Origin of the sequence: Sphaerochaeta sp. UBA5849 (assembly GCA_002432715.1) — a bacterium.
Classification (GTDB): Bacteria; Spirochaetota; Spirochaetia; order Sphaerochaetales; family Sphaerochaetaceae; genus Sphaerochaeta.
On record DJGJ01000036.1, the window covers coordinates 1 to 47,961 of the forward strand.

Annotated in this window: 47 protein-coding genes; 26 read left to right on the top strand and 21 right to left on the bottom strand. The window is 47.9% G+C overall.

Going from position 1 to position 47,961, the window contains the following annotated elements; all coding sequences use genetic code 11:
* A partial coding sequence (locus B3K89_RS06005) for a P27 family phage terminase small subunit (RefSeq protein WP_345907180.1) occupies positions 1 to 464 on the bottom strand: 464 nt, incomplete at its 3' end.
* A 136-nt stretch (positions 465 to 600) separates the two neighbouring features.
* Entirely contained in the window at positions 601 to 765 is a 165-nt protein-coding gene (locus tag B3K89_RS06010; protein ID WP_245535503.1) for an HNH endonuclease signature motif containing protein, read from the bottom strand.
* Between the two features lie 120 nt (positions 766 to 885).
* Between B3K89_RS06010 and B3K89_RS06015 the strand changes: the two genes are divergently transcribed.
* A complete protein-coding gene (locus tag B3K89_RS06015) occupies positions 886 to 1,032 on the top strand; it encodes a hypothetical protein (RefSeq protein WP_345907193.1) in 147 nt (48 codons plus the stop codon).
* A gap of 220 nt (positions 1,033 to 1,252) precedes the next feature.
* Positions 1,253 to 1,846, top strand: coding sequence for a hypothetical protein (locus B3K89_RS06020; protein ID WP_345907181.1), 594 nt, complete (start codon positions 1,253 to 1,255; stop codon positions 1,844 to 1,846).
* Positions 1,847 to 1,923: 77 nt separating this feature from the next.
* Here the strand turns inward: B3K89_RS06020 and B3K89_RS06025 are convergent, their stop codons facing one another.
* The 14 genes from B3K89_RS06025 to B3K89_RS06090 all read right to left on the bottom strand — a co-directional run bounded on the left by B3K89_RS06025 (position 1,924) and on the right by B3K89_RS06090 (position 13,665).
* Entirely contained in the window at positions 1,924 to 2,334 is a 411-nt protein-coding gene (locus tag B3K89_RS06025) for a DUF1492 domain-containing protein (RefSeq protein WP_345907182.1), read from the bottom strand.
* Positions 2,331 to 2,552, bottom strand: coding sequence for a hypothetical protein (locus B3K89_RS06030; protein WP_345907183.1), 222 nt, complete (start codon positions 2,550 to 2,552; stop codon positions 2,331 to 2,333). Before B3K89_RS06030 ends, B3K89_RS06025 begins: the two co-directional genes overlap by 4 nt.
* Positions 2,549 to 3,922: a DEAD/DEAH box helicase gene (locus B3K89_RS06035; RefSeq protein ID WP_345907184.1), complete on the bottom strand. Its 1,374-nt coding sequence runs from the start codon at positions 3,920 to 3,922 to the stop codon at positions 2,549 to 2,551. The genes B3K89_RS06030 and B3K89_RS06035 overlap by 4 nt, the downstream gene beginning before the upstream one ends.
* A complete protein-coding gene (locus B3K89_RS06040) occupies positions 3,903 to 4,184 on the bottom strand; it encodes a VRR-NUC domain-containing protein (protein ID WP_345907185.1) in 282 nt (93 codons plus the stop codon). Before B3K89_RS06040 ends, B3K89_RS06035 begins: the two co-directional genes overlap by 20 nt.
* Positions 4,177 to 4,758 (bottom strand): hypothetical protein, encoded by a 582-nt coding sequence (locus B3K89_RS06045; protein ID WP_345907186.1) that lies wholly within the window; start codon positions 4,756 to 4,758, stop codon positions 4,177 to 4,179. The genes B3K89_RS06040 and B3K89_RS06045 overlap by 8 nt, the downstream gene beginning before the upstream one ends.
* Before the next feature lie 257 nt (positions 4,759 to 5,015).
* Positions 5,016 to 7,400 (bottom strand): virulence-associated E family protein, encoded by a 2,385-nt coding sequence (locus B3K89_RS06050; protein ID WP_345907187.1) that lies wholly within the window; start codon positions 7,398 to 7,400, stop codon positions 5,016 to 5,018.
* Positions 7,397 to 8,110: an antA/AntB antirepressor family protein gene (locus tag B3K89_RS06055; protein ID WP_345907188.1), complete on the bottom strand. Its 714-nt coding sequence runs from the start codon at positions 8,108 to 8,110 to the stop codon at positions 7,397 to 7,399. The genes B3K89_RS06050 and B3K89_RS06055 overlap by 4 nt, the downstream gene beginning before the upstream one ends.
* A gap of 82 nt (positions 8,111 to 8,192) precedes the next feature.
* A complete protein-coding gene (locus B3K89_RS06060) occupies positions 8,193 to 8,594 on the bottom strand; it encodes a DUF4406 domain-containing protein (protein ID WP_345907189.1) in 402 nt (133 codons plus the stop codon).
* Between the two features lie 29 nt (positions 8,595 to 8,623).
* Complete coding sequence (locus B3K89_RS06065) at positions 8,624 to 10,564, bottom strand: DNA polymerase (RefSeq protein ID WP_345907190.1); 1,941 nt, start codon at positions 10,562 to 10,564, stop codon at positions 8,624 to 8,626.
* Positions 10,565 to 10,651: 87 nt separating this feature from the next.
* Entirely contained in the window at positions 10,652 to 11,215 is a 564-nt protein-coding gene (locus tag B3K89_RS06070) for a DUF2815 family protein (protein ID WP_321308157.1), read from the bottom strand.
* A complete protein-coding gene (locus B3K89_RS06075; protein WP_321308155.1) occupies positions 11,215 to 12,339 on the bottom strand; it encodes a DUF2800 domain-containing protein in 1,125 nt (374 codons plus the stop codon). The genes B3K89_RS06070 and B3K89_RS06075 overlap by 1 nt, the downstream gene beginning before the upstream one ends.
* Complete coding sequence (locus B3K89_RS06080) at positions 12,332 to 12,853, bottom strand: hypothetical protein (protein ID WP_321308153.1); 522 nt, start codon at positions 12,851 to 12,853, stop codon at positions 12,332 to 12,334. The genes B3K89_RS06075 and B3K89_RS06080 overlap by 8 nt, the downstream gene beginning before the upstream one ends.
* On the bottom strand, positions 12,843 to 13,055 hold the full coding sequence (locus B3K89_RS06085) for a hypothetical protein (RefSeq protein WP_244771471.1): 213 nt from the start codon (positions 13,053 to 13,055) through the stop codon (positions 12,843 to 12,845). The genes B3K89_RS06080 and B3K89_RS06085 overlap by 11 nt, the downstream gene beginning before the upstream one ends.
* A gap of 118 nt (positions 13,056 to 13,173) precedes the next feature.
* Positions 13,174 to 13,665, bottom strand: coding sequence for a hypothetical protein (locus B3K89_RS06090; protein WP_321308148.1), 492 nt, complete (start codon positions 13,663 to 13,665; stop codon positions 13,174 to 13,176).
* Between the two features lie 511 nt (positions 13,666 to 14,176).
* Between B3K89_RS06090 and B3K89_RS06095 the strand changes: the two genes are divergently transcribed.
* The 11 genes from B3K89_RS06095 (at position 14,177) to B3K89_RS06140 (ending at position 28,249) form a co-directional block, all read left to right on the top strand.
* A complete protein-coding gene (locus tag B3K89_RS06095; protein WP_321308145.1) occupies positions 14,177 to 15,301 on the top strand; it encodes an ABC-three component system protein in 1,125 nt (374 codons plus the stop codon).
* Positions 15,285 to 15,512: an ABC-three component system middle component 7 gene (locus B3K89_RS13775; RefSeq protein WP_414712340.1), complete on the top strand. Its 228-nt coding sequence runs from the start codon at positions 15,285 to 15,287 to the stop codon at positions 15,510 to 15,512. The genes B3K89_RS06095 and B3K89_RS13775 overlap by 17 nt, the downstream gene beginning before the upstream one ends.
* Entirely contained in the window at positions 15,502 to 17,136 is a 1,635-nt protein-coding gene (locus B3K89_RS06100; protein ID WP_321308143.1) for a DUF2326 domain-containing protein, read from the top strand. The genes B3K89_RS13775 and B3K89_RS06100 overlap by 11 nt, the downstream gene beginning before the upstream one ends.
* Positions 17,137 to 17,147: 11 nt before the next feature.
* Positions 17,148 to 17,369 (top strand): helix-turn-helix domain-containing protein, encoded by a 222-nt coding sequence (locus B3K89_RS06105; RefSeq protein ID WP_321308141.1) that lies wholly within the window; start codon positions 17,148 to 17,150, stop codon positions 17,367 to 17,369.
* Positions 17,370 to 18,878, top strand: coding sequence for a class I SAM-dependent DNA methyltransferase (locus tag B3K89_RS06110; RefSeq protein ID WP_321308139.1), 1,509 nt, complete (start codon positions 17,370 to 17,372; stop codon positions 18,876 to 18,878).
* Positions 18,868 to 19,998: a restriction endonuclease subunit S gene (locus B3K89_RS06115; RefSeq protein ID WP_321308137.1), complete on the top strand. Its 1,131-nt coding sequence runs from the start codon at positions 18,868 to 18,870 to the stop codon at positions 19,996 to 19,998. Before B3K89_RS06110 ends, B3K89_RS06115 begins: the two co-directional genes overlap by 11 nt.
* A 33-nt stretch (positions 19,999 to 20,031) precedes the next feature.
* Positions 20,032 to 21,231: an FRG domain-containing protein gene (locus B3K89_RS06120; RefSeq protein ID WP_321308135.1), complete on the top strand. Its 1,200-nt coding sequence runs from the start codon at positions 20,032 to 20,034 to the stop codon at positions 21,229 to 21,231.
* Between the two features lie 13 nt (positions 21,232 to 21,244).
* Positions 21,245 to 24,343 carry a type I restriction endonuclease subunit R gene (locus B3K89_RS06125; protein ID WP_321308134.1) on the top strand — a complete coding sequence of 1,033 codons (3,099 nt, stop codon included), beginning with the start codon at positions 21,245 to 21,247 and terminating at the stop codon, positions 24,341 to 24,343.
* A 14-nt stretch (positions 24,344 to 24,357) separates the two neighbouring features.
* A complete protein-coding gene (locus tag B3K89_RS06130; protein WP_321308132.1) occupies positions 24,358 to 26,421 on the top strand; it encodes a DUF262 and DUF1524 domain-containing protein in 2,064 nt (687 codons plus the stop codon).
* A gap of 31 nt (positions 26,422 to 26,452) precedes the next feature.
* Positions 26,453 to 27,025: a hypothetical protein gene (locus B3K89_RS06135; protein ID WP_321308130.1), complete on the top strand. Its 573-nt coding sequence runs from the start codon at positions 26,453 to 26,455 to the stop codon at positions 27,023 to 27,025.
* 120 nt (positions 27,026 to 27,145) lie between these two features.
* On the top strand, positions 27,146 to 28,249 hold the full coding sequence (locus tag B3K89_RS06140; RefSeq protein ID WP_321308128.1) for a hypothetical protein: 1,104 nt from the start codon (positions 27,146 to 27,148) through the stop codon (positions 28,247 to 28,249).
* Positions 28,250 to 28,664: 415 nt separating this feature from the next.
* On the opposite strand, the gene B3K89_RS06145 is transcribed toward B3K89_RS06140, so the two are convergent.
* The gene (locus tag B3K89_RS06145; protein ID WP_321308121.1) at positions 28,665 to 29,546 is read right to left on the bottom strand and encodes a hypothetical protein; all 882 of its coding nucleotides are present in this window, start codon (positions 29,544 to 29,546) and stop codon (positions 28,665 to 28,667) included.
* Positions 29,546 to 30,571 (bottom strand): hypothetical protein, encoded by a 1,026-nt coding sequence (locus B3K89_RS06150; protein WP_321308119.1) that lies wholly within the window; start codon positions 30,569 to 30,571, stop codon positions 29,546 to 29,548. The genes B3K89_RS06145 and B3K89_RS06150 overlap by 1 nt, the downstream gene beginning before the upstream one ends.
* 188 nt (positions 30,572 to 30,759) lie before the next feature.
* Between B3K89_RS06150 and B3K89_RS06155 the strand changes: the two genes are divergently transcribed.
* The 6 genes from B3K89_RS06155 to trxA all read left to right on the top strand — a co-directional run bounded on the left by B3K89_RS06155 (position 30,760) and on the right by trxA (position 35,534).
* Positions 30,760 to 31,770 (top strand): recombinase family protein, encoded by a 1,011-nt coding sequence (locus B3K89_RS06155; protein WP_321308117.1) that lies wholly within the window; start codon positions 30,760 to 30,762, stop codon positions 31,768 to 31,770.
* Between the two features lie 159 nt (positions 31,771 to 31,929).
* Positions 31,930 to 32,325 carry a single-stranded DNA-binding protein gene (locus tag B3K89_RS06160; protein ID WP_345907192.1) on the top strand — a complete coding sequence of 132 codons (396 nt, stop codon included), beginning with the start codon at positions 31,930 to 31,932 and terminating at the stop codon, positions 32,323 to 32,325.
* A 580-nt stretch (positions 32,326 to 32,905) separates the two neighbouring features.
* Positions 32,906 to 33,151 carry a helix-turn-helix domain-containing protein gene (locus B3K89_RS06165; protein ID WP_293893922.1) on the top strand — a complete coding sequence of 82 codons (246 nt, stop codon included), beginning with the start codon at positions 32,906 to 32,908 and terminating at the stop codon, positions 33,149 to 33,151.
* Positions 33,152 to 33,157: 6 nt separating this feature from the next.
* On the top strand, positions 33,158 to 34,468 hold the full coding sequence (locus B3K89_RS06170) for a type II toxin-antitoxin system HipA family toxin (RefSeq protein WP_320351115.1): 1,311 nt from the start codon (positions 33,158 to 33,160) through the stop codon (positions 34,466 to 34,468).
* 413 nt (positions 34,469 to 34,881) lie between these two features.
* Positions 34,882 to 35,151, top strand: coding sequence for a single-stranded DNA-binding protein (locus tag B3K89_RS06175; RefSeq protein ID WP_414712341.1), 270 nt, complete (start codon positions 34,882 to 34,884; stop codon positions 35,149 to 35,151).
* 62 nt (positions 35,152 to 35,213) lie between these two features.
* Positions 35,214 to 35,534 carry a thioredoxin gene (gene trxA, locus B3K89_RS06180; protein ID WP_293893927.1) on the top strand — a complete coding sequence of 107 codons (321 nt, stop codon included), beginning with the start codon at positions 35,214 to 35,216 and terminating at the stop codon, positions 35,532 to 35,534.
* Here trxA and B3K89_RS06185 read toward each other — a convergent pair.
* Positions 35,531 to 36,484 carry a hypothetical protein gene (locus tag B3K89_RS06185; RefSeq protein ID WP_293893929.1) on the bottom strand — a complete coding sequence of 318 codons (954 nt, stop codon included), beginning with the start codon at positions 36,482 to 36,484 and terminating at the stop codon, positions 35,531 to 35,533. The two genes, trxA and B3K89_RS06185, sit on opposite strands and share 4 nt — an antisense overlap.
* Positions 36,485 to 36,576: 92 nt before the next feature.
* Here B3K89_RS06185 and argH point away from each other — a divergent pair, with 92 nt between their 5' ends.
* Positions 36,577 to 37,950, top strand: a complete 1,374-nt coding sequence (gene argH, locus B3K89_RS06190) for an argininosuccinate lyase (RefSeq protein ID WP_293893932.1) — start codon at positions 36,577 to 36,579, stop codon at positions 37,948 to 37,950.
* Positions 37,951 to 38,009: 59 nt separating this feature from the next.
* Here the strand turns inward: argH and B3K89_RS06195 are convergent, their stop codons facing one another.
* Positions 38,010 to 39,749: a Na/Pi cotransporter family protein gene (locus B3K89_RS06195; RefSeq protein ID WP_293893934.1), complete on the bottom strand. Its 1,740-nt coding sequence runs from the start codon at positions 39,747 to 39,749 to the stop codon at positions 38,010 to 38,012.
* Positions 39,750 to 39,889: 140 nt separating this feature from the next.
* Here B3K89_RS06195 and prs point away from each other — a divergent pair, with 140 nt between their 5' ends.
* Together prs and B3K89_RS06205 are read left to right on the top strand one after the other, a co-directional pair.
* Positions 39,890 to 41,182: a ribose-phosphate diphosphokinase gene (prs, locus tag B3K89_RS06200; RefSeq protein ID WP_293893937.1), complete on the top strand. Its 1,293-nt coding sequence runs from the start codon at positions 39,890 to 39,892 to the stop codon at positions 41,180 to 41,182.
* Positions 41,183 to 41,282: 100 nt separating this feature from the next.
* Positions 41,283 to 42,491 carry a pyridoxal phosphate-dependent aminotransferase gene (locus tag B3K89_RS06205; protein ID WP_293893940.1) on the top strand — a complete coding sequence of 403 codons (1,209 nt, stop codon included), beginning with the start codon at positions 41,283 to 41,285 and terminating at the stop codon, positions 42,489 to 42,491.
* Here B3K89_RS06205 and B3K89_RS06210 read toward each other — a convergent pair whose 3' ends face one another.
* Complete coding sequence (locus B3K89_RS06210) at positions 42,492 to 42,911, bottom strand: secondary thiamine-phosphate synthase enzyme YjbQ (RefSeq protein ID WP_293893943.1); 420 nt, start codon at positions 42,909 to 42,911, stop codon at positions 42,492 to 42,494. It abuts the gene before it with no gap.
* A 98-nt stretch (positions 42,912 to 43,009) separates the two neighbouring features.
* On the opposite strand from B3K89_RS06210, the gene B3K89_RS06215 reads away from it, so the two are divergent.
* The 4 genes from B3K89_RS06215 to B3K89_RS06230 form a co-directional block, all read left to right on the top strand.
* Positions 43,010 to 43,897 (top strand): DMT family transporter, encoded by an 888-nt coding sequence (locus B3K89_RS06215; RefSeq protein ID WP_293893946.1) that lies wholly within the window; start codon positions 43,010 to 43,012, stop codon positions 43,895 to 43,897.
* 52 nt (positions 43,898 to 43,949) lie between these two features.
* Entirely contained in the window at positions 43,950 to 45,116 is a 1,167-nt protein-coding gene (locus B3K89_RS06220) for a radical SAM protein (protein WP_293893948.1), read from the top strand.
* A gap of 46 nt (positions 45,117 to 45,162) precedes the next feature.
* Positions 45,163 to 46,323 carry an MFS transporter gene (locus B3K89_RS06225; protein ID WP_293893950.1) on the top strand — a complete coding sequence of 387 codons (1,161 nt, stop codon included), beginning with the start codon at positions 45,163 to 45,165 and terminating at the stop codon, positions 46,321 to 46,323.
* A gap of 71 nt (positions 46,324 to 46,394) precedes the next feature.
* On the top strand, positions 46,395 to 47,961 hold a 1,567-nt coding region (locus B3K89_RS06230; RefSeq protein WP_345907191.1), incomplete at its 3' end, for a hypothetical protein.

The following is a 47,961-nucleotide window of genomic DNA, read 5'->3' on the forward strand; positions in this document are numbered from 1 at the left end:
TTGTTCTCCTTCACGATCTGGAAGATCTGGTACCATATCTGGTTCACCTGTTTCATGTATTCACGGCTCATCGCCACGTACGGAGAAGCGATCGCAGCACCGGTGGTCGGGTGCTTAGCGAGGAAGCCGTACTCGCTGACTGCCATCTCGCACTGGATCCATCGCGCTACAGCCATCGCGTACTGGTGTATGATCTGGCTGCTGACTAAATTCTCACAGCGTCTGGTCTTGAGCCAATCCCATGTCTCCTGGAAGACCTCTGCAGCATCGAGCTCGATGCCACTCTTCTGGGTGACCGTCATGTAATATTTGACCTCAGGCATGTCCGCGCCCTCGAGCTCGGGAGCCTCGGGCAACTGCACCACACGGGCAGCTTTGCCTTCGTGGATCTTCTCTGAGAGAGCCTTGGGTTTCCTCCCTGCACCGACGCGGGCACCGCCACGGTTGGTACCGTCTTTTGCCATGTCGCACCGCCTTCGTATGATGAGGGGGGTCAATCCCCCGTTTGAATTCCAATTTTTCCGCGTGATTGCCCCTGCCCGTTGTACACCACATATGGTGTAGAGATTCAGATACCCCTAGGGTTGGCGCTACTAATAGTTACCTTTTAACGTTCCATCGGTCTCTCTGGCGCCCGTGGAGGGCTGAGTGGCACCTGTTGCATAGTGCCATGAGGTTCTCCTCGTCATCCGTACCACCATATCTAGTGGCAGTGATATGATGGGCAACCGTCGCTCGTGTAAGGCGTCCCTCTCTCCTGCACAGCTCGCAGAAGGGATGCCCTTCAAGGAATGTTTTCCGGGCCTTCCTCCAAGAGGATCCGTAGCGCTTGTGGGTGCCGGGATCACGTTGGTTGCGTTCGTAGGTGCTCGCAGCCTCTTTCGCATGCTCCGCGCAGTACCGACCGTCGGTGAGATGTGGACAGCCTGGGTGGCTGCACGGTCGCTTGGGCTTGTAGGGCATGAGGGGTACTCCTTGGGGCAAAAAGAAAGCCCGGGAGGAATTCCCGAGCTCTCGATTGGACTTGTCTGAGTGTACAGTAGCGTGGAACGCGAACTGAGCACAACTGTTATTTTCTGATAATTTAACGATTGGATACAAGTGTTCCTGGAGTGATTACGGTTCATATTGTGAATTTTAGGAAACGATAATCTGTGCTATCCTAAGTAATAGAATTTTCTATGGTTATTACTGAGAAAGAAATGGCAGTCGGGTTGATTTTGTTGAAAAGCCTACAAAAGGATTGAGATCCATGAATATTAAAGAATTTGAGAAAGTCTATTGGGGATATTATCTACATCTAGAAAACCGATTTCTGATCACGGGAGATTATGTTTCTTTCGATGAAACGAATTATGGAACGTTCTCGAATGAGTATGTTGCACTTTTACAGACGGTTTGTTCAGAGATCGACGTAATACTCAAGGATATGTGTGGGTATCCAAGAGCCAATAATAAAACAATGAAAGATTATGCAGTTGATATAAAAAGCCGATTTCCCTCTGTTGAATCAGAAAGGATTCTAATAAACTACTTCAACTGTGAGATCAAGCCATTTGAAAACCTTTCTGGAACAATGGTTTGGTGGAAAAATTACAATGCTGTTAAACACGATCGTATTAATAACTTTGATGCTGCTAACCTGCAATCAGTTGTTGGTTCTCTTGCTGCGCTTTTTCTACTGAATAGACTCTATTTGAAATCAATAGATACAAACGCATACCATTTCATTATTCAGTCAAGATTATTCAAGAATCCTGATTGGGATGATAAGGGACTTCAAATGGGATTCAAAGTAAAGGATGGGCATTTAGTTTCGATCTTTCCTGATGATGATAATAATTAGACTATCATTTTGATAAAATTAAGACCATATTCTGTAGCTTATGAATATTCCACCCAGGAATAGGGTGGAACAAAATATCATATAGAAGGAACCCTCACCAGCGCCAGCGCCTTCCTATGCAGGTGGTAGATGTAGTCCTGGCTGTAATTCAGTTGGGCTGCGATCTGGTCCCAACCTAGGAAGGTGATGTAACGCATCTCCAGCAGCGTCTCGCACTCCATGCTGTTCACACTCCGGATCGCTTCAGCGATCTCTGTCTTGAGACGCATCAACTGTGCGATGCTGGTGTTGATTTCATTTTCCAGTTCGGTGATCCGTACCACCGCCTCCTCCACGGGAGATCGACGGATCGACGGAGCCTTGGGGACCTCTGTGAGTTTGGGGGAGACGTAGACGGCATGGCTTCTGAGCCAATCGAGCTGGCGTTCCTTGGTCTTGATGCGCTTGTCCAGATACCATGCCTGTGACAGATATTCCTTTGTTTTCATGCTCTTGCCTCCTGTAGGTGAATCTTGGTGAAGTCGGGGTTGATGTCACACAGGAAACCAAACCACTCGCTCTCAAAAAACCGCTCGATCTCATCCTTCGTCGCCCATGCATATAGGTAATCGGGGTTGTCCTCCAGCTGGGACATCGCCTTGTGCCAGTCCATCACAGCTCGATCTATGATTGCTGCAGCCAGCTGTCTCATGCTTGACTCTGTCATCGAGTGCCCCCTGTAAGTTCGGCCTTCACCGCCTCGATCAGAGCATCCTGGGTTAGTGCCTTACCTGAAAGAACCTTTATGATGCGCTCATCGATGGTATTCTCGGTGATGAGATGTTGGACCACCACGGTCTCGGACTGTTGCCCCTGACGCCAGAGGCGCGCTACCGTCTGCTGATACAGTTCTAAGCTCCAGGTCAGTCCGAACCAGATCAGGCAATTGCCACCGCTTTGGAGGTTCAGCCCGTGTCCTGCCGATGCGGGGTGGATCAACCCGACCGGGAGTTTTCCCTCATTCCACTTTTTGAGGCTTTCGCTCGTATCCAGAGTTGAAAACGACACGCCAAGCTTCTCCAGCCTCCCCGCAATCCGCTGAAGGTCGTGCTTGAACCAATAGGCCACCAGTACGCTTTGTCCGTTTGCTGCTTCGATGAGGTCCTCCAATAGATCAAGCTTTCGGTCATGGATGCCGATCGTCGCCCCGTCGTCGGTGTACACAGCCCCATTTGCCAGCTGCAGCAGTTTGCCGGACAGGCTGGCGGCATTGGCCGCTGTCACCTGTCCCCCTGAGGAATCCAGGACCAGATCCTTCCTTAGTTTCTCATAGACCATCCGCTCCTCATCTCTGAGGGTGACGCGGTACTCATTGGTGATCAGCTCAGGCATCCTGATATGGTCCTGGGCCTTCATGGAGATGGTAATGTCCTCGATCGCTTGGTAGATCCTTTCCTCGGCACCGGGGGCGGGCTTGTAGCTGAACACCACCTGGCCGCTGCGCTTGTCTGGGGAGAAGTACGCATCACGGTAAGCTCCGATGAACCTTCCCAACCTCACGCCCTTGTCCAACAGCTTGAACTGGGCCCAGAGGTCGATCAGGCCGTTGCTTGCCGGGGTACCGGTCAGGCCAACGATGCGCTTTACCACGGGACGGCGCTTCATCAGAGCCCTGAAGCGCTTGGAGCGGTGGTTCTTGAACGACGAGAGCTCGTCGACGACGACCATGTCGAAGTCGAAGGGCAGGGTGCTCTCTTCGATCAGCCACTGCACGTTCTCTCGGTTGATAATGTACAGGTCAGCCTTGCGCCCTAAGGCAGTAAGGCGCTCGGCGGTACTTCCCACGGCCACTGACGGAATCAAATCCCCAAGGTGATCCCACTTGCCGATTTCCGTAGGCCAGGTATCCCGTGCAACTCGAAGGGGTGCGATGATCAGGACCTTGTGTACCAGGAAAGAATCGAACAGGAGGTTGGAAAGGGCCGTCAGGGTGATGACCGTTTTGCCAAGTCCCATCTGCAGCAATACCGCCGCCACGGGGTGCTGTTCTATGAAGTCGCTCGCATACTGTTGGTAGTCATGCGGTGTATATGTCATTGATGATCTCCTCTATCTGCTCTCTGGAATCCAGCACGTATGCCTTGAACCCCAGACCCTTCAGCATTTCATGCCTTACCCGTTGGAGTGCCCTCATCTTTTTGCCTGCGGCCTTCACTTCCACAAAGCCGCACCGCCCGCCGGGCAGCAGCACCAATCGGTCAGGCATCCCATCGAAGCCCGGGCTTATGAATTTCACAGCCCGACCTCCCTTCTTTTTCACAGTCTTCACCAACTGCAGTTCGATCTCTTTCTCAAGCATATTCCCCGTCCATGATGTCAAACGCGAAGTGCTGGGCTACTAGGAAGGACGTCATGCGCGCATTGTCCTTCCAGTGGTATCCCTCGCCGTCGATCTCAAGACGGTAGTACTCACGTCCGCGAAAACTGTCGGTGTCGATCACGAATTTGCGGTGCTTATAGCGCAACACCCATCGTTTCTCAGATGCTTCAACCCACTCCTTCTTCAGGAAGTTTGACTTGCGTTGGCTCCTTCTTCGAACCTCGCGTTCACGTTCTTTAGCACCAAGGATGTCCTCCTCCATGATGCCCGCGCAGATGCATCCCGTGCTCAACATCTGGGAGAACTCTGGGTGCTCCATCACATGGACATACCGCACTCTCGTACACCCACAGAGTTCGCAGGTGAAGTCATCCGACTCGTGATCGCTGACCCGGACGCAACGCCACCCGGTCAACGGTGCCCCGAGTTCCCACAGCGTCCTGCGACATTTTGCTATGTAGGGTGAGTTCTCCAAAGCTGCCATGCTCTCATCGAGCGTGGCACATCCATACCTCAGTATTGTGGTGAAGATGTGCGGGAACGGTTTCGGCAAGAAGTAATTGGGTGGTCCTGTTTTCGAACTCCCCTCAGCTGATCTTGGTCCCCGCATTCCATTCTCTTGCTCAAGCATTGCTCCTCCAATGCGGGACAGGTGGACAGCCGGGACAGTGTGTCCTATATATGTATACGCGTGTGTATGGGTGCCCATGTTGCATTCCCCCCTCTCCTAGCAGCTGCATACTCTTATTGAGTTGTTGCTGTCCATCTGTCCCGAATCCCCTGTTATTCGTTTTCTGTGAATGAATTGCATCACTGGACAGTGTGGGGACAGCCTTCATCATAAGCTGTCCCGGAGTTGCAGCTGTCCCGTGTGTAGCCTCTCTGACGCCCGTAGATGGGGAAGTGGGCTCGGGGGGCCCTGTCCCAACCCTCGATGTGTTGCATGATGGCGGTAAGCAGGTATGATTCGTTTTTGGACAGGAGTGCTGGATCCTTGTTCAGGCATTCGCACCAGATCTCCATGTTGCAAACCGTACTTCTTCTGACAGTGCCCTTCGCCGTCATGCCAGTGTTCCTTTCGGAGAGGAACGCGCGTCGTTCATACATATCCATCGCATCCCAGTTCTCGGGAAGCAGGGTATCAAGGAATATCCTGACAAGACCCTCACGGTCATCGTTTTCCATAGCTCCTATCTGCACGGCCTCGGCCTCATCAAGGAAGTCTCCCTCGAGATACAGCTTTTCCCCGCTCTCCCAGATGGCCTTTGCCTCCGCCCAGAACTGGGTTCGGTATGCTTCAGTGGGTTGCCACACCATCCGGTGACGTTCCAGGTGCGACTTGATGACCCAATACCGCCGGTTACCGGTGATATCGCGCAGGTACCCGTGTTCGCCGTTGACCGTCGCGATGATCACGCTCTGGCGCGGGTGGCTTTCGACCGTCTTGCCGTAACTGGGGCGGTATTGGTCGTCGGAGGTGGAGAAGAACGCCTTCACGCGTTCGATGTCGGCTTTCTTCATGCCGGCCAGCTCCCCGATCTCCGCGATCCAAACTCCCTGCAGCTTCTCAGCCCCTGCCTTTGACTCCATGTCAGCCAACGAGAGGGTTTCCGAGTAGTAGTCACTTCCCACTAAGTCCTTGACGATCGTGCTCTTGCCGATACCTTGCTCGCCGTCGAGCACCAGGACATTGTCGAACTTTGTTCCCGGGTGGTATATGCGAGCCACTGCTGCAGCAAAGGTCTTTCGGGTCACTGCCCTGACATAGGGAGTATCGTCGGTTTTTAGGTAATGGATGAACAGTTCCTCGACCCTCTTGACGCCATCCCATGGTGGAAGGCCGTTGAGATAATCGCGGATAGGGTGGAAATGGCGATCGTCTGCGATCTTCGTGAACGCCACATCGTGATTGCGGCTTGAGAATGCGAGATAGCGGGAGTCGATGAGAGACTTCAATTGAGCCGTATCTGCATCACGCCAGAAGCTGTTTCCCACCGGCCTGTCCCAAGGCAGCTTAGATGTGACTTGGATGCGCCCCGCCAGGTCGTTGAATGCGAACCCTGCGAAATCTGGATCGTTGCTGAGGATCAAGTTCAAATTCCATACACTGTTCTCCAACAGACTGCTTCGCGGCATGTAGCGCAGTTGTTTCTCCCAGTCGCCATCGGATGAGAAATCGACATTCGCCTCAGCACGTCGTTCATGGGTGATCAACGTCTTCACACGCTCATCCTTACTTACCAGGTCTGCCATCTCCTTGAAGGACTTCTTCGCATCGTCATCGCCAAAATGGTGGATCCTCACGAGGTCGAAGGCGTTGAGCCTCCGTCCACAAGCGGGATCGCTGGCATGGAAGGATTGAGCGAACTTGCCTTCATAGATCGCCAGCCCCGAGGTGCTGTCGGCGGGGATGTAACTGTATCTTTCCTCTCTGGTCGTAGGTTCGTAGATGTGTGCAAGAAACGTTTCGATGGCATCCTGGATAGGGAAGTAGGCACGGCAGAATGCTCCCACGAGCCCTTCCTTCACAAGTGGATCCTCCTGCATCTTGTCCGATGGCGGACGCACGGTGCTTTCGCGGGAAGAGGTGGGCAGGAGCGAGCAGTCTTTCCAATCTGGATAGGATGATAGGAACACATCGGGATCAAGCCATGGACCGTCGATGCGATCGAATATGTACTCTCCGTTGGAGGGAGTGGTCGGCCAATACATCAGCTGATGGGGGCGATAGGAGCATTCATCGAATTGGTCGATGTCCCACCCGGCAGCCAGGTGCCTGGCGATTGCCACGTATTCATCGGAACTTACGTCCCGGCTTAGCGGGACGAGAATGCGTACTCGTGGATTCTCCGGGGTATGTCCGTGGGTGGTATAAAGGCAGGCGGCGTAGGGGCACTGTGTCTTGAACGCTGACACGAAATCCATGCGCGCACGGTCCGCATCGAAGGCCAGCATCGATCGGCTTACGACGTTCTCCCGCCGCCGCCGGTTATCCTTCAGCTGTCCGGCGACGAAGCCACCCTTGTCCTTCACCTGATCGCGTTGTGTCTTGGGGAGTTTGGGATACTCCTGGACGGACTCGGTCGTGCGGATGGTGGTTGACAGACGATCGCATAGGGCGTCGAACGTGGTAGTTTTGTTGCTCCATGTCTTCGCATGACAGCTGTTGCCATAGGCGATATTCAGATCTCTCATAGGTCCTCCTTCAGGAAGTCAGTCCAAGCGGTGAGCGGATAACTGTTTACAGTTCCGAAGCGTTCATCGTTCGTTTCGCATGCACGTATCTCGATCGCTCGTGATCGGCAGAAAGCCGACAGCTGTTTGCCGATGGCCTGGGATTGTGCAAGATTCCAGTGTTTTCCGAAAACCTTGTTGTACTTTGCCACAGTGTAGAACTGCAGTGAGGCATTCAAGGCGATCTCGAGGGTTTCATTTTCCTCCGTGAGGTCCATGATCCGTCGCTGCGCCTCGAGTGCTTTTTGGTGTGCGATCTGCAGTGCTCGTTCCATGATGTGTTCGGGAGAGTTCCATGCTTCCTCTACGGCAATGAAGTACCTTCGGAATTTTCGGCCCATCTCAGAGCGCTGAAGCATACACAGTTCCTTTGCCATGGCGACGGTGATCTCATGATCGATGCCCGGACGGCCTCCGGTACTTTCGCGCAAATTTGTGCGAAAGTCCTTTTCCTCTTCAAATCCGTACCGGCACATGCGTGGAAACCAGTCCCTGTAAGGTGTCACTACATTTAATGCTGCATGCAGGTCCCTTGCACTGACCGTAGGAACCGGGGTTTCATAGTTGATGGGAATCAGCGTATCTGATGAAGGGGATGCTCTTTCACTGGAATGGCACACATCGTTGTTGCACCGGTCTTGACTATAACAGGGTAAGGTTTTTCGACTCATAATTATTCCTCCTTCTTATTGCCGAAAAACCGTACCCTTTGAAGTTGGGGAAAGGGAAACCACAGAGGAGGAATTGAAATGATCAAATGTTCCTGGGATCGGTCTCAAGGCAGTCGCTGCCGAAAAATCTCACCTTGTATCCCTTGCAGCGAGCCCTATCAATCTCAATTTGCATTCCTGTACTGATTCGTTCTCCAAATACCCATACCTCCGAGCATTTGCTCATGAGCACAATGCCGAAAAACATACCCAGGTCGCGTTCGCTCTGAAGCGCGTCATTAAGAAACTGGGGATAGAGCAGGTGAGGGGTTATCGGAAGATAACCTTTCTCGACAGCAAAGCGGCTGTAACGTCGGGCATGGAACACATTCTCTTCGATATTTCCAGCATATGGAGAGCAGATATATACCATGGGATGATAATCAAAATGTGGTCTGGCTTGTTTTTCAATAGCCTTCATAGCCTCATATGGAGTCCTATCCATATATCCTTCCTTGTTGCGTATATTCATATTCAGTCCTTCTTGTAAAATTTGGTCTCAAAGCCATCTGCATTGAGTAGCAATCCCTCTGCCCATGATGGTGATGCCGCCATGGAAGCCTCGATGTCTTTCAGTTCCACTTCATCAGGTGCCTCGATGACGATCTCGTCATGGATGTGCATGCAGATCCGATGATCCTTGAGTTGCTGCATCGAGTAGCAGAGAATGTCACGGCTGATTGCCTGTACGATGTTCTCCACCACCTTGGGCCCATATGTTTCGATGCGTTCCCATTTCTTTGTGGCTCCCACACCCTCATAGGTTACGCAATCGCTGCCAAAATCATTGGTACCCATACGGGGCTTCACGTAGGCAAGCCGTCTGCCTGATGGCAAGGTGATGAACAGGAAGCCACTCTCATATGAGAACCTGATGCCATGTGTGTTGGTCGACATCCTTTCCTTGACCGCTTCCTTAACCACCTTGTCCACATCCCACCAAAGCTGGACGATGTTCGGATTGGATTGACGCCACACATCCACCAATGGCTTGAGCTCATTCTCTTCAAGGCCCATATCCAGAGCGCCCATCGCCTTCAGAGCTCCCACCGACCCGCCGTAACCGAGTGCCAATTCGGCAATTTTCCCTTTCTGCCTCAGATGGGCATTCTGGCCATGTTTCTCTACAGGGACCTTGAACATTTGTGAAGCCGATGCACAGTAGATGTCGCCATTGCCCGCAAAGACCTCCATGCGCCAGGTTTCCCCTGCAAGCCAGGAGAGCACTCTTGCTTCGATGGCTGAGAAGTCCGAAACAATGAATCGATATCCGTTTCTGGGGATGAATGCGGTACGGACCAATTGGGACAATGTGTTGGGAACATCGGAATACAACATCTGCACCGCTTCATACCCACCGCTATTCACCAAGGTTCTTGCAGTCTCCAGATCCACCAGATGGTTCTGGGGTAGATTTTGCATTTGCACGAGTCTTCCGGCCCACCGCCCGGTACGGTTTGCCCCGTAGAACTGGAACATGCCCCTAGTCCTGCCATCGCTGCAAACTGCGTTTTCCATCGCCTGGTACTTCTTCACCGACGACTTGGCAAGCTGAAGCCTGAGCTCGAGCACTTCCTGTATCTGGCGCGGGGCATCCTGCAAAGCTGCCTTCACATCCTTCTTGCCAAGAGAATCGACTTCAAGACCGTTCTCTGACAGCCAGGTTTTTACCTGGGATACCGAGTTGGGATTCTCCAAATCAGTGAGCTCCTTCATCCTCGCAATCAACTCTTCTCGGGCACGTTTGTCCATCTTGATTGCATTACCCACGAGATTCTTGTCGACCAACACACCCCGGTCGTTGATGCCTTGATCAAGGCGGTACTCATCCCAGATGGCATCGGGAACCGGAAATCGGCAGAGGCGCTGATGGATGGCAATCTCAACCTCGACATCGCGCTTGTTGTACTCGATGAACAGTCTCCATTTGTCAGGTGCATCATCAGCCTCATTCCTGGTACGCCCGCCGTTGGTGATAGTAGGATTGCATGGTGTGCAGAAGTATCTGATCAGATCCTTGCCCTCGGAGAGCTTCTGTCTCTGAAGACCGAGCACTGCACCGACGCCCATTAGCGATAGGGGTAGTCCCAGATACGCCGACCAGATCATCGTGCAACGCCAGGAGGACGGATCGAGATAAGTACCTGTCGGCAACCCCAAATGGCGGGAAAGACAAATGCGTTCGAAGGTTGCATTGAATGCCCATTTGATGATGCCATCGTCTGAGATTGCCCTGATTATATTTTTGGGGATTTTTGCTCCCCGGGCGAAATCGACGACCTTCACCTCCCCGCCGTCCACGCTATAACCGAACAGGAGGATCTCGAAGTCCTCTGCCTCGCAGTAACGGTAAACTCCGCTTTTGGCTAGATTGATCGAAGAATATGTCTCGATATCGATGCTAAGGTAGTTCATCCTGATCTCCTGGTAACAAAGTTGGGTTTCAAGTAAGCACGTACGAAAAGGACGGTAGCATATTGCCACCGTCCTCTTGTGAAGAGATCAGGCAAGGAAATCATCCTCGTCGTCGGTGGCGAAGTCGCTCTCGGCACTCGCCTTACCGCCCAGAGGCTCTCCCTCTTTAATCAGCTGCAGGTTCTGAAGCCCGCACGCAATACCGCGGTTGCCGTTGGAGTTGAACGCATAGAAGGTGATCGAGGCCCGTCCGTAGACACCCGAATACACATCGCTGCGGTTCAGCACGGGATTGCAATCCGCATCAACGATACCGGGTGCGGTGGCACTGTTGGCATTGATGAAGAACGCATTCTCGTAAGCTGGGTCATCCGGGCGGTCGATATCCCCATCGCGCAAGGGAGTCTTCAGCGATGCAAGGGACGGGGCTGTTCTTCCGTTGCCTTTGAGCTTTGCCTCGCCTTCCTTGTACGCAGCCTCGATGGCAGCCTTGATTTTCTGCACAGTTGCCTTGTCACTTTTGGGGATGATCAGGGAGACCGAATACTTCGGAGACCCTCCATTGATGGACTTGGGCTCCCACACATTTGCATAGGACCATCTGGTGTTCTTTCCGGTGATTACCTTCATTGGATTTGCGATTGTTGACATTACTTTTCCTCCATGTCGTCAAAGTCGTTGATTGTGATAGCCGGTCTTTTATCGCTTTCCGGTACGAGCGTCGGTTTGCCTTTGGGCTTGTAGATGAATGGGCCCAAGATCTCTTTGAATCGTGTTCTTCCCAGCAATTCGGTCATCGCTGTGATTCCCAGTACCTTGTGTTCGTAGGGATCGAATCCAGAAGAGCTGACTGCCTCAGCGACGGCCTGCTCATCGGTGTACTTGCGTATCGATCTACCTTCGACCAGTTTGAAACCTTCCAGTTTTCCTCCTCTACCCAATACCGAAAGAGCGTACCCCTTGATATCGCTTACCCAAGAAGCCAACTCGTCAGCTTGCCTCAGGACCTCTGCAATCTCGTCATCTCCCAGGAGTACAGGCTCTGCGAACTCGTAGCGAGCGAGATCCAGGTTTGCCTCGGCACGCTTGCGGCAGGTGGCTTTTACCTTGCAGAAGCGGCAATGTGAACCTGAGCAGAATTCACCTTTTCCCCGGAATGCCAATTCAGCCCTTGGTTTGAGATAGGATTCAGCCCAGTTGGTTAGATCATCGGCAGTCATGGTGATCGTGCTCACGTTTGCAAGGCGGGGTTGGAATACGGTCATCGATACCTCTTCCACCTCATACAGTGAACCGAACATATCAAGAGCTCCGAGGGAGTAGAGCATCATCTGGGTATTGTGGTCTGCAGAGACTTCGACTCCCTGTCCATACTTGAAGTCGATGATGTGGAGGTTCCTGTCGGCGATGATGATGCAGTCTCCGGTCCCAGAACATTCAGGTACATACGTGCTGATATCCAGGCGTTGTTCAAGGAGTATCAACGGATCTTTTCGGGCATCCTTCTCATGCTGCAATGCCTCGAGGACGAATATGGCATATTCATCGGTACAGCTTTCCATTTCCTCATTGTGGTAATGCAGGGTGGGTCTCGGGTCCTCCATGTTGATTCCCAGGGCAAGCTTGACCTTGTACTCGCATAGGGTATGGGCTTCTGTTCCTTCCTCGGCGAACACACTTGATTTCTCCTCGATGTGTTCGCATAGGCGTGCCGATGGAGGGCACATCGTCCATCGCGAGGCCGATGAGGGGGAGAGAAGGGAATGCCTACTCATCGGCAAGCCTCCTGATATCCCTTAGGAAACCCGGGTAATATTCCGGTTTCAGATCCTCAAGGCTGGTTGCGTAGTGGTGTTCGAAGATGGCTGGCAGCTGATCGGCCTCGTCCTTCGAGGTGATTGCGTCGACGGCAGCCTTCAAATCTTCCAATGTCGCTCCCAGACAAAAAGCCTCATCGGCAAGATTTCTGTAATGGGAGGGATCGATTGCGGAGAGCTTGTCAGCTCCATACTTTTGCAGGAGCAGCCGCACTTGGTCCGTGTGACCATCACGTGACTTCTCTGCGAGTATCTTGCGCACATCGATCAACGACAAAGGATTTTCATCCTTTGAGGGCTCTTGAATCGTTGGTGAGTCCTGTGCTTCAAAAAGGTCTGGTTGGATATTCTTTTGTCCAAGCAGGTTCTTCAGGTCTTGTGTGCGAAGCACTTCGGCGGCTAACTCGAGCGCCTCCGCAAGGGATCTGAATCCCTTGGCTCCATCAAGCAACAACTGGGCTTTATCTTCCATTTTCATTCACTCCTTCTTGCATCTCATGTATCTCGACGCTCCTGACCGTTTTGCCCGGTGTAAGTACAAGCACTTCGCTGTACTGGCCGAACAGGAATCGCAGCAACCTTGCGGGTAGCTTTCGTCCACGGCTACCCAGTACCCCCTGGGTTCCTTCCCCGCCTTGGGCCACATTGATTTGGACCCTGTGTTGAAGTTTCATTGTGTTTCTCCATCGCTGTACGGGGTGTTTCCCCGGAGGCTGTTTCGGTGTGGCATCACCCCGTGTGTACATCCTCTGCCTAATACCTGAAATCCGTACCCCGAGGAGAATTCGGGGACTATGCATCCCCGAACTCCTCGGCATAGAGAGCCCTGATGCGATCGAACATCTTCCTGCGGCGGCTACGGATCGCATTGTCCGTGGTCCCTTCCTCCTGGGCGATATCGACGAGTTGTCGGCCTTCGCAAAGCTTCCAGAAAAGCTCCTGTTGGGCAGGGATCAATTGGGGAATGATCGCGTGTACCTGATCCCTGATCGAGAGAGATAGCTCCTCCTGGAAGAGAACCTCTTCTGGGGCTTGGGAAATATCCACAAGATGCTCGATAGGGTCGGTAGGATGAGCTACCGGATTGGTATCGTGAAGAGTCTTTGAGAATTTGAACTTTGCATCTTGCAGTTCATCCTCATACCGATCGTTCAGTTTCTCGGCATGGTATGAGTCACGGAGAACGGTGATGATCTCCTCTGTGATTCCGTCCTTACCTGGAGTAAGTCGGTACGGTTTTCCGTCGATGCAATAGAAGAATTCAAGATTGTCTTTCCTTGTCATTTTTTGTCCTTGATGGCTTGCGCCAAGCCGAGGACAATGAATCGGTGGGAAGACAGACCTTTCGCGTTTATAGAAAAACGCACCTATGCTCAAAGGACTGTCGAGTCTTGCTCTTCTTTGCGAGAGAGCACTCCATCGATCATGTCCTCGGCTACAGGTGCGCTGCCTGTTTTCGAGTTTTAATAAGCCGCTATGCGGCGTCCAGTCCAGAGAACATCTGCTTCTCTGAATGCTTCAAGTTCATTTCAACGTTTTTGATCGGACTTAGGGATTTTCTTTCAGTTGTTAACCTCCATTATTTTACTATTGTAAAGTTTTGCTCGAGGTTTGCGAAAATCTATGATAGGATACTGATATGCTCCCTCTCCTCTTGCAGTGGTCATTTAAAAACCTTTAAATCACACTTACTATTTAACCAAAGGGGCATCCATAACGACGGTCTACTACGGTCTTGAACGGTCTACATCGGACTGGCTGTTGAAACCCATTGCTTTAAGGAGGGATTGGAGTTTTGAAGTTTTATGAATTTGCAAAAATGCTTTATCCCATATGCGGAGCCGGCGAGACTCGCTATAATTTCGTTATAAGATTGATTGAGAGTATCATTGAAGATGATGCTGAAGATGACTGTGCGGTATTGAGTTATTCTCGTGATTATGCTGGACGAGTGTATAACGGCAGCAAACAAATCAAACCAGCGGATGTCTCTTATATAAACGGGCACATAGATAAGCAAAAATTCGAGGACTATATATGTGGCTTTAGTGAAAGCGCCGCTGAAAGTATTGTGACAACTTTAGCAATGAAGGGAATTGTAGCAAATAAGTTCAACTTTCACGAAGTATGTACTGAAACCTTTGTACAGGTACTTCTTGATGCTGTGAAAGGTGATGAAACTGCAGAGACTTATATTGCCCCTACTAAAGTAAATACAGATCTATACGATAAGTACGGTTTTCAACTTTTAATCGAAGCTAGTTTCTATTGTCCAAACGACGGGTGTGCCGAGCCACTGTACTTCAAGAAAGACGGTAAGGCAGAACTAAGATATGTTCCGACTGTAGTTGACCCTGAAGGCTCGCCTGTGAATCCAAACAATCTGATTGCCCTATGTCCAAAGTGTAGTGATTTTTATTGCCAATCCCCAGGACTTAATGAAATACAAAGGATGAAGGCGATTAAGAAGGAAATCGCAAGAGAATCGTCTTCTCGCGAGGTGGCAGCAGATGTCAAGATCGAATCTGGAATTCGACTCGTGCTAGAACGGATTGCTGACGCAAGTGACGATGCACTTAAGGAGCTCACATATACTCCGCAAATGGTGATCAATAAAATCATAGAAGGCAATAAAGCACTTCGTCGGAAGGTTCTTAGGAACGTCTCCATGTATTTTGAGTTTACTCGTGGTGTGTTTCAAGAGTTGAGTATTGAAGGTAAGCTAAGGTTTGATAAGGTAGCTGTTCAAATCAGAAATTGTTATATCGGTGAAAACGATAATGGACGTTCCCAGCCGGAGATCTTTGACGCTTTGGTAAGATGGCTGAAGGATTTGACTCACGAGGATCAAGCAAGTTGTGAGGCCGTCATATCATATTTTGTACAGAGTTGTGAGGTTTTTGATGCGATTGCCAAGTAAGATTTTCTCATATGACGAGAGTATAATCGCCCAGTTTCCCGTGCTACTGCAAATGCTGTCTGACTCACCCATGCCCGTACGACAGCTATATGAGTTGACACGGGGTTATTGGGAGAGCATCGGAGCTTATATCGAGGCGCTTGATTGTCTTTATGCCCTTGGTAGAATCCGGTTTGATGATAATAAGGAGAATCTGCTTTATGTTGGTTGAAATTTGGTGTGACAAATTCATGGATAATGGAAAGATACGTCCGAAAGTGAAGTTTCGTTCAGGTCTAAACACTATCCTCGGAGATATTAATGCAAGCAACTCTATCGGGAAGACTACATTCTTGCTAATAGTAGATTTTGCATTCGGTGGTGATGACTATATCAAATCAGATGCCACTCGCCATATACTTGATCACACAATTTGTTTTGGGTTTGAGTTTGAGAGCGAGAGGTTTTATTTCTCACGCACCACAAAGACTCCTGGAGAGGTCAATTGCTGTGATGAAAATTACACAATTCAAAACGTTCTTGCTTTAGATAAATACAATCAATTTCTATTTGAGAAATATCAGATTGCACGCAATGGTATTACTTTCAGGAATATTATCGGCCGCTATCTTAGAATTTATGGGCGAGACAATTTAAATGAAACGAAACCGCTTAATAGCGTTGCGGCTGAGAGTGGTGCCAATGCAATAACTGCGCTACTCAAACTTTTCGGTCGGTATGATAAATTCGACGAACTGCTTTCGCGCAGGAAAAGGACTGAAGACGATCGAAAAGCGTTGGCCGGAGCAATTGAATTTGAATACATTCCAGCTGCAAAGAATAAAACTCAATATAAAAATACGCAGAAGCAGATTGAAATCCTTGAGTCTGAACTTAGCGAATTGCTCGAGAAGCAAGATGAGTTATTGTCCAAAGCAGATATGGAGCAGGCAGACACGGCGTCAGCGATTAAGGCTCAGCTTGCTTCTGCCAGAAGACAGCGTAGTCGTCTTTTATCACAGCTCCGTATAGTAGAATCAAACCTTCAAAAACAATCAGGACTCAATGAGGATGATATCGATTCGCTGAAAGTTTTTTTCCCCAATGCAAATATTGAGCATATCAATAAAATTGAGAGTTTTCATCACCAGCTACAGGATATCCTTATCAGTGAATTTGAAGAAGAGAGAGCAAATTTGCAGACGCTCATCGAAGGAGCTACACAGGAAATCGAATCGATGGAGAAACGGCAACGAGCTTTGGGCCTCCCGATTAAGCTGTCCAAAGCGTTTTTGGATAAATACTCCTCACTCAATATTCATATTGCATTTTTAAAAAAACAAAATGATTCATATGAAAAACTTAATGAAATTAGAGAAATGAAGAGAGATATAGTTAAGGAACTTGAGGTTGTGGAGGAACAGGAGCTTAGAGAATTGCAAAACGATATCAATATTCAGATGGCTCATCTTAACGACTTCATCTATGATGGGACGCGTAAACCGCCAATCCTAAATTTGCAGAGCACTAGTCAGTACAGCTTCGAAACGCCGGATGACACCGGGACTGGGACGTCGTGTAAAAGCATGATAGTTTTTGACCTTAGCGTTCTTTATATGACGCCACTTCCAGCAATTGCCCATGACTCTGTAATACTTAAAAATATCGGTGATGCTCCAATTGAAAAAATCATGGAATTGTACTTAAAAAGCCACAAGCAGATTTTTATCGCATTGGATAAAGATGACTCATATTCTAAACGAACAAGTGCCATTCTCAACCAGACAGCTGTCCTTAGGCTGTCTGACTCTGGGAGTCAATTATTTGGCCGAGCATGGAACATGCTCGATGCTTAAGGAGGTTTTTTATGGTCATCAGCTATAACAGACTATGGAAATTGCTTATTGATAAAAAAATGAACCGACGAGATCTCAAGAGTGCGACTGGTATCAGTACTGCAACCATCGCAAAACTAGGAAAGGGAGAAAATATCACAACCGAAATCCTTGTGAAGATTTGCGAAGCCCTTGAATGTAATCTGAACGATATCATGGAACTATCCAATGAAGATAGGAAGGAATTAAAATAGATGGCTATTAACAATGGGAGCAATACAGCTGAAATTGGTTTTGAGCAACAGATCTGGGCAGCCGCCGATATTTTACGCGGAAATATGGACGCAGCTGAATATAAACACGTCGTATTGGGACTCATCTTTTTGAAGTATATTTCAGATAAGTTTGAAGCTCGCTATCATGAACTGCTCACGGATGACGATGATGTGGAAGATAAAGACGCTTATACCGAAGTGAACGTATTTTTTGTGCCACCTACAGCACGATGGAGCGTCATTTCCGAAGCCGCTCACAAAGAAGAAATCGGTACGGTCATAGACAATGCCATGCGTGCCATCGAAAAAGAGAACAAGAGGTTGAAGGACATCTTGCCGAAAAACTTTGCCCGTGATGAACTGGACAAACGTCGCCTGGGGAACGTGGTTGATCTTTTTTCCAACATCCAAATGATAGAACATGGTGATAGTAAAGACATCCTTGGCCGTGCGTATGAATACTGCCTCGCCAAGTTTGCTGATCAGGAAGGTAAACGAGCTGGTGAATTCTATACCCCCTCTTGCGTGGTTAAAACACTTGTTGGGGTACTTCAACCTTATAAAGGCCGTGTATACGACCCGTGTTGCGGTTCTGGTGGGATGTTCGTACAATCTGCGGATTTCGTGGAGCACCACGCTGGCAACATTAATAACCTATCCGTCTTCGGCCAGGATGCAAACCCGACCACCCGCAAGATGGCTTTGATGAACCTCGCCATTCGGGGAATTGAAGCCGACCTCGGTGCTTACAACGCAGATACGTTCTACAACGACTTGCACAAGACGTTGAAAGCTGACTTCATCCTCGCCAATCCACCATTCAACCTTTCGGATTGGAACGACGGCAGCCTAAATGACGACCCACGCTGGAAGTACGGCTTGCCACCGTCCGGAAACGCCAACTTTGCGTGGCTTCAGCATATGATTTCGCACCTCTCACCGAGCGGAAAAATCGGCATGGTGCTTGCCAACGGCTCACTGTCCTCCCAGAGCGGCGGCGAGGGCGAGATTCGCAAGAAAATTGTGGAGGACGACCTTGTGGAGGGCATCATCGCCATGCCTACGCAGTTGTTCTATACCACGCAGATTCCCGTGTCGCTGTGGTTCATTAACCGTAATAAAACGCAGAAGGGTAAGACCCTCTTCATCGACGCTCGCAAGATGGGGACGATGGTTAACCGCCGCCTGCGCGAGATGACCACCGAGGACATCGCCAAGATTGCCGCCACCTTCCGCGGCTTCGATGCTGGAACGCATGAGGACGTGAAGGGCTACTGTGCCGCCGTCACCACCGCCGAAATAGCCAATCAAGATTACATCCTCACTCCCGGACGCTACGTCGGTATCGAAGAGCAGGAGGACGATGGCGAGCCGTTCGAGGAGAAAATGGCTCGGCTGACGGGCGAACTCTCCAAAATGTTCAAACGTTCCCACGAGTTGGAGGACGAAATCAGAATAAGATTGGGAGCGATTGGGTATGACATCTAAACTTTCCGACCTTTGTGCTTTAGCCGACGGACGAGTCGCCGTTGCCGAATTGGATATGGATACCTACATTTCCACGGAGAATATGCTTCCAAACAAGGAGGGTATTACCCGCTCGGCTGGGTTGCCAACTGCTAATCAGACACAGGCCTACCAAGTGGATGACGTGTTGGTTTCCAACATTCGCCCATACTTCAAGAAAATTTGGTACGCCGACCGTTACGGAGGCTGTTCTAACGACGTGCTGGTGCTGAGAGCGAAGGATGTTTGCATTCCGAGGTTTCTCTACTACCTGCTCTCGGACGACAACTACTTTGACTACGCCACGGCGACGGCAAAGGGAACGAAGATGCCACGCGGGGACAAAGGCGCAATTATGCGGTATGAAGTCCCCGACTTGCCGATAGGTGTTCAAATTGGAATCGCCGATACGCTGTCTGCTCTGGATGCTCGGATAGCCATAAACCGTGCGATAAACAATCATTTAGAGCAACTGGCACATACCATTTTCAAATCGTCTTTCGTGGACTACGAGCCAACAAAACCGTTCACAGAAGTGGTACAAGTCTTGGGCGGTGGTACTCCAAAGACAACAAAGACTGAATACTGGGACGGTTCGATCCCGTTCTTTACGCCTAAGGACACTCAAAGTCTTTATATTTTGACTACTGAAAAAACATTGACTGAAGAGGGCCTTAGTAAATGTAATAGTCGGCTTTATCCAGTTAATACAGTCTTTGTTACAGCTCGGGGCACTGTTGGCAAACTCGCTATTGCAGGTGTCCCTATGGCAATGAACCAGTCTTGCTATGCACTTGTAGGCAATAACGGTTATGGTCAGCATTTTGTATACCACCTAGCTTTAGAAACGGTTGAACATCTGAAGCACAAAGCAAGTGGGGCGGTATTCGATGCAATAGTCACAAGAGACTTTGAAAGCGAAATGGTCGCTGTTCCACCCATTGATGCTGTGAATGAGTTTGAGAAAAATGTTAAGCCCATTTATGAAGCCCTCCTCAATAACGCTAAAGAGTCTTTTCGTCTATCGTCTTTGCGCAATAGTCTACTTCCAAAACTGATGTCAGGCGAGCTAACCATTGCCGACTCCGGCGACACTAAATGATTGTTTATCCACGTGAGAAGGAGGATTTTTTAAATGGCGAACAGAAGCCAAGAAAAAGAAATAGTATCAGTAAAAATGTTTGTAGATGAAATAACTTCTCTCCGCCGAAACAGAATCGCAGCAAATGCTGAGGAATGGTTCTTTCGTGGGCAGAAAAATTCTGCTTGGGAAGTTCGTCCTTACATATTCCGTGACGATGACTTGGCTTCAGAACATATCTTAATTGAGCGTGCACAAAGACAGAACCCTGTCGAATTTCGCAACTGCGTTAACAATTTTGAGATTCTAACAAAGTTGCAACATTACGGCTTAGGAACACGATTGTTAGATGTTACCCTTAACCCTCTTGTTGCGTTGTTTTTTGCCACTGAACCGTCAGACGAATATATTGAGAACAAAAATGGGCAATACAGTCGTCGTGAACATGATGGTATAGTTTATTTTCGGTTTGTAAATGGGTGCGCCTTGCAAGATTTGCAGATAAGAGTCGCTCTGTCGATTCCTTTTGTTGAGTTCGGAAAAAGTATGTCATTAGAGGTGTTCTGCTTACACCTATTAGAACAAGGTACTATCTCACAGTCGGAATATGAACGACTAATCACTGATGATTATTCGGAGATAATCCGAATCATCCAGACAAATAGTTATATAATATCAACGAATAGCAATGTCCGCTTGATTCAACAACGAGGTGCCTTTTTACTAGCCCCTACCATTAACATAAAAACAAACATTGAAGTGAAAACATCTATTCTTTCAAAGGCCAAAACAAATCTTGCAATAGAGTTTGAGGGATACTATACCATTCCTGCAAAAGCCAAAAATGATATCCGAGCCGAGCTGGATTTCTTTAATGTCAACGAAGCAACGCTGTTTCCAGAACTGGAGCATCAAATGAATTATATTCAGAGACAAGCTCAACAGGAAGTGGGTACAGTTGAAGAATATATGCAATATGCGTACCGAACATATTCGCAAACACCTGTTGAGTTTGACAGATTAACACCAGATGTTGATAGCATACTTAAAAAAGTGTTACCAACAATTAAAGCAGAGCATATTGAAGTGTTGAGGTCAGAGATTAATGCCGCTATCGCTACTATTGACTGGCAGCTTAAGGATAGTGTCATTAGTGGTTTACGCCGTTCAATAACCAATGTGTTAGCAGAAATGTTTTCTGCAGTTGAAGCAAAAAGCAAGGCCAAGGAAGTGGTTAAAGAATTGCTAAATTAGAGGAGGTATTCCAATGCCATATACCGAGGCAAACTACGAAAACGCGGTGATAGAGGTGTTTCGCGATACATTGGGCTACGGTTACGCCTACGGACCCGATATTATGCGGGACTACGCCGACCCGCTATATTTGGATGAGCTTCGACCCGCCCTGCAGCGTGTCAACACGAAACTACCTGAAGGTGCCTTGACCGAGGCGGTCTATAAACTGCGCAACTTCGAAGGCGGCACAATCTTGCAGAGGAACGCTCAGTTCATGGACTATCTCCAAAACGGTGTGAACGTTAACTTCTTCGAAAAAGGTGAACAGCGATCGGCTTTGGTTCGGCTCGTGGACTATGAGAACATAGACCGCAACACCTTCACCACTGCCAACCAATGGACGATTACCGAGAATAGTGAGAAGCGACCCGATGTTATCGTGTTTTTGAATGGTCTGCCAGTGGTCTTGTTTGAGCTTAAGTCACCCAGCCGCGAGGAAACGGACGCTTCCGAGGCGTTCCGTCAGCTTCGCAATTACATGATTGAGATTCCGTCCCTGTTCATCTACAACGCCTTCTGTGTGATGAGCGACCTCGCCACATCAAAGGCTGGGACAATTACTGCCGACGAAGACCGTTTCATGGAGTGGAAAACAAAGGACGGTAGCTACGAAAATACGCAGTATGCCCAGTTCGATACCTTCATTGAGGGCATGTTCGACAAAGCACGGCTGCTGGACATCATCAAGAACTTCCTCTGCTTCTCGGCGAACTCGAAAATCCTTGGTGCCTACCACCAGTATTTCGCGGTCAAAAAAGCCATTGCTTCCACGGCTAAGGCGACCGAAACGGACGGTCGCGGTGGCGTGTTCTGGCACACCCAAGGCAGTGGCAAGTCCTTGTCGATGGTGTTCTACGCCCATCTGCTGCAGGAGGCTTTAAACTCACCTACCATCGTGGTACTGACTGACCGCAACGATCTGGACGACCAGCTTTTCGGGCAATTTGTCAAGTGTGCCAACTTCCTGCGTCAGACCCCGGAACAGGCAAAGAGCCGCGAGCATTTGAAGAAACTGATCGGAGGGCGGGCGGCTAACGGCATCATATTTTCGACTATTCAGAAGTTCGAGGAGTCCTCCGAACCTCTCTCCGATCGCCGCAACGTTATCGTAATGGCAGATGAAGCCCATCGCGGACAGTACGGCTTAGAGGAAAAGGTGGACCCTAAGACGGGACGCGTGAATCTCGGCACTGCGAGGATTATCCGCGACAGCCTGCCGAATGCGACCTACATCGGCTTCACAGGAACGCCAGTCTCGTCCAAAGACCGCTCCACCATCGAGGTGTTCGGCAATTACATTGACATCTACGACATGACCCAAGCCGTGGAGGATGGCGCGACTCGCCCCATCTACTATGAAAGCCGCGTCATCCACCTCAAACTGGACGAGGATGTCCTGCGCCTAATCGACGCTGAATACGATATCATGGCTGCTAACGCCGATCCATACGCCATCGAGAAGAGTAAGAAGGAACTCGGTCAAATGGACAGCGTCCTTGGTGCAGAACAGACCGTCACCGCCCTGTGCGAGGACATTGTAAAGCACTACGAGGAGAACCGTCAGAACGAACTCACGGGCAAGGCGATGATAGTCGCCTATTCCCGCCCGATTGCCATGCGTATTTACCACAAACTGCTTGAAATGCGCCCTGAATGGACAGAAAAACTCGGTGTGGTGATGACTTCGGATAATAACGACCCCGAAGACTGGCGCAAGATAATTGGCAACAAACGCCACAAAGACGGGATGGCGAAAAAGTTTAAGGACAACGATGACCCGCTGAAAATCGCTATTGTGGTGGATATGTGGCTCACCGGCTTTAACGTGCCGTCGCTCGCCACCATGTATGTTTACAAGCCGATGGCGGGACATAACCTCATGCAGGCTATCGCTCGCGTCAACCGTGTTTACAAGAATAAAGAAGGCGGCTTGGTGGTCGATTACATAGGCATCGCCGGGTCCTTAAAGCAAGCGATGAGCGACTACACCAACCGTGACAAGCATAACTACGGCGAACAGGACATTGCCAAAACTGCCCTGCCGAAGTTTATCGAGAAACTGGAAGTTTGCCGTGATCTATTCCACGGTTATGATTATTCCGGCTTCATGAACGAAACCTCAACCGATTTCACACGTGCCAAGGCTATCAGCGGTGGTGTGAATTACTTGACGGCTGTAGATAAGTCGACACCTCCAATATCGGTGCATGAAGGCGACTACCGGACAAATACACTGGGGTCTGAGCCATCGATAACCTACGGTGACACTAAGAATCGCAAGAAATCCTTCATCAAAGAAGCTATGCTTCTGCGGCAAGCTCTGTCTCTATGCCGGTCGCTCCTTACGCCGGAACAACGGTTTGAAGCCGCTTACTTCGAGGCGGTGCGTACCTTGCTCACTCGTATCGCCGGGGAAGGCAAGCCGCTGTCGCTGAAAGAAATAAATGCCCGCGTCAACGAATTGTTGAAAGCGAGCATTCAAAGCGAGGGCGTTATCAATCTGTTTTCCGACTTGGACACGGGCTTCTCTCTCTTCGATCCCAAGTTCCTTGAGGAAATCGCCAAGATGAAAGAAATGAACCTAGCCGTCGAGATTCTGAAAAAACTCCTCGCCGAGCAGGTGTCTCTCTATCGCAGGACAAACCTTGTCAAATCAGAGAAATTTTCGGAGATGCTCTCACGCGCTGTGAAAGCGTACCTCAATGGAATGCTCTCCAATGAGGAAGTCATCGCCGAATTGGTGAATATGGCAAAGGAAATGGCAACGGCATCCGTCGAGGGTGACGCGATGGGGCTGACAGATGAGGAGTTAGCGTTCTATGATGCATTAACCCGTCCTAATGCAGTCAAGGACTTCTATGCCAATGAGGAACTCGTAGCGATGACTCACGAACTCACGGATATGCTCCGCAAGAACCGTACCATTGACTGGCAGAAGAAAGAGTCCGCACGCGCGGGTATGCGACGAATGGTCAAGAAACTACTAAAAAGATACAAGTACCCGCCAGAAGGGATGGAGGATGCAATCCTAACTGTTATTGGACAATGCGAAATGTGGACGGATAGTTAAGGGAGAGCAAAACAATGAACGCATTTAAAAGCAATATCTACAAGTATCTTGGTGGGACATGTCAATACTTAATACCCCTGTATCAAAGAACTTATAGTTGGAAGCGAGAGCAATGTGCCCGCCTTTGGAACGATATCGTTAACCTCAACGCCACGCACAGGGAAGGGCACTTTATCGGTTCTATAGTTCGCATTGACGAAGACTCAGCCGCAGGGTCTACTCTTGCGATGGTCATCGACGGGCAGCAGAGGCTTACCACGCTGACCCTGCTTCTTATCGCCCTACGTGATTACGCAGCAGCACATCCCGACTGCGCTGTAAACCCTAACAAGATAACAGATACGCTTCTCCTGAACCAGTATGAAACGGGCAATGCCAAATATAAGTTGCTTCTTACACAGTCTGACAGAGAAGCGTTGATTAAGAAGATTGAGAATGCACCGATTTCTGATATGACCAAATCCCATGTTCTGGACAACTACGACTATTTCTCAGAACAAATCAGCAAAGGTGAAATTGCGCCTTCCGACCTGTACGATTCTATCGGTAAACTGCAAATCGTTGACATCGTTCTCGATCGTCAGTATGACGATCCCCAGGCAATTTTCGAAAGTCTTAACTCTACAGGTATGGACTTGAAGGACTCCGATCTCATACGCAACCACTTGTTGATGGGCTTGGACTCAGTAACCCAGATGTATGTCTACAATAATATCTGGAGACCGACAGAGCTTCTTTTTGACTACGAACACCAAAGCGAACTATTGGATAACTTTTTTCGTGACTATCTTACAATGAAGCTGGGTAGGATCCCCCGCAAGAATGAGGTGTACAAGGAGTTTTGCATTTTTCAGAATGACAGTAATCAGACCATTAGAGACCTCTGTCAAGATATTTATCGCTTTGCCAAGTACTATTCAGATATGTATTTCATCCGGAGCGGCGATGCCGTATTAAGATCGCTTTATAGTGATATGAAGGCAATCCGAATGGAAGTTGCTTTTCCATTTCTTTTAAAAGTCCACGATGATTACGACAAGGGATTGATAACCATTGAGGAAATGCGCGAAGTATTGCAATTGTGTGTGAGCTATATCTTGCGCCGTGCGGTCTGCGACATCCCAACGAATTCCCTGAACAAGACTTTCGCAACGATGAAAAACGACATCAAGCCAGATGATTACCTGAACTCAGTTAGAGCGTTTTTCATTTTACTTGATTCATACAAGGAATTCCCGAACGACAGACGGTTCCTCGACACCTTCCAAAGTAGAGATATCTATCATATGAGCCGGTGCAGCTATATCCTTAGGCGGCTTGAAAACTGGGGCAACAAGTCTGCGGTTATTTTGGACAGCCTGACCATCGAACATATCATCCCACAGAATCCGCATCTTCCTGTTAGTTGGGTAAGCACTCTTGGCAGTGGATGGGAAGGTATTCAAAAGAAATATCTACACACTATCGGAAACTTGACGCTAACGGCATACAATCCAGAGATGAGTGATTCTGCATTTTTCGAAAAAATGACGATGGATGGTGGTTTCCAACAAAGCGCACTTCGACTGAATAAGTATGTGGTCACTCAGAGCACTTGGGGTGAGCTTCAAGTCAATGAACGCGCTGCCCAACTTGGAGAGATTGCAAAAAAGGTATGGCTGTATCCGACTCTCACGGATGCTGAACTTGCTCCGTATCGAAACCAGGATGTCCTCGCACCAGAGTACGCCATTGAAAGCTACCAGTATCTTAATGCCTATAATCGCATTCTCTTTGAGAAGTTAAATGCACGGATTTTGAACCTCAGCAAGTATGTTAAGAGGGAATTCAAGAAGATGTATATCGCATATAAAGCTGATACCAACTTTGTGGATGTCGTTATACAGTCCTCGCGTCTACGATTAACAATCAATATGAAGTTTGCCGACGTAATTGACCCAAAAGGAATCTGCAAAGATATCACAAACTCTGGTAGATGGGGTAATGGTGATGTAGAAGTGGGGCTGGATAGCTTAGATGAGTTGGAAGATGCAATGATGATTATTGAACAGGCTTTTAGATTGCGGGATGTAGAATGAGGTTGCCTCTTATATTAGGAGATGATAACAGATGAAATTCAACAATAACAGCAGTTACTACAGAAACCTAATTCATTGTGTAATAGGTAAATCTGTTTCATCGGATTGGGAGAATGCCGTGCTTGAGTGGGAGGTTTCTGATTGTGAAGAGGATGAAACCCTTCAATCTTCCTGCGTTTGCGGGAAAGAGAAACTCCGTTATCTTTTTACGATACATAACACCAGAAACGGAAATATTCTCTATCCGATAGGGAGTTCCTGTATTAAAAAATTTGAGCGAGACGATCTAAACGAGGATGTCACCATTAAAGAACAGTTATTTAAATTACTTCATGCTATTGAGAACAACGAGTTTATTATACTCTCTAGTGATTTGTTTTCGAGGAAACTTCTGAACTTTTTCTATAATGAGGATGTTTTTCAGGCGAATGACTACAATGGATTTGACTCTGAGAAAGATTATGCATTCCTGCTAAGAATGTTTAATAAGCGGGATAAAGATAGCATCTCAACTGCACAACAAAGAAAAATCTCTGCAATTATTATGGGGTCAATCAAACCCTATCTGTTCTCTTTACTAAGAGATAAGGTAAGATACCAATAGTGAGTATAATTCTCTAGGTGAGATAAAAAATCAGTGGGCTAATTTATTTTCGATTTAAATACTATTTATAGTATAATTGTTCGCAGATGGTATTTGGAAGCCTTCGGAAAAAGGGACAAGATGGATTTAAATGCTACGCTGATAGATACATTCCGCAAAAAAGTAAATAGTCACTCAAGCTATGTATACAATAAATATCGGGATATTGATAATAAGAACTACTGGAATCTTATTTGTTCTTGTATGGATTGGATTACTGTTTCTGTAAAATTCTTAACGACAGAGATCAATTATGATAAAGATATTGATGTTCGAGTCATGGGATTGTTCTCTGTGATCTCTGCTATAGATATTATTGTTGAATCGATAAATCAATTACATCGGGTTTTATGCAACACTCAAGAATTACCATTCACTGGTGAGAATGAAATATTCTTGAATAACCAATTAGCTTTATCTGATAATGAGTACTTTAAAGAATTGCGTGCAATGTTTGGAGCCCATCCAGTAAATTTGAAGCATAAAAATGGCAAACACTGGTTTGCAAGTTGGCCGCATGAGCCATTCTCATCACAAAATAATATTTTTGAAATTAGGCTGTATAGCAACCAAGTTGGGATAAATGATTTATCATTCGGTATTAATGCGTTTGAGCTAGAGGCGTTTGCTATCAAGCATTACAATCACTTGGAATTTCTAATAAATGAAATTGATAAACAACTTGAGGATTTCTGTGAGAGGTATAAGAGGGTAAAAATTGGAAAGAAATCTGATCCATTGGAGCTTTTACATGTTCTGAGAAAAGAATCAGAAATACGTTTTAATAGTGACTATTACAACGGATGCCTTGATGATTTGATAATAATTTTTAGCACCACCTTAGATATTCAGGAACTCAAAGAGGAAGAAGAAAACTATAAAGTTAGATTAAAAGATGTAATCAAAGAGATAGAAAAAAATCTTCAAGCGATGAAAATAGTGGATCTTGCTACAGACTGTTCTCTTTACCCGAAATATCCTAATGGAGAAATTGGCTATTCCATTTCAAAACTCTATGATTATGGTTTTGACTCAAGTAAAGAGCCATTATATGATTTTCATATGAAAGAACTAGATCGGTTCTCCAATAATATTTATCGGTTTGCGAGCTCAGAAACGAAAGAAGAAGTAATCTTAAAATTGAAAATGATGTTATATCGTTATAGTAAAAAAGGATTTAGTTGATTTAAACCCTGATTCGTTAGTAATTGGCGGTGTAGAAATTGTGATTGTTGAGAGGTCCGAAAGAGCACCCATTACAGCTCCAAGAAGGCTGTGACCAGGACGAAGAAAACCACCAAACCCCAAAACTAAATGGCATATTAATCAACGGTATTGTTGAAAATACGAGTGTGCGTATCTTTGGTAAAAATTGACGAAATTGAGTAGTCTAAAATATCAAAAAATGATGAAAAGCTGGTAAAATAACGAAAAAATAAGTGTTTACAAAACAAACACTTGCATAGGGTAATCTTGTATCATGGGCAGGTTGTCATTGATGATATATAGGCTAAATAATTATATACAAGAAAGCAAATAGGATTAGATACCACTTTCAATTGGAGTCTATTCTCAAAATTGTCCTCAAGAGATCATCATTCTATCCCCAAATATATAGTTCTGATCCAAGCAAGTCTAAATACATCTGTGAATAAAAATTTATAAATAATGGATTGCAGACCTCCAGGAATTCCTCAGGATAAGGTAGATCATTATAGTCAATATTCTTTTCATTAAACAAATAATGAAAGTATCGATTTCTGAATGTTATAACAATCATCTGCATGTGTTTGTTTTTAATTCGCAATGAAACAGGCGTATTGAATGTAATATGTGTACTACGCAAACCATGTGGGATTAGAGACACGAGCAAACTAACATATTTATTGGGAGAGGTTGTGTTTGAGAAATCAAACTCTACATCTATATCACCAATATTCGGGTCCAAGATATTTTCTGAATAATTCTTTAGAACGCTCAAATCGGATTTTGCTTTATTGTCAATTAATTGTTTATAATCATTAAAAGTAACCGGGAATTGTGCTTTCCGAATTAGAGTGACTATTGGTAAACTAAGAGCGATTTGTTCATACAAACGATAAATTGAGACAAAAGAAGCAATAGGGTTATTCTTCTCCATATAGCCTATGGATGTTAGTAATTCATTGCAGATCTTTTGATGGAACGCAAAATTTTTTTGGTAGCAACTAGTAAAGAATCTTTTAATTTCTCCAATTGAATTATAGGGAAATATAAGGTTCATAATCTCACGAATCGTCATTCTTGTTGAAGGTTGAACTGGGATTAATGCAAAATTATTATGAAGCGATATTGGACCACTTGAATTCCTCTTCATAATTTCGCCAAGCCCCAGGATCAATAACAAGGATTGCACCCTATAATTATCCTTATTATTAGGTTTTTGACCACCAAAAACTGAGTTGATAAATTTCTTTGGAGCTATGTATGTGAACTCTGACATTATTTAGTACCCAATTCAAGGGTTATATCTGAAATATCCATCATTTCATATTTATGTAACTGGCTAAAAAATTCTGCAGTCATTTTTCTTCGATAATCACCTACTTTGATTTTTTTCTTATCAAATGATGCGAATACAGTTTCGAACTTATCAATTAATGAGCGAAAATTGGTGTACTCTATTTCTTTGATATAATCAAAAGATTGCCTAGAAGCTACACAAAAACCGATGAAGTTATTGCTGACCAAAAACCATTGTCTGATTTCGGGATCTTTGCAGAGATATGCGATTTTTCTAAGCACATCCAGAAATTCATACTTATCAGATGCAATATCACTTTGAATTATCTTCTCTGCAATGAGTTCATCCATCTTTTCTTCAATTATCAGCTTGTTATCAATAGCAGTTGTTTTTGATAAGTATGCAATATATCCTTTAACAATATCAGATCTATGTATAGCTAAACGATCGGCATTCAGCTGTCTAGCTTTATGGGTTTGGTTTCTTAATTCGAGCTTATCAAAATCTAGTATTGTTTCTGAAAGAATATCAATTTGATGTCGCGGCGACATTGGTTTCTGCCCATTATTCAATGTAATCATCCGATATAGGAGTTTGTCCATGGAAGGAGCTATTAGAATATTTAGATGTAGCCTCCGCTTTTCATATTTACTTTTCTCGCTATCCGCCAATTCCTCATAGGCTTGTTTTATTGCATTCAATCGTTGGATACCATCAAGTATAAAAGCACTTTTAATGTTGTCGTTTATATATGACTCATCCACGACTACATCATCCTCATCTTTGATAAATGCAATTACGATTGCTGGTATAATGCATCCTTTTTTCAAATCTTCTCTTAGGCGCCCATAAAAATTTGTTTTTTGTAAATTTCGTTGAATATTTAGTCTTTGTATCAGCGGATACAACTCTTGGATGCTAGATAAATAATCGGTGTAACCAACAAAATATTTAGCACTTAACACTTCATCTTCAAGTGGGTTATTGTAGATAGTAATTGGCATTAGCATCCCTCTTATATATTCATAGTTATTGATTCAAGACGTAGTATACCATTCAAAGAATCATTGTGCCAGAAATAATTCTTGGACTAGTATTAAAGTAGCATTAAATAAATTATTGGGGTGGAAATAGAATCTCATTATTATCTACATAATCTATCCATCCTTTTCCATTCGTGTTATAAAAAGCCATGCCGGACGAGAAAAGAAAACCCATCATTCATGTCATCCCAGCCAGGCGACATTTCAAGCATCTCCGTGTTGCGCTGTATTGCCGTGTGAGCACGCAAATGGAGCGGCAGTTGCACAGCCTCTCGGCCCAGATGGACTTCGAGAAGGAGGACATCCTGGATAATTCCGCTTGGGAGTATGTCGGTACCTATATCGACATCAAGTCTGGTAGGACCATAAGTTCCCGTCCTGGCTTCCTGAGCCTGCTGGCCGATTGTGAGGCGGGCAAGATCGATATGATCTACACCAAGTCCATCAGCCGCTTCGGACGCAACTGCGTGGATTTTCTGGTGACGCTCAGGCGGCTCAAGGAACTGAAGGTGGATGTCTTTTTCTACAATGAGCAGATCCACCTTCTCAGTCAGGCAGGAGAGCTGTTGCTGACACTGCATGCGGGCATTGCTCAGGCGGAGAGTGAGAACAAGAGTGAGAACATCAAGTGGGGTCTGAGAAGAAGTACTATGGATCCTGACTCCCCTGCATTCTCAAGAAGGTGCTATGGTTATGATCGTAATGAGGAGGAAGGCCTCATCCTCAATATCGCAGAAGCCAGAATCGTCCTGAAGATCTTTGATTGGTATGAGCAAGGCTGGAGTATCGTGAGGATCAAGAAGGAGCTGGAAGCACTCAAGGTTCCCTCACCAACGGGCAAGAAGAAATGGCCGGTGAAGACGATCGAAAATATTCTCACCAACGAGAAATATACCGGCACCTCAGTCTATGGAGAAACAGAGTCTGCAGAGTTCCCTTCCACCAAGAGAAAAGCCCGTGACCCGTTCGAGGTCCACCGGTCACGCAACCATCACCTCCCAATCATCCATGAGCGCCGGTTCAAACGCGTTCAGAAACTCAAGGCGAAACGCTCCAACATCGAGGTCGATGAGCACGGAAACAAGGTCAGAAAGAGCACCCACTACAGCTCCAAGAAGGCTGTGACTAGGACGAAGAAAACCCCTGAACCCCAAAACTAAATGGCATAAGAATCAACGGTATTGTTAAAAATACGAGTGTGCGTAGCTTTGGTAAAATTTGACGAAATTGAGTAGTCTAAAATATCAAAAAAAGCTGAAAAACTGGTAAAATTCCAGAAAATTAAATGTTTACATAACAAACACTTGCAAAGGGTAATCTTGTATCATGGGCAAGTTGTCATTGAGGGTAATTTGGTCCGTGATCCTGAAAAGGTGCTTGTAGGGGAAAATGGAAGTATCATGGCAAGGTTTTCCATTGCGGTGAACCGTTATTTCAAGAATGCCCAGGCCGAGCCGGTCGAGGAGGTGATGTTCATTGCCATTCAGGTTTGGGGAGGTTTAGCGGAAAGTTGCCTGAAGTATCTGCAAAAGGGTAGGGGGGTCCGTGTTGTAGGCAGATTGAGGCAAGAGCGCTGGACCGACAAAGAGGGTGGCAACAAGGAAAGAATACTTGTGGTGGCCGAACATGTGGAGTTCAAGCCGGATCCAAATAATGCGAGCAAGACGGAACAAGCACAAGAGCTTGATGATCTGGATCAGGAGATTGCTTTCTGAGAGTATCGTGTTCACGTTGGTTTTTAGCCTCCCCTGAATGAGATAGGGGAGGTTGGTAATCAGAGTACGGTTTGATGGACACTTTTACGTGATGGCTCTCCGGGTGAAGAAAGAAGGAAGCCCCATGAGTAATAGAAGGTATGCATTGTAAAATGTTGCATTATCAGCGTTTTGGATTTAGGCTTTGTGTGAGCAGATATGAATACCCACACGCTTTACCACCATGGTTTTCATAATCGGCACCACCAGTAGCGGATATCCAATAGCTTTTCTCCTGTATGGGGACTCCTTTGACTTTGCAGGGTTGTAGGGTCATCAGCATCCCCCTGATTCGTTTGTATTCTCCTATCTCATCAATCATCTACTGTACACCTTCCCCGTTGCTTGTAAAGACGGAAAATCTTCATGCACACTTCCGCTACCTCCTACTGAAAATCTGGAAGATACTGATCCAAACAAGAAGACATCTTATCAGAAAAACAAATACCTTAGAGGGTATATTCTGTATATTTACCCTTGAGGGGATATTGACAATTAATACCTTTGAGGGGATATTATTCACATATACCTTGGAGGGGATATGAACTATACGATAAACCTCTTACAACAACTGGGGCCAGTCTTGAAAGGAATTCGAAAAAAATCAGGAATGACACAAAAACAAGTAGCCGAAAAAGTAGGAATGCTTCCCAAAACCATCTCAGCTTTGGAAGCAGGATCGCCCAGAAGCACGCTTGACAGCCTCATGACACTTCTGGGAGCCTATAACTACACCCTTGGACTTGTTGAAAAAATTGACGATTCTTCTTCAGCGTTTGATTGGTGACAAGATATGAATAAAAAACTTTTTGTCTACATGAACGGTCTATTCGTAGGAACCTGGGAACAAGCACCTTCCTTGGAACAGTCCTTTACCTATGACCCTGCATGGTTGCATAATCCCAAGGGCAGGGCAATCTCATTATCCCTTCCCTTATCAGAAATAACCTATAAAGGGATGCACGTCTCATCTTTTTTCGAGAACCTTCTCCCGGAATCCGAAGCGGTGAAGAAAAAACTCCAAAACCGATTCAAGGCATCCTCTATCCGCGCTTTCGAGCTATTGGAACACATTGGAAGGGATTGTGTAGGAGCTCTTCAGATTGTCCCACAACCAATTGAAGCCTCTTCTGTACCGCCTGACATCGAAGGAACCATTGTCGATGAGCAAGAAATAGCCAACATACTGAGGGCTATACGGGGTTTGGAGCTAGAGGGAGAAACCGTCTCTTTGCGTGATTTTCGAATCTCTGTGGCAGGAGCACAAGAGAAAACCGCTTTTCTCAGGTACCAGGGACAATGGATGATACCCAAAGGAACTACCCCAACAACCCATATTTTCAAGTTGCCTATGGGAAAGCTGTACGACTTAATCGACTTTTCCGATTCAATTGAAAACGAATGGCTTTCTTGCCGTATCATGCGTCACTTTGGAATTCCTGTATGCAACTCAGATATGTATAATTTCGAGGAACAAAAGGTCCTTGTAGTCGAACGCTTTGACCGACAGTGGAGCAAAGATCAAAAACAGTTGATTCGTCTCCCCCAAGAAGATCTCTGTCAAGCTCTAGGATATCCCTCAAGTCAAAAGTATCAATCGGATGGAGGCCCCGGAATTCTGGAAATCATGAAGCTATTGCAGGGGTCAAACAGGGCAGAAGAAGACAGAAGGTTATTCTTCAAGGCACAGGTACTGTTTTATCTGATGGCTGCACCTGATGGCCATGCAAAAAACTTCAGTCTCGCCCTCGTGCAAAAAGGTTTATTTCACTTGACTCCTTTATATGACATCATGTCAGCCTATCCGTTGTTCAAAAAGGCCTCTTCTTCTCTGAACCCTAATAAACTAAAACTTGCGATGGGAGCTTATGGAAAGAATATCCATTACTCATGGAATACCATTGCAAAGAGGCACTGGATTGAAACAGGTTGTAAAGTTGGATTGTCCCAGCAAAAAGTTGAAGATATCCTTCAAGAAATCATCAGCCAAATTCCTTCGGTAATTGAAGCAACCTACACAAGCATACCTCCTTCATTTCCAATTTCAATTGTAGATGCAATCTGTAGGGGAATGGAAAAGACCGCTAAAAAACTTGCCAATTGAAGTCCTGACTGGATATTTGTTCGATAGAGCACCGGTGCAAGAATCAATCTGCCTGGATTCCCATTCTGGTTTTCAAATAGTGTTCACACATGTTGTATTTTCCACAGGCCAGCTTTTCATGGTATCTTCCATGGTATGCATATGCTCAACAATCCAGTAAAAGCCTCCGAGGGGCCCATCGTTCTAGTGAATGAGGACGGCCTTTTGAAGCAAAGGACGTCAAGCTCTGGTTTGCCACTTGAAGACGAGAAAGAAGCCCTCTCCGCTATAATCCAAAACCTGAACTAACGACTTGGCACGAACTTGAAAAATTCCAGAAAATTAAGTGTTTGCACAACAAACACTTGCATAGGGTAATCTTGTATCAAGGGCAAGTTGTCATTGAAGGCAATCTGGTCCGTGATCCTGAAAAGGTGCTTGTAGGGGAAAATGGAAGTATCATGGCAAGGTTTTCCATTGCGGTGAACCGTTATTTCAAGAATGCTCAGGCCGAGCCGGTCGAGGAGGTGATGTTCATCACCATCCAGGCCTGGGGCTCCCTTGCAAAAAGTTGCTTGCAATATCTGCAGAAAGGCCGTGGAGTAAGGGTTGTAGGCCGGCTCGGCAGGAGCGATGGCAACAACAAGAACAAGCAGGAGTCGTTGCCTGATGAAATCCCTTTTGACCAAGAGGTCGCGATGTAGGTTCGCTCTTCCCTTTTCGCCGGTTTGCCGCTACCATGCTTTCTAGACGAGGAGCAGAATTCATGAGTGAAATCATAGTTACTGAAGCTAATTTTGAACAGGAAGTCTTGAAGGCTGACAAACCGGTATTGGTAGATTTTTGGGCTCCCTGGTGCGGCCCCTGCAAGATGATTGCCCCGGCAATCACCCAATTGGCACAGAAGTTTGCCGACAAGCTCAAAGTCGCGAAAATCAACGTTGATGAAGCAGGTTCACTTGCGACCATGTATAGCGTAAATTCCATTCCCACCTTGATGTTGTTCAAGGATGGCGAGGTGGTGGATCAACGAATGGGAGCAGCCTCATTGTCCGTTATTGAAGGCTTTGTCGTCGAGCATCTCTAGGGAATGTATCGGTCTGTTGCATTCAGTGAGCCGAACGTGGCCTTCCTGGTTGCACACACATACCAATCATCACTGCTGTTGGAGTCGGTAAGGCGGTCCCTGCAAAAGGACCTGGTGGCGGTTGATGCATTCGAATCAACCGCTTTATTGCTCTCCTTGCTGTTCCATTGACCGCTTTGAAACAGGCTGTTTACTTGGGCGAGCAGGGAGGCGGAGCCAAAACCTTCAAACGTGGAAGTACTCATATTCCCCCAGACAACGGCATCGAGTACAGGACTTGTCCATTCAGGGCTCATTGCGATGGAGAGGCAGCCATTGTTGGAGCTCAATCCTGCTTGCTGCTCGGAAGTATACCATGCAACGTCCTGCTCTCCTTTACTGAACGATACAACGATATAGGTCCCCCGTTCGACCCATCGATCGGGAAAGACAAAGCGGTCCGTCCAATCATCAACCACACCTGCATAGAGGGTGAGGCCTGCCAAATTTCCCCTGCTTGTAACCACCAGTTCTACTCTGTCCGGGTTGGTCTCGCTCCCTTTGGTGGTGAATTCATTGATCAATACGGTAGCCGGGTTGTTGTTCTTCGCCCAAAGTACAATACCGAACTGCACGCTGTTTCCCCGATTGTCCTCAACTCTTCCCTCCAAGGCAAGCGAACTTGCCAAGCTTAGGGGCTTGCCCAAGCTCAAGGTGAGCGTCTTATCCATGACAGTGAAGGAAACAACTGAATTTTGCTCACACCATAGGGAAACTGAGTCCTCATTGATGCTCTCATTGAAAGAGAGCGTTGCAGTGTTTTGGTTGAGCATCGTTGCAGAAAGAAACACCGGTGGTGAACTGTCCACTTGGTCGAAGAGGTTGTACAGCGAAATTTCTGGCTGACTGCAACCGCAGCTGCTGCAAAGCAGCGAGAGAAACAGAAGTGGGATGAGCAAATATTTTGTCATGCCAGGTAGAGAATCGAGGAAGGTCTCTTTGCTTCAATTGACAGGCATGGACAGAGCCAATAGACTGGTTTTGCACTATCTGGAGGATGATCATGGGCAAACTTTGGCAAAAAGACTATACACTCGATTCCTTGATGGAAGACTTCACCGTAAGCAATGACTACCTACTCGATCAACAGTTGGTAATTGCTGATGCCTTGGCTTCCATCGCCCATGCCCGCGGACTCCACCTCATCGGCCTTCTTTCCGATGAAGAGCTCTCCAGCCTGGAGCAGGCGTTGGCACAGGTTATCACGCTCAGGGTCGAGGATTCCTTCACGATTACCAAGGAAAATGAGGATTGCCATACCGCCATCGAGGCGTATCTGACCGAACATGTCGGTGAGGCAGGAAAGAAAATCCATACAGGGCGGAGCCGCAACGACCAAGTCCAAACCGCTCTGCGGCTCTGGATGCGGGAGTTTTCCGTCAAGCTTTGCAATGCAACGGGTGAACTTGCCCAACGACTGGTGGACTTCGCCCGAGTGCATGAGCGTACGCCCATGCCCGGTAGAACCCACATGCAGTTGGCCATGCCGTCTTCGGTAGGCCTTTGGGCGGCAAGTTTTGCAGAAGAGCTGTACGATGAAGCACAACACTTGATGCAGCTGTCGTGGACACTCGATCAGAGTCCGCTCGGTTCGGCGGCAAGCTATGGGGTTCCCCTGCCTCTGGACAGGCAGTTCACAGCCGAGCAGATGGGCTTTACCAGAGTGCAGAACAATGTATTGTATGCAAACAACAGCCGCGGCAAGTTCGAGGCAATGCTCTTGGACAGTTGTGACTACATCGCCCTGACGCTGAGCAAGCTTGCACAGGATTTGATTCTCTTCACCCTTCCGGAATTTGGATACTTCTCGCTGCCCAAACAGCTGTGCACCGGCAGTTCCATCATGCCCCAGAAAAAGAATCCCGACGGACTGGAGCTTGCCAGAAGCCGCTCGGCGTTGGTCAGCAGCTGTGCGATGCGGGTCAAATCAATCATCCGCAGCCTTCCTTCGGGATATAACCGTGACTTCCAGGACACCAAGGGGCCGCTGCTTGAGGGAACCAAGGCCACCTGGCAGTTGGTGCAGATTTTCCTGCGAATGATTGACGGCCTTGAAGTACATCCCGAGGCGTTGGTACAAGGATGTACTGCCGATCTCTATGCCACCGATGTGGTGCTGAAACAGGTGTTGGAGGGGAAGAACTTTCGAGACACCTACAAGGAAGTGGGCTTGCATCTGGAGGATCTGACCACCCTCGACCCGTACCAGGCCCTTGAGGAGCGTACAAGCTTGGGTACCACCGGAAATCTCGGGCTCGATGAAGACCAGCTGTTCATCTCCTTGATGAGGAATGGATGCGAAGAAGTTTTGCAAAGCTTCTTTGATGCATATTACAATCTATGCGGCATAGAGAATGTGCAGACGGTTCTTTTTTAAGTGACTTGTTGACAGTTCAAATACAACAGCATCCCGGTCGGGAGGCTGAGGCAGGATCATCAAGCAAGTTGCTGACTCTTCCCTGAACGCTTTTGCAGCATTGGAGTGTGCTTGACAGCCTGATGATACGCTTCGGCAATGTTCGTGCAATAGTCTCCGATATGTTCGAGGTGACGAATTTTCTCGAGGATGAGCAGCTCTACCTTTACATCAGCTTTTCCGCTGGAGAGCCTTTCCTGAACCAATTGGCTGAGTCGGTTGCGCTGGTTGTTGATTTGTTCTTCAAACTCATTGGCCTTCTGCATTTCAGCCTTGGTGAGGGTTTTATCCATCCGGTCGCGAACATAGTCAAGGAACTCCTGGACAAGCATCTGATACTCCCTGAGGTCCTTGTCGGTTTCTGGATCGATAGTCCAACCCTGGTGGTACCTTCTTTGGCTGAGTATGGTGAGATTGTAGCAACTGTCAGTCACCGATTCCAACTCATCCATGACACGAATCAGGCAGTTCAAAGATGAAGCATTGGTCGGAGTCTGGGAGTCCTGCAACAGATGGACACAGAAGTTGGAGAGCTGTTCCTGCATCTGGTCGGCATAGTCTTCGTCCCTCTTCATTGCCAAGGCGTCGCTTTCAATATCCGCCCCTGGATTATTGAACATCCCTCGATAGCGGGTGAGCATGTTGCAGGCAAGGTTTGCCATTTTCTTGATTTCATCCCGGATTGCCATCATATAGATTTCCGGGCTGTCGATGAATACACCACCGATATATTTGAAGTGGTATGTTCCCTCATCGTACTCGGCTTTAGCTGGAACCAATCGTTCGATGAAACGGGCATAATGGCTTACAAAGGGGAAGAAGAGAATTGTATTGGCAATATTGAATACAGAGTGGAACATTGCAAGAAAGAGGGGAAGCTGCGTAGAAAGCGTTGTTCCTTCCATGGTATAGATGTCGCCCGGGGTGATGAAATTGACAAATGAAAGAAGCGGATGGAAGAACATCAAGGCGATGACACTTCCTACAACGTTGAAGATAATGTGGGCCCACGCGGCCCGCTTTGCTGTGGTGCTGGTGCCGATCGAGGCAAGGTAGGCGGTGATGGTGGTACCGATGTTCGAGCCCAGGATCAGGGCGGCGGAAGCTGTTACGCCAAGCCAGCCGTTGTAAGCCATCGTGAGGGTCATGGCCATTGCAGCCGAGGATGACTGGACAACGATGGTTACCAGTGTACCAAGCAGGATGCATAATAAATTCATCCACACTGTGTCGCTGTTGAACGTTGCCAAAAACTCAAGGACCTCGATGTTTCCCGTGATGTCCGGGATGGAATGGGACATGAAGTTGAGCCCCAGGAACAAGACACCAAATCCAAGCAATACATCGGCGGCATCGCGGGTTTTAGTCTTTTTGCTGAACATCATCGGAGCGGCGAATGCGATGGAAACCAGTGCGAGCGAAGTGATATCCATCTTGAAACCGAGCAGGGCGACCAACCATCCGGTGAACGTTGTCCCGATATTGGCCCCAAGGATTACCCCGATCGCTTGGGTCAGCCCCATCAGGCCGGCATTTACAAAACTTACCACCATGACGGTGGTTGCTGACGAGCTCTGGATGATGATGGTAATAAGAAGCCCGGTCATAATTGAAACGAACCGGTTTTTCGTCATAAGCTTGAGAACAGCCTTCATCTTATCGCCAGCCGACTTCTGCAAGCCTTCACTGAGGAGTTTTATTCCAAAGAGAAAGAGGCCGAGGCTGCCTGCAATCTGAAAAAAGATCACAATGGTTTTCATATCAATGCAAACGTACCAAGTTTGATGCGACTTGGTAAAGTGGTTGGGCATGTTTTTATTCACCAATCTTAAGCAAAGCAACTCATTTCTACTGAGTAAAACGGATTGAACTTTAGGCCCTGTTGTTGTATGGTTTGGCCATGAGCATCATCAAACCCCATAAGCTTGGGATTATCTCAGGTCCTGGTTCAGAATATTTCACCGGCAAGGTTGTGAAGCACCTTCGCCGTCTCTATTTGGAGCGCTACGAAAAACTCTCCACAGCCTTGGCCAAACGCCACGGAATGAGTGAGGAAGAGATTCTGAGAACAGTTACGCTTATGGATGACTTGAACAATAAGCGTATTCCCAGGACCAAATGTCCAACAACGTTCCAGTGTCCCGATTTTACCATCAAGGTAAAGTATACCAAGTTTGCAAACGGGGAAGAGAAGGCTGAGATTCTCGATGCTGTCAGGGGGCTGAGGATTTTCATCATTTACGATGTATCCAACAGTGAACCGGTGAAGGTGGCTGGATCGGATGAACCGGTAAGTCTTTCGGTGAACGACCATCTGATGTTCCTTTTCACCACGATAAACGCTCTCCAGCTTGCCGGTGCCGATAGTGTGACGCTGGTCCTTCCTACCTATCCATATTCACGCCAGCACAAGAAGGGTGGACGGGAAGCCCTGACAGCGGCCATGTTCGGCCGGATTTGCGAAATGCTCGGGGTTGAGCGGATTATCACGCTCGATATCCATAGCCGTGAAATTGAGAACAGCTTCTCCAATCTGCATCTGGAGAATCTGCATGCTTCCTACCAGACCTTGATCGCCCTGCATAAGCTCATCGATTTCAGCGACCCGGAGCTGGTGGTTGTCGCTCCCGATACCGGAGCGATCAGCAGGAACAAGTTTTACGCCCAAGCCCTGCACAGGCCTCTGGCCATGTTGTACAAGGAACGTGACTACTCCATCGTCAGCAAGGATGCGAAGCATTCCAATATCAAGAGCATCAATCTCCTTGGCGATGTCAGCGGAAAGACCGTCCTCATTGCCGACGACATGCTCGCCACCGGTGGAACCATGATCATCGCCATGCGTGAATTGACCAACCTTGGTGCCAAGAAAATCATCTGCATGGTCAGTCTTCCGTTGTTCAACGCCAACGCCGTCGAGGATTTCGATGCTGCGTACAAGGAAGGGATTTTCTATCGGATCATCGGCACGAATGCCGTGTTCCATGGTCATGACCTGTTGGACAAGGAGTGGTACATCCAAGCTGATATCACCGAGCTGTTCGCTCGAGTCATCAGCCGTCTCCATCACGGGCGTTCAATCAGCCCGTTGCTTGATAACCGCAAGTTCATCCAAATCCTGATAGACAACAGTCAGGCAAATCCACAAGCTCCCCTGCCAGGGGCCAGTGCTAGTGACCCGGACCGCGACTGATCATCGTTGCGGCTCCGGGCTTATCCCACTTCATTGTCCCTTTTACGTTGTATCGGGGATGGTGTCGACAAATCCAAACTGAGTTCTTGGAGTGTCTCTTATGCAAATGTCACACAGAATTTCCGCTTTCCAATGCAGCCCTATCAGACGTCTTTCACCCTATGCCCGCGATGCTGTCAAACGCGGAATCAAGGTCTATCACCTTAATATCGGCCAGCCTGACATTAAAACGCCTTTCCAGGTCCTTGATGCGGTGCGTCATTACGATGAAACCATCATTGCCTATGGAAATAGCGAGGGTCGACAGGAGCTCAGGGAAGCTCTCCCTGCGTATTATGCCAAGTATGGTCTGGATGTGAAGGCCGATGATATTCTTATCACAACCGGCGGTAGTGAAGCACTGCAATTCGCATTCATGACGCTTTGCGATCCCTATGATGAGGTGATCATCCCCGAGCCGTATTATACGAATGTCTCATCCTTTGCCCATTCAGCCATGGTAAACTTGGTCCCGATCACCAGTAATATGGAGGATGGCTTTGCACTTCCCGACATCTCCGAGTTTGAGAAGAAAATCACCCGCAAAACAGGGGCCATCCTGATTTGCAGCCCGAACAATCCCACCGGTCATGTCTACACACAGGACGAGATGCTCCAGCTCTTGAACCTGTGCAAGAAGTACGACATTTTCTTGATAGTGGATGAGGTATATCGGGAGTTTTGCTATGATGGTAAACAGTTCACCAGCGTACTTTCTTTTCCGGAGTTTTCAGACCGCGTCATCTGTGTTGACAGCTTTTCCAAGCGCTACAGCATGTGCGGTTCCCGTATTGGTGCCTTGATCAGCCGAAACAAGGATGTCCTTGACAACGCTCTCAAGCTTGCCCAAGCCCGTCTTTGCCCGCCCGATATCGAGCAGGTTGCCGCCTGTGCCGCATTGAAGACGGATGATGCGTATCTGCTTGAAGTCCGCCAGGAGTATGAACGCAGAAGAAACTTTATTTTCGAAGGACTTAAGAAGATCGATGGAGTGAAGTGCAGCATGCCCAAAGGTGCCTTCTACATGGTTGCCGAGCTTCCGGTCGATAATGCGGAGAACTTTGCCATGTTCATGCTCAAGGATTTCAACCTGCATGGTGAGACAGTCATGGTTGCACCTTGCGAGGACTTCTATGTGACCAAGGGAGTCGGCAGAAGGCAGGTCAGGATTGCCTATGTGCTTAACACTCACGACCTCGAACGAGCAGTGGCCTGCATCGATGCAGGCCTGAAGGTGTACCGAACAGAAGTGATGGGAGAAAAACTCTGATCACTCCCCGATGATTTTGATGAGCACGTGCTTGTCGCGCATGCCATCAAAGTCATAGTAGAAAATCTGCTCCCAAGAGCCGAAATCGAGTTTCCCCCCGGTGATTGCGATGACTGCCTCACGGCCCATGATGGACCGCTTGAGGTGGCCGTCCGCATTATGCTCCTTGTCGGTATTGTGCTTGTACTGTTCGTAGGGAAGCTCGGGAGCGAGCTTCTCAAGCCAAAGCTCAAAGTCCTCGTGAAGGCCTTTCTCCACTGCATTGATGAAAACGCTGCTGGTAATGTTCATTGCGTTGACGAGGACCAATCCTTCCTTGATCCCGCACTCGTTCACTGCTTCCTGCACGGCGTCGGTGATATTGACCAGACCGCGTCGTTTGTTGAGGTGAAACCACAGTTCCTTACGATAAGTCATCATAGGCGCCTCCTCGGATATCACTAGTATAGCACGGCTTCTTGCATTGCAGAAGAAATCGGGATACACTGCCGGCCATTATGCAGGAAGAAGTAGTTATCGTGAAAAAAACCCGCGTTCTTGGGCATCTTGCGGTGTTGTTGACCATGAGCGTGTGGGCTACCACGTATGTCTCTTCAAAACAATTGCTGGCTGTTTTCACTCCGTCTCAGATTCTCGTGGTACGCTCCACGCTCGGCTTGTTTGTGCTGACCCTCATAAACCATAAGCCTTTGGTCTATGCACAGAGAGGGGACCGGTTATTGGTGGCACTCGCCGGGTTTTGCGGCATTTTTCTCTACTACTTCCTTGAAAATACGGCTTTGCTCTTCACCAGTGCCAGCAATGTAGGGGTCATCGTTGCCACAGCTCCTTTTTTCACGTTGCTCGCCTCCCACCTGTTCCTTAAGGAAGAGAAGTTGAGGAAAAACTATTTCGTGGGTTTGGCACTCTCCATGTCCGGTATAATCCTGCTCACGTTCACCAGTACGGAAGAGGTGGCCTTCAACCCCAAGGGTGATTTGCTTGCATTGCTTGCAATCATGGTCTGGGCTCTCTATACGGTGCTCACCCGGGTGATCGGCAGGAAAGGATACCCGAACCTGCTGGTGACCAGGAACATGTTCTTCTATGGCCTCATCGGCCATACGCTTGTTCTGTTGATCAGCAGGGAAGCTCTTCCCCTTGCTCTGGTGATCCAGACTCCCTACCTGTATCATTTCCTTTTCCTCGGCCTCATCGCCTCCGCTTTCTGTTTTCTTACCTGGAATTTCGGGTTGCGAACAATCGGAGCGATCAAGAGTTCCTTCTATCTCTACCTCAGCCCCCTCATCACCATCGCAGTGGCGGTAACACTCCTTTCCGAGCCTTTCGGGCAGCTCGATGCGATAGGTACGGCCCTTACCCTCTCAGGCTTGTTGATCAGCGAGTATAAAAGCAGGGGAGTCTAGCTTGTCAAAACTACTTTACTGATGTTACCATGTTCCTGCAATGAGGTAGGAAATGGATACACAAAGCAAGCTGGATATCTTAAGTCGGGATGCGCAATACGACCTCAGTTGTGCTTGTGGCACCAAGAATCCCGAGGAGCATCGAAAGCGTAATGCTACAGGATCGGGGTGGCTCTATCCCGCCACGACGGCCAGCGGCGGACCGGGTATCATGCTCAAGACTCTTTTGGGCAACCGTTGCACCAACGATTGCAAGTACTGTCCTTTGAGAAACAATCAGGATTTCAGGCCTGTTGCTCTCGCCCCCAAGGAGATGGCCTCCTTCTTTTACGAGTTTCAAAGCAAGCGCCCTCTCGTGGGCCTGTTTCTCTCCAGTGCGGTGCTTGGCTCGCCTGAAAAGACCATGGGGATGCTTATTGATACTGCAAGGATTTTGAGAACCTCTTATCGTTATCGGGGGTACATACATCTGAAGGTCATCCCGGGATCGAGCAAGGAGAGCATCGATGAGGCCCTCAAGTATGCCTCGGCCCTTTCTTTGAACATAGAGGCTCCCGGCGAGCACCATGTTGCCAAGCTTTCCGATACCAAAAACTATGTTCAGGATATCCTGGAGCCCTTGACGTACATCGCCAGCCAAACCGCAAAAGGTTCCCGCTATGAACGGGTTCATACGTCCAGTCAGTTCATCGTCGGGGCAAGTGACGAGCTGGATAAGGAGATCTTGCTCTATACCAGCCGATTGTATCGGGAACTCCATATGGGTCGATTGTATTTCAGTGCATACCAGAAAGGGCTTGGTGAGCAAAGCCTGCCTGGAGAGCAGAGACAGCAGCCGCGACCGCAACTTGAATTGTTCGATCTCGGTTTGCTCCCTGAGGACAACCAAGCCTCCCTTACCCGGGAGCACCGCTTGTATCAAGCTGATTGGCTTTTACGGAAGTATGGGTTCTCCTATGAAGACCTGTTGTTCACCAAAGAGGGAAATCTCTGTCTTGATAGGGATCCGAAGCTTGTTTGGGCACAGGCCAACCCTCAGTTTTTCCCTCTCTCGGTCAAGCGGGCTCCCAGGGAGGCGCTCTTGCGGGTTCCCGGGCTCGGTCCCACGTATGTGCTCAGGATTGTCAACCAGCGCCGCCTCTCTCCCTTGACTTGCCTTGAGGATTTGAAGTTGCCGTTTTCCGTGCTCGAAAAGGCTCGCCCTTTCCTGACAATCTAGCCGTTTACTCTTGTTGCTGTGCCCGCAATTGCCTACAATGCGGGCTATGGTCATCCTGTATTCCTCCTTCTTTTTCATGTACTCCATTTATGCCATCGTAAACCCGTTTCTGCAGGTGATGCTGCGAAATATGGGGTACTCCTACGAAGTCGTAGGGGTGCTGCTTTCGTTGTTTGAAATAGCCGGCATTGTAGGCCCGCTCTTGGTTGCCCGGCAGGTCGACAAACGGGGAAATATGAAGGGTGTTGTCCTGTTCAGCACCATACTCTCTTCACTTGGCATGACGGCCCTGATGCTATCCACATCGATTGCAATGACCGTACTCGGTCTGGTCCTGCTTGCTTTCTTCCTACGTTCGCTGATGCCTGTCCTGGATTCGTATGCCAATAATCTGTTCAACGGCGATTCCCAGAAATATACCCTGATCCGCTCGTTTGGAACCGTGGGTTTTGTGTTCTTTTCCCTGCTTTTTGCGGCAACCAATCAGCCGGATCTTACGAGTAATGTCAGTATCGGCACGTACGCCCTGATTATCAGCTGTGTGTTTTTTCTGTTGGTGCTGGGCTGGAAGCGTGAGCCGAGGCGACCCAGAAACCAGGACCTGGGCGGCGTCGAGCAAACGGGCCATTGGTTCGACCGGGCCTTTGTGGTGGGTATTTTCATCATCGCCCTGAACAGGATGAGCATGTCCTCAATCTCCAGCTTCTTCTCGTTGTATCTGGTTGAGGAGCTGAAGATCAATGCGATCAGCTTGATGAACGCCCTTGCTGCAGGCAGCGAATTCGGTGCCATGATCATTGCAGGAATCCTCATCCAGCGAAGGAAGGTTCTTCCTGTGCACATGTTCATTGCAAGTGGGTTTGCAATGGTTGTACGCTTGATCATCTATGCTTTACTCCCATCTTATTCTGGAGTGTTGGCGGGCCAGCTGTTGCATAGCATTGGGTATGGGTTCTTTCATCCCGCAGCCATTTATTTTGTTTCACGAAGGGTCAGGCGTTCGCATCGTACCTTGGGAATATCCATCTATATCTCCTTGGGTACCGGGCTTCCTGCTGTTCTCGGTTCGAGTTTGGGTGGTTTGATCGTTGAGTCGTTTGGGTATCGCACCCTCTTCTTATCCTATTCGCTCTTTGCCCTGGCCTCGGCATTGTTGTGCTTTGTCTTCTACCGGACAATGACGACACCTCCGTTGGAAAAGGTCTGAAAGAAGTAGCGATTGGCGAGTTTGATTGCCTGTGCAAGGTGTGGTATGCTCTTTGCTAAGGAGTGGTTGCAGTGAAAAGTAGTGAGGGTTGGGATTTGCTTTCCATTGGAGAGATTTCTCCGGAAAAAATCCAGAAGAATCTGAAGGAAGCCTCGGTATTTCTTGCAAATGATGTGCGGGTCATCCAGAGCATTGTTTTCGCCTACCACCCATTCGAGCTGCTGAAATATGCATGTTGGGAACGCAGGCGTATTGCGACGGTAAAAAAGCAGGATGCATTCGCCCAGCAGGTTTCCCAGAGGCTCGTCTCCTACCTTGCCGCCCTCCTGCCTCACTGGCAGGCCGCTCCTTCCCAGAATCGTGAGATTGCAAGCAAGGATTGGAAACGCCTTACGCAAGTCTTTGAGGATTTGTGCAGGAAGAGCGTCCGCTATGTCGATAATACGGCATTGCTGCTGAGAGCCCGGCAGATTATCGATTCGGATGAGCTTCTTCTGGCTTATCAGGAAGAAGCAACCGAATTCTGCCTGCCCCAAATCGTCGATGCTGATCTGCTTGAGCAAACCTATAATGCGTTGCGTTACCAGTTGCAGCCTTTCAATGCCCTGGTCGGTGAGGTGTTTCCTGCCAAGCTCGATGGTCTGCTTTCCTCGTTTCTCACGCTTGCCAGGCGTGCGGTCGAGGGAATCGACCAACTGCGTGAGGACAGCGCCACTTTCAAGCAGGCGAGCATGCTTCAGCTTGAGATGTATAAGAGCCGCGGAGAAAATGTAGAGAATCTCGATGCAGTCATGGACCGCATCATCAAGGAGCAGGGATGGGAGTCCTGGATAGAGAGCATCGTAGAGCGACGGGATGGTTTTGCTCTGTTCGATGTCCTGAGGGATACCAAGCTTTCCGAGCGTGATGCCTACCTGCTTTCCCGAAATTTTGCTTCCCGACCGACTGAGGAAGCTCCCTTTTTATTAACTGATGGCTCACTGCAAGACGCGTCTCCTTTTCTCCGATTTGGAGCAAATTACTATTGTTTCGATGCAGAATCGTTGCTTCAGAGGGCATATGAGAGCATCAAGCGTGCCGTATGCCAGGAAAATCCTGATCTTGCTGCGCAGTGGGATGCTATAGAACAAGAGAAGCACTCCCTCGTTCCTGTGACATTCTTTACTGCAATGCTGGGAACCATGAACTATACGCGTAATGTTGCAGTGCCAGGCGGTACACTGAACGCTCTCTTCGATGATGGAAAGAAAGAGCTCATCGTACAGGTTCCATATCGTGAGCATGCCTATGCATCTCTCAATCCTTTCGATGATGCACAAGCTTATTGCATCTTTCTCAAGGCTGAGCTGGAAAACCGAGCATTGGCGATGGCACAGGGCAAGCGAACGGTAATTGTCGATACCAAGCATCCCATGCTCTATCCGCTTGCGATGGATCACGATGTTTTGAGTCTCTCCTTCATGCAGCTCGCCAATCTTGCCTCCAATTGGGAGGGTGTTGCTGCCATAAAGGATATTCTCGGGCTTTCACCTTTTTCTGATGTGCATCACGATGAACATCCTCTCGGGGAAGAGATTCCAGCAGAGGATGAGATTCCAGCAGAGGATGAGATTCCAGCAGAGGATGAGATTCCCACAG

Bases quoted from the DNA above. Each gene is read 5' to 3' on its own strand.
- B3K89_RS06170 (WP_320351115.1), top strand. From the start codon at position 33,158: ATGAATAAAAAACTTTTTGTCTACATGAACGGTCTATTCGTAGGAACC.
- B3K89_RS06110 (WP_321308139.1), top strand. From the start codon at position 17,370: ATGGCTATTAACAATGGGAGCAATACAGCTGAAATTGGTTTTGAGCAA.
- B3K89_RS06025 (WP_345907182.1), bottom strand. From the start codon at position 2,334: ATGAAAACAAAGGAATATCTGTCACAGGCATGGTATCTGGACAAGCGC.
- B3K89_RS06060 (WP_345907189.1), bottom strand. From the start codon at position 8,594: ATGGATAGGACTCCATATGAGGCTATGAAGGCTATTGAAAAACAAGCC.
- B3K89_RS06085 (WP_244771471.1), bottom strand. From the start codon at position 13,055: ATGAAACTTCAACACAGGGTCCAAATCAATGTGGCCCAAGGCGGGGAA.
- B3K89_RS06210 (WP_293893943.1), bottom strand. From the start codon at position 42,911: ATGATGACTTATCGTAAGGAACTGTGGTTTCACCTCAACAAACGACGC.
- B3K89_RS06040 (WP_345907185.1), bottom strand. From the start codon at position 4,184: ATGCTTGAGAAAGAGATCGAACTGCAGTTGGTGAAGACTGTGAAAAAG.
- B3K89_RS06020 (WP_345907181.1), top strand. From the start codon at position 1,253: ATGAATATTAAAGAATTTGAGAAAGTCTATTGGGGATATTATCTACAT.
- B3K89_RS06070 (WP_321308157.1), bottom strand. From the start codon at position 11,215: ATGTCAACAATCGCAAATCCAATGAAGGTAATCACCGGAAAGAACACC.
- B3K89_RS06050 (WP_345907187.1), bottom strand. From the start codon at position 7,400: ATGAGAGATCTGAATATCGCCTATGGCAACAGCTGTCATGCGAAGACA.
- B3K89_RS06155 (WP_321308117.1), top strand. From the start codon at position 30,760: ATGCCGGACGAGAAAAGAAAACCCATCATTCATGTCATCCCAGCCAGG.
- B3K89_RS06075 (WP_321308155.1), bottom strand. From the start codon at position 12,339: ATGAGTAGGCATTCCCTTCTCTCCCCCTCATCGGCCTCGCGATGGACG.
- B3K89_RS06055 (WP_345907188.1), bottom strand. From the start codon at position 8,110: ATGAGTCGAAAAACCTTACCCTGTTATAGTCAAGACCGGTGCAACAAC.
- B3K89_RS06120 (WP_321308135.1), top strand. From the start codon at position 20,032: ATGGCGAACAGAAGCCAAGAAAAAGAAATAGTATCAGTAAAAATGTTT.
- B3K89_RS06165 (WP_293893922.1), top strand. From the start codon at position 32,906: ATGAACTATACGATAAACCTCTTACAACAACTGGGGCCAGTCTTGAAA.
- B3K89_RS06140 (WP_321308128.1), top strand. From the start codon at position 27,146: ATGGATTTAAATGCTACGCTGATAGATACATTCCGCAAAAAAGTAAAT.
- B3K89_RS06125 (WP_321308134.1), top strand. From the start codon at position 21,245: ATGCCATATACCGAGGCAAACTACGAAAACGCGGTGATAGAGGTGTTT.
- B3K89_RS06080 (WP_321308153.1), bottom strand. From the start codon at position 12,853: ATGGAAGATAAAGCCCAGTTGTTGCTTGATGGAGCCAAGGGATTCAGA.
- B3K89_RS06065 (WP_345907190.1), bottom strand. From the start codon at position 10,564: ATGAACTACCTTAGCATCGATATCGAGACATATTCTTCGATCAATCTA.
- B3K89_RS06225 (WP_293893950.1), top strand. From the start codon at position 45,163: ATGGTCATCCTGTATTCCTCCTTCTTTTTCATGTACTCCATTTATGCC.
- argH (WP_293893932.1), top strand. From the start codon at position 36,577: ATGGGCAAACTTTGGCAAAAAGACTATACACTCGATTCCTTGATGGAA.
- B3K89_RS06015 (WP_345907193.1), top strand. From the start codon at position 886: ATGCTCCGCGCAGTACCGACCGTCGGTGAGATGTGGACAGCCTGGGTG.
- B3K89_RS06105 (WP_321308141.1), top strand. From the start codon at position 17,148: ATGGTCATCAGCTATAACAGACTATGGAAATTGCTTATTGATAAAAAA.
- B3K89_RS06115 (WP_321308137.1), top strand. From the start codon at position 18,868: ATGACATCTAAACTTTCCGACCTTTGTGCTTTAGCCGACGGACGAGTC.
- B3K89_RS06220 (WP_293893948.1), top strand. From the start codon at position 43,950: ATGGATACACAAAGCAAGCTGGATATCTTAAGTCGGGATGCGCAATAC.
- B3K89_RS13775 (WP_414712340.1), top strand. From the start codon at position 15,285: ATGCGATTGCCAAGTAAGATTTTCTCATATGACGAGAGTATAATCGCC.
- B3K89_RS06195 (WP_293893934.1), bottom strand. From the start codon at position 39,749: ATGAAAACCATTGTGATCTTTTTTCAGATTGCAGGCAGCCTCGGCCTC.
- trxA (WP_293893927.1), top strand. From the start codon at position 35,214: ATGAGTGAAATCATAGTTACTGAAGCTAATTTTGAACAGGAAGTCTTG.
- B3K89_RS06090 (WP_321308148.1), bottom strand. From the start codon at position 13,665: ATGACAAGGAAAGACAATCTTGAATTCTTCTATTGCATCGACGGAAAA.
- B3K89_RS06030 (WP_345907183.1), bottom strand. From the start codon at position 2,552: ATGACAGAGTCAAGCATGAGACAGCTGGCTGCAGCAATCATAGATCGA.
- B3K89_RS06135 (WP_321308130.1), top strand. From the start codon at position 26,453: ATGAAATTCAACAATAACAGCAGTTACTACAGAAACCTAATTCATTGT.
- B3K89_RS06185 (WP_293893929.1), bottom strand. From the start codon at position 36,484: ATGACAAAATATTTGCTCATCCCACTTCTGTTTCTCTCGCTGCTTTGC.
- B3K89_RS06130 (WP_321308132.1), top strand. From the start codon at position 24,358: ATGAACGCATTTAAAAGCAATATCTACAAGTATCTTGGTGGGACATGT.
- B3K89_RS06035 (WP_345907184.1), bottom strand. From the start codon at position 3,922: ATGACATATACACCGCATGACTACCAACAGTATGCGAGCGACTTCATA.
- prs (WP_293893937.1), top strand. From the start codon at position 39,890: ATGAGCATCATCAAACCCCATAAGCTTGGGATTATCTCAGGTCCTGGT.
- B3K89_RS06145 (WP_321308121.1), bottom strand. From the start codon at position 29,546: ATGTCAGAGTTCACATACATAGCTCCAAAGAAATTTATCAACTCAGTT.
- B3K89_RS06100 (WP_321308143.1), top strand. From the start codon at position 15,502: ATGTTGGTTGAAATTTGGTGTGACAAATTCATGGATAATGGAAAGATA.
- B3K89_RS06205 (WP_293893940.1), top strand. From the start codon at position 41,283: ATGCAAATGTCACACAGAATTTCCGCTTTCCAATGCAGCCCTATCAGA.
- B3K89_RS06150 (WP_321308119.1), bottom strand. From the start codon at position 30,571: ATGCCAATTACTATCTACAATAACCCACTTGAAGATGAAGTGTTAAGT.